This window comes from Pseudomonas sp. MWU13-2862 (genome assembly GCF_023242495.1).
Classification (GTDB): Bacteria; Pseudomonadota; Gammaproteobacteria; order Pseudomonadales; family Pseudomonadaceae; genus Aquipseudomonas; species Aquipseudomonas gingeri_D.
In genome coordinates this window covers 1-57,671 of sequence record NZ_JALMEZ010000016.1, presented here as the reverse complement: position 1 = coordinate 57,671, position 57,671 = coordinate 1, and the positions used below count along the sequence as shown (strand labels likewise).

Here is a 57,671-nt window from a genome sequence, read left to right as displayed (position 1 = left end):
GCCGTGGGCCAGGCTCATGCCCAGCACGGTGTCGCCGGCATTGAGCAGGGCCAGGTAGACCGCGGCGTTGGCCTGGGAGCCGGAGTGCGGCTGGACGTTGACGTAGTCGGCGCCGAACAGTTGCTTGGCGCGTTCGATGGCCAGGGCCTCGACCTTGTCCACGTGTTCGCAGCCACCGTAGTAGCGCTTGCCTGGATAACCTTCGGCGTATTTGTTGGTCAGGCCGCTGCCCTGGGCCTGCATGACGCGCTTGCTGGTGTAGTTTTCCGACGCGATCAGCTCGATATGATCTTCCTGGCGTTGCTCCTCGGCATTCATGGCCGCCATCAGTGCATCGTCATAACCCTGGATCTGGTCTTGCTTGCTGAACATCGCGTCTCTCCCAGCGGCGGCGGTGCGCCATTTTTATCAGTGGGGCCGTTGCCTGACGGCAGTGCCCTTTGAATGCGATGGTAGGGCCGACGCAGACCGATCAAATGCCTATGGACGCCACGCAAAGGTGCGTTTACGACATGGCTTGGCGCGCTGAGATAGTCGAGGGCCGAACAGCGTCTGGAACAGGGATATTGAAAACGCCACAACCCCTGTAGGAGCAGGGCTTGCCCGCGAAGGCGTCCGTATTATCAACCCGATCTTTTGGGTAGCCCGCACTGACCTCTTCGCGGGCAAGCCGGAACGCCGGACCGCCTGCTCCTACAACGACAGCGTCAACCTTTCGATCTATAGAGGCTTTTCCTACGGAAACTGTGCCTGTGCGATAAGGTCAATTCTGGTTACAGTGCGCACCATAATCGTTCACAAGGACCGGGCCATGACCGACAAGAGCCAACAATTCGCCAGCGACAACTATTCCGGTATCTGCCCCGAGGCCTGGGCCGCCATGGAACAGGCCAACCACGGCCACCAGCGCGCCTACGGCGACGACGAATGGACCCAGCGCGCCGCCGACGGCTTCCGCCAGTTGTTCGAAACCGACAGTGAAGTGTTCTTCGCCTTCAACGGCACCGCGGCCAACTCCCTGGCCCTGTCGTCGTTGTGCCAGAGCTACCACAGCGTGATCTGCTCGGAGACCGCCCACGTCGAGACCGACGAGTGCGGCGCGCCGGAGTTTTTCTCCAACGGTTCCAAACTGCTCACCGCACGCACCGAAAACGGCAAGCTGACCCCGGACTCGATCCGCGAAATCGCCCTCAAGCGCCAGGACATCCACTACCCCAAGCCGCGCGTGGTGACCCTGACCCAGGCCACCGAAGTCGGCAGCGTCTACACCCCGGATGAAATCCGCGCCATCAGCGCCACTTGCAAGGAACTCGGCCTGCACCTGCACATGGACGGCGCGCGGTTCTCCAATGCCTGCGCCTACCTCGGCTGCACCCCGGCCGAACTGACCTGGAAGGTCGGCGTCGACGTGCTGTGCTTCGGCGGCACGAAAAACGGCATGGCGGTGGGTGAAGCGATCCTGTTCTTCAATCACGACCTGGCGGTGGATTTCGACTATCGCTGCAAGCAGGCCGGGCAGTTGGCCTCGAAAATGCGCTTTCTCTCGGCGCCCTGGGTCGGTCTGCTGGAAAACGACGCCTGGCTCAAGCACGCCCGCCACGCCAACCACTGCGCGCAGCTACTCAGCAGCCTGGTCAAGGACATTCCCGGCGTCGAACTGATGTTCCCGGTGGAGGCCAACGGCGTGTTCCTGCACCTCTCGGAACCGGCCATCGCCGCGCTGACCGCCAAGGGCTGGCGCTTCTACACCTTCATCGGCAAGGGCGGCGCGCGCTTCATGTGCTCGTGGGACACCGAGGAAGCACGGGTACGGGAACTGGCGGCGGATATTCGGGAAGTCATGTCGATCTGACCCGACCGCTTTTAATCGCGCTTTATCTTAAGATAAAGCGCGATATATCAGGTCGGCCTCTTCAACCCACCAGACACACCAGATTTTTTATAATTTTTAATAATAAAACCCTCGCCTCTGATCGGCGATGGAAATACCCCATCTCCAAATACTCGGCCGTAAAAAATAAAACCTATAAAAAACAATCTCTACTCTCCGTCATATCGCCTCAAGTTCGAGAACATAAAAGCCCTGCCACGTCTACTGTCAGTTCTGACAGTAGACGCTGCCTCACGTGCCAAAATAATATCGGCGCGACCTTGAGCGATGAGACCGGCAGTGAGCATTCAGAGTATCGATCGAGGCCCAGGACAGAGCTTCACTTAAATTATCGATATCAAGAAGAGGTGACTTGCCATGCCTACCCCACTAAAAATTCGTCTGGTTTTTTCGGCGCAATCGGGGAATCCCGTACACGGGCCTTTTGAAGTTCCTGCCACTGATGAGTACCGGGATATTCTTATCGGTGCGGAAGTCGGTCAATCCATTCGCTTACTCGTTGAAGATATGAACTACATCGGAGTTATAGACTCTAAGACTTACGTAAGAGGTAATCCAGTGGACGGGCCAAATAACCCAGACACGTCATGGAGGCTTGAATTGTTCCTAAAAGCAGGCCCCCGCTAGGCCGACCTCTGTCTGAATGCCATGTCCCCGGTGATGGGCATGGCGGGTTCATTTATCCTGGGAAAGCTATTAAAACAGCTCACCTGTTCAAGACGGATAAATGAACCCACCCCCCAACCACGGATATATGCGGGCGGTGATCACCGTCAACGCTCCACGCTTCGACCCAGGACAGCCGACACGGCGCCAACGAAACTATCCCGGCTGCCCAACCGACCGCGCAATCACATCGACCGTGGCGTTGACTTGCTCTTGATAACGGTCGAGTTCCTCGCGATGACGCTGCTGTGCTTCGATCTGCTGCGAACACAGGTTCAACGCCGCCAACACCAGCAGTTTGTCGCCGATCAGCGTGGGGAACTTCTTCTTGGTGTCGGCCAACGCCGCCCGGAGCATCACCGTCGCGTCCTGCAGGGTGCGCTCCTGGCCGGCGGGGGCCTTGATCGAGTATTCCTCGCCGAGGATCGAGATGACGGTTACCCCATCGCTGCTGGTTCTCATGCGCTCACGGGACCTGCGCTGACACGCTCGACCAGCGCCTGGATACGGGCGGCGGTGGCGCCGTGCTTTTCTTCCTGTTCCATCAGGCTCAGTTGCAGGCTTTCGTTTTCGTCCTTGGCCTGGGCCAGCTCGGTGCTCAGCGCGGTATTGGCGGCCAACAGTTCCTGTTTTTGCTGAACCAGCTCGCTGACCAGCTGTTCCAATTGACTCAGGGAAGCTTCCAACATTTTCTTGATCTCTCGGGCAGTTTCAAAGGGCGCGTACGATAAAGAAAAGCCCCCCTGTTTGCCAGGGGAAAACTGTCGCAAAGCCTTGATTTTCCTGGCGGGACACTTTTCTTCGAACCTTAGGGACTGCGATTGCCAGGACATGTTCCCCACCCTCTGTCGGAAACCTTCACCTGCGACAAATACGCGCAGGGGCTTAAGACTTTAGTCGAATGACCGATAGGTCATTCAGACACGCTTTAAAAGTCGCACGGAATGCGCCCTCCTCTCAGGTAGCCACCATGTCCCTACGCAACATGAACATCGCCCCGCGCGCATTCCTCAGCTTCGCCCTGATTGGTGCGCTGATGCTGATCCTGGGGATCTTTGCCCTGAACCAGATGAGCAAGATCCGCGGCGCCGCCGAAGAGCTCAGCACCAACAGCGTGCCGAGCATCAAGAGCCTCGACGACCTTACCCAACTGACCCTGCGCCTGCGGGTCCTGTCCTATCGCCTGGTGACCAACCGCGCGCCCGACGAGCAACAGAAAATCCTCGACCTGTTCACCCTGCGCAACCAGCAGATCGGCAAGGCCCAGGCCATCTACGAAAAACTGATCAGCAGCCCTGAAGAGCGCGTGGCCTACGACCGCTATGTGCAGGTGCTCGGCCAGTACCGCCAGCTTGAAGATCGGATGAAAAGCCTGTCGCGCAACAATCAGGTCACTGAACTGGCAGCCCTGATCAACAGCGACTTGCTGGCCAACTCCGAACAGGTCAACACCGTGCTCACCAAGCTGGTGGAGATCAATACCCAGCAGACCGACGACACCCATCAACAAGCCGCCGACCAATACGCCTCGGCGTTCAATATGGTGGTGGGCTTGCTGCTGGCCGCCACCGGCCTGACCCTCCTGCTCGCCTGGTTGCTGACCAACAGCATCACCCACCCTATCGCCGACGCCCTGACCGCCGCCGAGCAGATCGCCGAAGGCGACCTGACCCGACCGATCCAGGTCGAGGGCAACGACGAAGCCGGGCGCCTGTTGCAGGCCATGGTCAAGATGCAGCAGAAACTGCGCGACACCCTGCAGCGTATTTCCGGTTCGGCGACCCAGCTGGCTTCGGCGGCGGAAGAGCTGAACGCCGTCACCGACGAAAGCGCCAAGGGCCTGGTACGGCAGAACAACGAGATCGAACAGGCCGCCACGGCGGTCAATGAAATGACCAGCGCCGTGGAAGAAGTCGCGCGCAATGCCGTGAGCACTTCCGAAGCGTCGAAGAACGCCACCGCCTCGGCCGGCGACGGTCGTGACCTGGTGCAGGAAACCGTCGGCGCCATCGAACGCATGAGCAGCGATGTGCAAAGCACCGCAACGCTGATCGGTAACCTGGCCAAGGAATCCCAGGATATCGGCAAGGTACTGGATGTGATCCGCGGGCTGGCCGACCAGACCAACCTGCTGGCCTTGAACGCGGCGATTGAAGCGGCACGGGCCGGGGAAGCCGGGCGTGGTTTTGCCGTGGTGGCGGATGAGGTTCGTGCCTTGGCGCACCGGACCCAGCAGTCCACCAGCGAAATCGAACGGATGATCGGCAGTATTCAGGGTGGGACCGAGCAAGCAGTGGATTCGATGCGCAACAGCACCGATCGGGCTGAGTCGACCTTGAATATCGCCAAGGGCGCGGGGATGGCGCTGGACACCATCAACACGGCGATTGTCGAGATCAACGAACGCAACCTGGTGATCGCCAGTGCGGCGGAAGAACAGGCTCAGGTGGCCCGCGAGGTGGATCGCAACCTGGTGAATATCCGCGATCTTTCGGTGCAATCGGCGACCGGGGCAAACCAGACCAGCGCGGCGAGCAATGAGCTGTCGCGCCTGGCGGTGGATTTGAACAGCATGGTCGCGCGGTTCAGTCTGTAAACCTCAAGACCCAAGCGATTAAAGTCCGGTTCACGCGAACTGTAGGAGCAGGGCTTGCCCGCGAAGCTTTTGGCGATCTTGAGGGCCTCTTCGCTGCGATGCGGCGTCCCGACAAGCCATGCTCCTACAGGGACCGTGTTCGGCCTTAACTGAACGGAATTAGGGCAAGCCCCTGCCACAAGGGGACCGTGGTGTTTCGGTCAGTACTCGATCCGCACATCCCCCTTCGGCACACTGCAGCACGACAGGATATAACCCTCGGCCACATCGTCGTCGGTGATCCCGCCGTTGTGCTCCATCTCCACTTCGCCGCCCAGCTTCAGCACCTTGCAGGTCCCGCAGATCCCCATGCCGCAGGCCTTGGGAATCATCAGGCCAAGCTTGGCCGCCGCCGCGTGCACGGTTTCCCCCGGTGCCACACGAATGCTCTTGCCAGTCGCGGTGAACTCCACCTGATGCAGATCCGCCGCATCCACTTCCGGTGCCTCTGCAGCCTGTTCGGCCTGTTCCACCGCGTCGGCACGGGCTTCCGGCGGCGTCGCACCGAACGACTCTTCGTGGTAGCGGCTCATATCGAACCCGGCCGCTTCCAGCAAACGCTTCACCGCGTTCATATACGGCGTCGGCCCGCAGCAGAACACCTCACGCTCCAGGAAGTCCGGTGCCATCAACTCCAGCATCTTGTGGTTCAGATAACCGCGATAACCGGCCCACGGCTCGCCCAAACCATGCTTCTCACAAATCAGGTGCAGGCTGAAGTTATCGATCCGCGAGGCCATATGCTCCAGCTCGCGGTGATAGATGATGTCCTTGGGCGAACGGGCGCTGTGGATAAACACCATGTCGACATTGCCGTTGGTATCGTAGAACCAGCGGGCCATGGACATCACCGGGGTGATACCGACGCCGCCACTCAGGTACAGCACCTTGGGGCTCGGGAAGTCGATGGCGTTGAACAACCCCACCGGACCGTGCACCGCCAGCTCCTGGCCTTCGTGCAGGGTGTCGTGCAACCAGTTGGAAACCTTGCCGCCGGGCACGCGCTTGATGGTCACCGAAAAGCTGTAGGGCACCGACGGCGAGCTGGAAATCGTATAGGAGCGCATGATCGGCTCACCTTCGATTTCCAGCTCCAGGGTGACAAACTGCCCCGGCTTGAAAAAGAACATGATCGGCTGGTCAGCCATGAAGCAGAAGGTGCGCACATCCCAGGTTTCCTGGATGACCTTCACGCAGCGCACGATATGCCGACCATTGGCCCAGGTCTGGGTTGTTACCGGATTGAGGAAGTTGTTCGACATATTGTTCTCCACCGCCGACTGTCGGCTCTATGTTGGCGATTCTGCGCAAGGGTCGAAGCGACCATTTACCTATCCGCGACATTGGCATGCTTATCGCGACCAGCCCACAACGACCGGGGGTTGCGCGTCGGGAACGGATTCGGCCATGTCGCCCATGGATAAGGTTCATGTCGCTGCCAGCCGCACACTCCATCGCAAATGATCCAATGTATTTCCGTACTTGCGTGCTAACCGTATCAGCCACTATTCGCCGGCCACACCGCATGGCCATGAGGACTAAATCGATGGACGTCACCGCAACCCTGAGCCTGGGCGATCCGCTGGAACCCGCACGCAAGGCCACCGCGCAAATGCTGCAAGAGCGCGAACGCACCTTCTCCCTGCCGCAACCGTTCTACTCCGATGAGCGGCTGTTCGAAATCGATATGCAGGAAATCTTTCAGAAAGAGTGGTTGATCGCCGGCATGACCTGCGAAATCCCGACCAAGGGCAACTACATGACCCTGCAGATCGGCAAGAACCCGATCATCGTGATTCGCGGCGCCGACGGCGTGGTCCACGCCTTCCATAACGTCTGCCGCCACCGCGGTTCACGGTTGTGCACCAGCGACAAGGGCAAGGTCGCCAAGCTGGTCTGCCACTACCACCAGTGGACCTACGAACTGGACGGGCGCCTGCTGTTCGCCGGCACCGAGATGGGCGCCGACTTCGACATGAAGCAGTACGGCCTCAAGCCGGTGCACGTGAAAACCTCCGGCGGCTACATCTTCATCAGCCTGGCGGAAAACCCGCCCGCCATCGATGAGTTCCTGACGACCCTGAACCACTACATGGAACCCTACGACATGGAAAACACCAAGGTGGCGGTGCAAACCACCTTGATGGAGAAGGCCAACTGGAAGCTGGTGCTGGAAAACAACCGCGAGTGCTACCACTGCGGCGGCTCCCACCCGGAACTGCTGAAGACCCTGCTGGAATGGGACGACGTCACCGACCCGCGGGCCGACCAGAAATTCAAGGACCACGTGGCCGAATGCACCGTGGCCTGGGAAGCCGAGAAGATCCCTTACGCCCACGCCAGCTTCGGCCTGCGTAACCGGATCGTGCGCATGCCGCTGCTCAAGGGCACCGTGTCCATGACCATGGACGGCCAGCAGGGCTGCAAGAAGCTGATGGGCCGGATCAAGAACCCGGATTTGGGGTCGATGCGCATCCTGCACCTGCCGCACTCGTGGAACCACTGCATGGGCGATCACATCATCGTGTTCACCGTGTGGCCGATCAGCGCCCAGGAAACCATGGTGACCACCAAGTGGCTGGTACACAAGGATGCGGTCGAAGGCGTGGACTATGACGTGGCGCGCATGCGTGAAGTCTGGGATGCGACCAACGACCAGGACCGTCGCCTGGCCGAGGAAAACCAGCGCGGTATCAACTCCACGGCCTACCAGCCAGGGCCGTACTCGAAGACCTATGAGTTTGGCGTGGTCAACTTTGTGGATTGGTACAGCGAGCGGCTGTTGAGCAACCTGGGGGCCGAGCCTGCGCCGTACCTCAAGGGTGTGCCGGTGCACGGCTAAGAGCAAAAGCTTCGCGGGCAAGCCCTGCTCCTACAAATTGACGTCGTTCACTGCATTTGTGCACGACACCGACCTGTAGGAGCTGGGCTTGTCGGATCGCCGCACCGCCGCGAAGACGCCAGTACAGTCACCACAGATCTACCCGTGAGACGCCCACCTCACCGACCCATCCTCGCCAATAAACTCCTCGATAATATTCTCCCCGCTCAACCGCACCTTCACATACCCATTGAGCACCCGCTCCGGGTATTCGTCGTCCATGGCATTCTGCACTTCGGAAAACAGCACCCGCTCATTGCCATCCAGCTCGCTGGTCACGCCATAGGGAATCGCCCCGTGCCCGGCACAACGCGCCCGTAACCCGCCCTGCTCGGCATACACAATCCCATTGTGCAGGTGCCCCCAGTACCAATAATCCGGTACCCGGCCCAAGGCATCACACACCGGCTGATACAGCGTGGTCTTGTTTGCCCCACTGATATCGAAACCCTGGTGATGACTCAGCACCAGCAACTTCTTGCCCTTGGGCAGGCTCTTCATCCAGTCGATCTGCTGCTGGTTCAGGGTGCCGTCCATATAAAGACCGAGCGGCGCGGAGGCATAGGCCGAATCCAGTCCGACAATCAGCCAGTCATCGTTGTACAACGCAAAATAACTGGTGCCCTGCTGCATCGGGAACCGTGAGTTGAGCTCCGCGAAATAACCATGGGCGCCGCTGTACATCTCATGGTTGGAGTTGAGGGTGAAGGCGCCGTGCTTGCCCATCGGCCAGCCGGCCATGTCGACATCTTCCTCGGAGCCGGTGCCAGCGTAGTAGACGTCGCCCAGGTGAATGGTGAAATCGGCCTGGGCCAACTGCATCTGGTTGGCGACATTGACCGCCGGGGCATGGCTTTCAAAGGGCCCGGTGCCCCAGTCGCCGGCAATCGCCAGGGTCACGTCGTTGTCGATCATCATCACCATCGGCGTGGTGGCAAACGGCGCATGGCGCCGCAGGTTCTCGATCCACTTGATCAACGCCTCGCTCCACAGCAGGTCGAGCAACTCCCATTTGCGACAGCCCAGCAACGTGCCGTCCTTGAGGACCCGGGTTTGCAGCTGCGACTCCGAGGTCGGCAAGGCCTTGGCGTTGCCCATATGCAGGATCGACAACCCATGGGACAACTCCCAGGGCACCACCGGCTCGTCCGTCGGCAGGTCGCCATGGTCCAGTACGTATTGGGCCTGGTCATGCCCGCGTTGCAACAACGCCTGGATAGCCTGGAATTCCTCGGGCTCGATGTCACTGGTGAGTTTTTTCCAGGACAACTCCAACCGAGCTTTCAGGCCACTGAGACGGACGCGGATTTTCGCAAGTTCATGTTCCAAGTGAGGCAAGTTCATGGCTGTCTCCCTACAACGTCTTCATGAATTCGATCAGCGCCCATTTCTCGGCGTCGGTCAGTTGGGTCCCGTACAGGTGGCCACTGTTGTGGTTGCCCTCCAGGCGTGTGTCATACCTGAAGTAGGTCGGCGCCTGGACCTGGGCACCGCTGGTGATGAAACCGACCTTGACCGGGTCGTAGACATCCGAGCCGGTGTTGAACACCACCGGCCGTTTGTCCGGTGTCTGCAACAGGTCCCACAGGCTCGGCACCGAACCGTTGTGCAGGTACGGCGCGCGCATCCAGATGCCGTCGGTGGGGGTGTTGCTGTAGCTCTGGGTCTTGCGATAAGCGTTGAAATCGAATGGCGGTTTCTTGAAGCCATGGAACGCCTGCACGAGGCCGACGGTGAAGGAATCCAGGCGATGGGGGTCGGTGCCCAGTTGGTCGATTTGGGTGGTGACCTGGCCGGTGTCGGCCTTGCCGAACTCATGGCAGCCCGCACAGTTGTTATCCCAGATCGGCTTGCCCTGGGCTACCCGCGCCTGGTCCAAAGCGAACGGCCAGGCCGGCGGCTTGGTGCCGAGCAACCACTGGGTGACCCGATTGAAACTCTCCGGCAACACCGACTGCGGCGTCGCGCCCACGGCCATGGCCGCGGCGTAGTTACGCTCGTGGATATCGTTGTTGTTGCCGTCCCAGTGCAGGTACAGCGATTCGCGCGGCTTCTGGTTCCAGATCTGCGGCAGGTCGACGGTGCCGATGGTCGAGTCATCCGGGAAACCGAAGACCACCATTTTGGTCGGGTTGAAGGTGTCGGTACGCCCGGGCCCTTGTGCCGGCCGCAGTTTCTGCCAGGCGTAGGCCTGCTTCTGCTTGAGCAGCGCGGTCTTGGCCATGGGGATAATCAGGTAGCGGTTGTACAGGCGCTCGAAGACGCCCAGCTGGAACTTGGCGTTGATCGCCGTCATCAGCGCATCGGTGGTGAATTTCGGGTCGCTGGCGCAATCGTAGGCGAACCACTGGAAGGCTTGCAGTTGCAGGGTATTGGCCGGCGCGGTGGCGATCGGCTTGGCCACATCGCTGGCCGAGGCGCGGTAGGAGCCGGTGTGGCACAGGGCGCAGTTGGGTTCCACGGTCGGGTAGCCGATCTGCCGCTTGGCCATGCCGATGGGCAGGTCGCGACCGTTTTCATAGAGGAAGCCGAACGCCTCCCAGCCACCGGGCTTGGGCATTTTTTCCGGGCACATCTGCGGCAGCACGGCAAACAGGTAATAAGGGATTCGCGCTTCGATGCCCAGGCCGATGGCGGCGTACTTGAAGTGGTCTTCGTCGGAGGCGAATTTCTCTTCGGGCACCACCCGCAGCATGTTGTACCAGGTTTCGTAGCCGATAAAACCCAGCACCAGCAGGGTGATCAGCAGGCCGACCCGAAAGCCGTGGCGATGCCAGCGGGCTTCCCAACCCTGGCACCAGGCATGCCAGCCATCGACCAGCAAGGCCCAGGGCCGGTGGGCCGGCGTGCTGCCCATGAAGAGCGTGACGCCCAGGATCAGGAACATGCTCAGGTCGCCGTAGAGCATGGGCACGAACACCGTGGGGGTGTTGCTGGTGTCGATCAGGTAGATCCAGAACGCCACGGCGACCAGCCGGCTCAAGACGCATAACCAGGAGTGGATCACGAAGCGCGGGGCGTTGAAGCCCGACGGCATGTAGAACAGGCTGATCCCCACCAGCAACATGCCGGCGTTTTCCAGCCAGGGGTCCGAGAGCACCGGCGGCAGGCCGACCACCGAGGTCAGCAGCGCCGGGGCGAACAGGGCAGGCAGTGCGAACACCATGTTCATCACGATGCCTATCCAGATAAAGCGTTGGAACCAACGGATGTAATTGTCCATATCACCCTTCCTTGCCAATCCATTTCTTCCGGCCGATCACCGGGGGTGCGGCTTTACACAGATCTGTAGGAGCAGGCGGTCCGGCGTCCCGGCTTGCCCGCGAAGAGGCCAGTATTATCAACCTGATCTCCTGGATAACCCGCACCGGCCCTTTCGCGGGCAAGCCCTGCTCCTACAAGGTGTGGCGGCGTTTTCGAGACTGATGCGCATCAGCCCAGCGCGGTTTTCTCCAGATGTTCAAGGATCAGCGGATACACATCGACCACCGCGTTCTTGCCGAACATGCAGTCGATATGGCCATAACCCGGCACCACATGGCGGCTGAACAACTCGGGGCCATGCAGATCCACCAGCCGGTCGTAGGTCTTCTCCGTGCTCTCCGGCAAATAGCACTGGTTATCGGCGCCACTGATAAAACAGATCGGCAATTGCAGCCGGCTGAAATGCGGCATGTAGACGTCGTTGCCCTTGAAGTCCACCAGGTGCCCCTTGCGGCAGATCAGCGCCAGGTGCTCGAAGGTCTGGATATTCGACTCGCCGAACAATTCATGCAGGTTGTCGTGCAGGGTTTCGTTGAGGGTGTCGTGACGGTACAGCGAGGCATACATGAAGGTGATCCGGTGACAGACCGGATTGGTGCAGTAACCCTGGGCCTCGATCCGCGCATAGACGTTGAGGGCCTTGTCATAGAGTTTGTTGAACCAGCTCTCCTTGCTGTCGGCATAGGCGGTCAGCGACTTGATGCCCACCGCCTCCAGCGCCCCCGGCAGGTGCAGGCCGGCCTTGATCCCGGTCGCCGTGGCCACCACCGTGTCCGCGGCAATCTGCGAGCAGACCACCGAGCGCACATCCTGCAGTCCCGCCAGCATCGACATGAAGAAGGTCGTGGCGCCATAGCAATGCACCACGCACTGCACATCCCGGGCCCCGGTGGCCTGGCGAATCTGCGCGATGGCCGCCTTGTAGTCGTACTGGGCGATCTGGTCGCCGTTCCACTCGTGCTTGCTCGCCGGCAACAGGATGCTGACCCGGAAATCCAGCAGCCAGACGTCGTAGTCGTGCTTGCACAGGTACTCCAGCAGGTTGGTCTGGATGGTATCGGTGGAGAAGATATTCGAGCCCACGCCCAACCCATGCACCAACATCACCGGGCCTTTGCTGCCGGCCTGGTAACGGGTCAGGCGCAGTTGCACCTGGTCCTCGGTCTCGAAGAAATGCACGGTCGGCACCGGCGCATCCAGCGGCCGCTTGTGCCGGGGCGGCGCGTCCGGGTTGAAGTAGATATCGCCGGCAAACACCCCGCCGTAGCTTTCCCAGAGAATCCCGGCGAAGAACTTGCCGAAACGCGCCAGGGCCTCGATGCGCTCGCGCTCGTTACGGGCATTGAGCACCTTCATGGTGGTCATCTGCTTGGCGAAGTCGGCGGGCTTGATATGCATGACCCCGGAGCCGATCACCGCGCCGGTCTTGTCCGGGCCTTGGTAGAGCGTGACGTAAAGGGTGCTGGTGTCCGGCCAGATATTCAGCACACCGTTGTCTTCGGGCACGGTCTTGAAGGCACTGAAGAAATAGTCGCGACCGTCCTCGGCGGTCAGCTTCATGTCGTAGTTCATATGGCGCACGCCGACCTGTTCCTGGTACTGCTCGAACAGATTGAACACGCCGTTGCTGGCAGTCAGCGGATAAGGCGACAGCGCAGGGGCATTGAGGGTGCCGACCAGGGTCGCGGCATGCTCCGGCTCCTTGATCAGGCGATTGAGGTCGTTGCCGGTGATGGTCAGGGTGAACTCGATGGGTGAGTTCTGCGCCTCGCCGCTCTTGGCGGCCGCCTGGTAGACCGCCAGGTCGGTGCCCTGGGGCTGGGTGAAGTCCTTGGAGAAATAACCCTTCATGGTTTCGGTGAACTGCACCCCCAGGGTCGGCGGCGGCACCGGCTTGCGCGGTGCCGAGGGCAGGCGGTAGTCGATGACCCAGCCGCGATCGGCGGCCAGCAGGCCCATGTTGCGCTCGCTGACCGCCGAGATGGTCAGCAGCGGGTTGACCGCCAGCGAGGTCGGAATCACCGCCCCGTCGGTCACATACAGCCCCGGATAAACCGCATCGCCGTGGCTCCCGCTGAACACCTGGCCCTTGTGATTGACCACGCCTTGCGCGGCATCCTCGCCCATCACGCAGCCACCCAACGGGTGTACCGAGACGATGCTGTGCTTGAGCAACTTGGTCCAGATCGGGTTCGGCACCCAGACCCCGCCCAGGGCCTTGGTCGACTGATGCAGGCGCTCGTTGCCGAGCTTGAAGTTCTCCTGCTCGCCCACCCCGGGCCAGTCGATACGCAGCTGGTCCTTGTCGTCCAGCAGCATTCGGCCCTTGCCGTCGTCATGACTCATGATCAGGTAGGTCTGCATATTGTGCAGCGCGCCGTAATACGGGCCGCGCAGAAAGCTCTCGGCCTCGCGGGCCTTGTAGTGGAGCTGGGCGCTGACGCCCTTGTCGGTGGCCTCGCCGATCATCCCGGCAAACCCGGCCATGGCCGGCACCATCGGCCGCCCCAGCGCGCCCGGGATCGAGCCTTCCTCGATCACCATCCGACTGCGCCAGTCACCTTCGGTGCGCATATCGATGATCGAGGTGATGCACGGCCCGACCGGCTCCATCTCCTTGGCCGAGTGGGCGCCGAAACCGATGCCGTTGATGGTCTGCTCGCAATTGTGGCCGAAGCCGAGGATATCGCCGTTGCCGCTCATGTTTTCGCCGAGCTGGTCGGACATCGGCACGCCCTTGCTGCGCGAACGCAGGAGGATTTCCGTGGAACCCAGGGTGCCGGCGGAAACCACCACCACGTTGGCTCTGACAAACAGGGTCGGTGCCGAGAACTTTTCCCGGCCGCTGTCCAGGTACTGGAAGTGCACGATCCAGCCGTCACCGTCACGCTCCAGATGGCGCACCTCGGCCTGGCAGAAAATCTCCGCGCCGTGATTCCAGGCATCCGGCAGATAGTTCATCAAGGTGGTGTTCTTGGCTTTGTTGTTACAGCCCGAGACGCAGTCACCACACTGGTTGCACGGCAGCTGTTCGACGCCAACATGGTTGAGGTTGTTGGGCAGCTTGTCGAAGGTCACGTTGATCGGTGGCGTATAGAAATGCGCTTTTTCCTCGAGAAAGTCCGCCGACTTGCGGTTGGCGTCCAGCTTCGCCAGTTTCGGTCCGGAGGCCGGATACGGATTGGGCTTGAGCATTTCCCGGGCCCGCGCATAACCTTCGGCGAGCAGCGTGTCACGGTGATCGCGTACCGCCTGGGGCCAGCGCGGGTCCTCGAAGACCCCCGGCTCCGGCTCCAGGGACACGTTGGCATTGATCAGCGAAGTCCCGCCCAGGCCGCAACCGACCACCACGTTCTGCTGGGCATTGACGTGCAGGTCGAACAGACCAGTGCGCGAACCGATATGGCCGTCCGGGTCATGCACCTGCAACTCCTCCGTCGCCGCGATCATGGTGTTGGGGTATTCCCCCGGCTGGATCTCGCGCCCGCGCTCCAGCAGGCAGACAGTCTTCCCGGCCCGCGCCAGCCGCGAAGCAGCGATACCGCCGCCGTAACCGGAACCGATCACGATGACGTCGTAGCGTTCCTTGATTTCACTGATGGATGTCGAAATCCGTGTCATGACTATCTCCCTGAGCGTGGGCATGGCTGGCAGAAACGTTGTGTACCTGAGCCTTGAGTCAAGGTGGCGCCCAAGAGGGTGTCAATAAACACCCTTAGAACTGTATGAAATTTGATCTATAGCGCTATGGGCTATAAGAACCAGGGCTTTGCGGCCTTAGCGAACAACTTATCCACAGAGCCACCCACAGTAAATGTGCGCAAGTAGCGCTTTATGCACCGTCGACACTGAAGGAATCTGAATAAAATCCGTGACTTATTCAGAAAGGTCTATTCAGGCAGTCTTTGATCGTTTTTTAATCAAAACCTTGCAGGCCACGTTTTTAAAGGCCTGTAGAGGACCGCGAACACCTTATCCACAGAAGCGCCAACAGACTTTGTGTGCAAGTCGGGCATTTTTCCACTCATCTGTGGAAAACCGCTGAAAGCCGCGAGATATGAAGGTTTCAGGCCGGTCGAGTGCCGTAAAAGGCCTGTTTGGGCGTTTTTTGAGCAATCCTCTACAGGCCATATAAAACAAGGCCTACAGAGGACAGCAAACATCTTATCCACATATACGCCAACAGACTTTGTTAACAAGTCGGCGCCCAAGCGAAACCCGACAACGCCCTTATCCACATAAAAATTCGAATAAAAACCGTCGGTTAGGTTGATCATTTTTCGTACGAAGGGCTACAGGCGTTGATTGGCATGGGCTGTAGCCATGCACAAACACCTTATCCACAGGCCGACCCACAGTCTCTGTGGAAACTTGGCTGTCAGGCAGGGGTTTATCTTTCATCCGGAGGGAAATGACGTCATCGAACACGCGGCTACACTCTGTCCATAGCGCGCCATGTTCTTGTAGTGGAGGTGTCTTGGCCTCACGCTTTGCGAGGGAGCCCAATGCGCCACCCATACACCCTGCTCGTCGTCTTCTACCTGATCCTGGCCGTCAGCGCCGAGGCCAACTGCTTTCAGGAGGCCGGAGAGCGTTATCACATCGACCCGTTGCTGCTCTATGCCATCGCCCAGGTCGAGTCGGGCATGAACCCGGCGGCGCTCAATACCAACCGCGACGGCAGCCGGGACATCGGCCTGATGCAGATCAACAGCCGGCATCTGCCGCGCCTGGCGGCCTTTGGTATAGACGAGAAGAAGCTGCAGAGCGAGCCCTGTACCAGTGTCATGGTCGGGGCCTGGCTTCTGGCGCAGTTCATTCAGCAGTTGGGTTACGGCTGGCCGGCCGTGGGCGCCTACAACGCCGACGCCCTGCCGGAGCAGGGCGACGGACGCGAGCACTATGCGTTGCAGGTGTGGCACTACTACCGTGAGTTGTTGGTGCTGTACCGATCTACACGGCGCTGAACGGGCTTCAGCGCAGCACGCCTTCCTCGATCAGCAGCTTGAGAATGGCATCGGCCCCGGCCTCGGCACTGACACCCTTGAGCACCTGCCCACCGCCGCCGCTGGCCTTGGCCGTGGCCGCTTTCATCCGGTCGGCGCCGCTCTTGGCCTTGATCACCTTCAAGCGCTTGGGCCGTGGCTTGGCCGGTTGCAGCAAGGCGCCTGTGAATAACTCATCCTCCAGCACCTCCACTTCCTCGGCCTGCAACACACCCCGTTGCGCCGGTCCGTAGGCGCTCTGCCGTGGCTTGGGCGCGGCGTTATCCACCGTCGCGAGAAACGGCAGACGGACTTTCAAACGGCGCCGCTGCCCCCGTGGCAAAGCTTGCAGCACATGGGCCACGCCGTGTTCGATGGACTCGACCTGGGCCAAGCCCACCACCAGCGGCCAACCGAGGTTTTCCGCCAGCAGGAACGGCAGCATGCCCGAGCCTTCACCGGTTTCCGCCTGGCTGCCGGTGAGCACCAACTGGGCGCCGGCGTCGCGCAGATAATCGGTCAGGACTGGCAGCGCATCGGCGCCGGCCGGTTGTTCCAGCACCCGCAATTCGTCCAGGCCCATGCCCAGGTAAGCCCGCAGCGCCGGCTCCGAGACATCGCCGGCATGCACCACCTGCAAGTTATCCCCAGCCAGTTGCAAACCCAGTTCCACCGCGCGGGCATCCTGTTCGGCGCGACGGGCGCGGCCGGAGGTGGGGTGGGCGCCGATGGAGACCAGGCTGATTACATTCGTACTCATGACGTCATCCCTACCTTAAGCCGCATCGCGCTTGGCGCCGTTGCGGTATGCCGTCACCGCCGCGATCAGGGCGCGGAAGATCTCGCTGCTTTCGCCGATCACCGACAGGTCGGCGCGCTTGATCATGTCGCAACCCGGATCGAGGTTGATCGCCACCACCTTGTCGCAGGCACCGATGCCTTGCAGGTGCTGGATCGCCCCGGAAATCCCCACGGCCACGTAGACCCGTGCGGTGACCCAGGTGCCGCTGGCGCCGACCTGGCGCTCACGGGCCATAAAGCCGTCGTCCACCGCCACCCGTGATGCGCCTTCGGTGGCGCCCAGGGCCGCCGCTGTTTCGTGGAACAGCGCCCAGTCCTTGACCCCGTTGCCGCCGGAGAAAATAAATTCGGCTTCGGCCATGGGAATCGCCCCTGGGTCCACCGCCACCGCGCCGAGATCTTCGATCCTCGGCAAGCTGCGCACCACGCTTGTGGATAACTCCACGGGCAAGGCTTCATGACGGGTTTCGCTGACCGGCTCGGCGCATTCGGCGGCGGCCAGGATCAACCGGGCCAAGGGTCGCGCCAGATCCTGCAGGCCTGCACCGGCACGGCCGATGCACTCCTCGCCCTTGACCTGCCAGACCCGCGTGGCCGGGCGCTCACCCAGGCTCGCGGCCAGGCGGCGGCCCAGTTCGCCACCACCGCTGCGGCTGTCCGGCAGCAACCAGTGACGGGGATTGAACTGGTTATCCACAGCCCGCAGGCCCTGGACCCGTTGTTCCGGTGAATAACCGCTGAACTCATTGCCATCGAGCACCAGCAGACGGTCGACGCCGGCGGTTTCGAAGGCGGATTCCTTGTGCTCGCCAAAGACCACCGCCAGCACCGCGCCGTCCTTGCCCGCCATCTGATGGGCCAGGCCCAGCAGGTCGCGGTCGTGGCTGCTCAGGCGACCGCCGACCATGTCTGGCACCACGCTGATATAGAACGCCGGTTGCGGCACCTGATGCAGTGGCAGCAGCACTTCGACGCTGGCCGAACGCTTGGTCGCGCCGCCCTGCTGGGCGCCGCTGCGGTCGATGCGCTTGATGCCGTTGGGGCCGATAAAACCGACGCCATGGACATTCTTGCGGACCAGGCCGTTAGGCCCCATCCAGCTCTGTTGCTGCGGTTGCATGGCCGCGTGCAACGGGTGCAGGCGGTTACGGGCGATCCACTCGGCGCGAGGGTCGCGGCGGATAATATCGCTCATCAGTGCACCTCCGCGGGTTCACGCTTGGGGGCCGGTTTGCTCGGCGCCGCTTCTTCAAGCAGGGCGTCGGCCACCAACTCGGCCAGATCCTTGATCAGCGGACGCGGTTCGACCACGCCTTCGAGCATCGCCGTGCATTGCGGGCAACCGACCGCCACCAGTTCGGCACCGGTTTCGCGGATGTCGTCCATGCGCATATCGGGAATCCGCTGCTTGCCGGGAATATCGGTGATCGGCGCGCCGCCACCGCCGCCGCAGCAACGGGAACGGAAGCCGGAGCGCTGCATTTCCTTGACCTCGATCCCCAGGGCCCGCAGTACATCGCGCGGCGCTTCATACTCGCCGTTGTAGCGGCCGAGGTAGCACGGATCGTGATAGGTCACGCTGTTGCCTTTGTGCTGCCCGAGGTTCAGGGCACCGGCGCCGATCAGTTCGGCCATATAGGTGCTGTGATGCTGCACCAGGTATTCGCCGCCGAAAGCACCGTATTCGTTTTTCAGCACATGGAAACTGTGGGGGTCGCAGGTGACGATGCGCTTGAAGCTGTATTTGGCCAGGGTCTGGATATTGCGTTTGGCCAACAGCTGGAAGGTTGCCTCATCACCCAGGCGCCGGGCCACGTCACCGCTGTCGCGCTCTTCCAGGCCGAGTACCGCGAAGTCGACCTTGGCCGCCTTCAGCACTTTGACGAAAGCACGCAGGGTGCGCTGGTTGCGCATGTCGAAGGCACCGTCGCCGACCCAGAACAGCACGTCGGTGGTTTTCTTCTCGCCGAGCAGGTTGAGGTTCAGGTCCGCCGCCCAGTTCATCCGACCGCCCGGGGCGAAACCGCCGGGGTTGTCGGTGGCGATCAGGTTTTCCAGGACTTCGGCCCCCTTGTTCGGGGTCGCGCCTTTTTCCAGGGTCAGGTGACGGCGCATGTCGACGATGGCATCGACGTGCTCGATCATCATCGGGCATTCCTCGACGCAGGCGCGGCAGGTGGTGCAGGACCACAGGGTCTCGGCGTCCACCAGGCCGTTGACGATCGGCTGATGCGGGTTACCTGAATGCTCGCCGATGGCTTTGCCCGGATACGGGCTGCCGGCGAAGTTCGCGTCGGTGCCGCCGGCCAGGCCGACCACCATGTCCTGAATCAGCTTTTTCGGGTTCAACGGCTGGCCGGCGGCGAATGCCGGGCAGGCGGCTTCACATTTACCGCACTGCACGCAGGCGTCGAAGCCCAGCAGTTGGTTCCAGGTGAAGTCCTTGGGTTTCTCCACGCCCAGCGGCGCTTTCGGGTCGCTCAGGTCCAGCGGCTTGAGGCCGGTGGAACGGCCGCCGCCGAAGCGTTCGGCGCGACGGTGCCAGGCCAGGTGCAGGGCACCGGCGAAGGCATGCTTCATCGGACCGCCCCAGGTCATGCCGAAAAACAGCTCCGACACGCCCCACAGCACACCGATGCCGAGGATCACGGCCAATACCCAGCCGCCGAAATCTTCCGGAAGGATACCGGCCACCGGCAGGGTCACCAGGAAAAACGACGCCGAGAACGCCAGCAGGCTTTTCGGCAGGCGCATCCACGGGCCTTTCGACAGACGGGAAGGCGGGTTGCGGCGGCGCAGATAAACAAAGATCGCACCGACAAACATCACCGCCGACATCAGCAGCAGGGCATAGCCGAGGATGCGGTTATGCAGGCCGAAACCGTGCACCAGGATTGCCAGCACAATGGACGCCACCGCACCGCCGGCCGTGGCGACGTGGGTATTGGCAATGTATTTGTCCCGCGCCACCACGTGGTGCAGGTCGACCATATAGCGCTTGGGCATGGCGAAAAGGCCGCCGAGCAGATCGACTTTCGACGGTCGACCGCGACGCCACATGGCTACCCGCCGCAGCGCGCCGAGGACGGCAAGGCCCAGGGCGGCAAACAACAGGATGGGAAGAAGGGTGTTCAACATGGTGCAGCTCCCAAAGACCTCGGGGCTCGGTAACAGCCGGCTGGCTGGCGATTCAGGCGACGCGGTGCATCAGGCAGTCCGCGTTATCGTTCATCGCCAGCAAGCCGGCTCCTACAGGAGGTTGGCTTAGAAATCCTTGCACAGACGCAACGCGTCATAGATCGCCGCGTGCGTGTTGCGCTGGGCCACACAGTCGCCGATGCGGAACAGCAAGTAACCGTCGCCCGACTCGCTCAGCGAAGGCTGCGGCTTGATCGCGAACAGGGCTTCGACATCGATCTGGCCCTTGTTGCGCGAACCTTCCTTGAGCCCGTAGTAGATTTCCTCATCCGGACGCACACCGTTCTCCACCACCACCTGGTCGACCACCCGCTCTTCCTTGGCGCCGGTGTATTCGTTCTCCAGCACCGCCACCAGCTTGTCGCCCTCGCGATAGACCTTTTCCAGCATCATGTCGCCGGTCATGATCACTTCTTTCGGGTACATGCTGCGGTAGTAGGTCGGGAACGACGTACCGCCAATCGCCACACCCGGCTTGATGTCGTCGGTGACGATCTCAACCTGGCTGCCCTTGTCAGCGAGGAAGTCGGCGACCGACATGCCGGTGAACTCGCAGATGGTGTCGTAGACCAGCACGTTCTTGCCCGGTGCGACCTTGCCATCGAGCACGTCCCAGCTGCTGACCACCAGCCCTTCGGCGGCGCCCCAGTGTTCGTTCTGTTCCAGGTTCGGATGCCCGCCGACAGCCAGCACCACGATATCCGGACGCAGGTCGAGGATAGTCGCCGCATCGGCGGCGACACCCAGGCGCAGGTCTACTTTCAGACGCGCCAGCTCCAGCTGGAACCAACGGGTGATACCGGCGATCTGGTCACGCTGCGGCGCTTTCGAAGCCGTGGTGATCTGCCCGCCAATGGCGTCCTTCTTCTCGAACAGGGTCACATCGTGCCCACGTTCGGCGGCCACGCGAGCGGCCTCCATCCCGGCAGGGCCGGCACCGACGATCACCACCTTGCGCTTGACCCCGGTGGATTTCTCGATGATATGCGGCACGCCCATGTATTCACGGGAGGTCGCGGCGTTCTGGATACAGAGTACGTCCAGGCCCTGGTACTGGCGGTCGATGCAGTAGTTGGCACCGACGCACTGTTTGATCTGGTCGATCTGGCCCATCTTGATCTTGGCGATCAGGTGCGGGTCGGCGATATGCGCGCGGGTCATGCCGACCATATCGACATAACCGCCTTCGAGAATGCGGGTCGCCTGGTTCGGGTCCTTGATGTTCTGCGCGTGCAGCACCGGGACCTTGACCACTTCCTTGATCCCGGCCGCCAGGTGCAGGAACGGCTCCGGCGGGAAGCTCATGTTCGGGATCACGTTGGCCAGGGTGTTGTGGGTGTCGCACCCCGAGCCGACCACACCGAGGAAATCGAGCATGCCGGTGTCATCGTAATACTTGGCGATCTGCTTCATGTCCTCGTGGGACAGGCCATCCGGGTGGAACTCGTCACCACAGATACGCATGCCGACGCAGAAATCGTCACCGACTTCCTTGCGCACGGCCTTGAGCACTTCCAGGCCGAACTTCATCCGGCCTTCGAAGGTACCGCCCCATTCGTCGGTGCGCTTGTTGACCCGCGGGCTCCAGAACTGGTCGATCATGTGCTGGTGCACGGCGGACAGTTCGACGCCGTCGAGACCGCCTTCCTTGGCCCGGCGCGCAGCCTGGGCGTAGTTGCCGATCACCCGCCAGATCTCTTCCGGCTCGATGGTCTTGCAGGTGGCACGGTGCACCGGCTCACGCACGCCCGAGGGCGACATCAGGGTCGGCCAGTTGAAGCCATCCCAACGCGAGCGACGACCCATGTGGGTAATCTGGATCATGATCTTGGCGCCATGCTTGTGCATGGCGTCGGCCAGGTTCTGGAAGTGCGGGATGATGCGGTCGGTGGACAGGTTCACCGAGCTCCACCATTCCTGCGGGCTGTCGATGGCCACTACGGACGAACCGCCGCAGATCGCCAGGCCGATGCCGCCCTTGGCCTTCTCTTCGTAATAACGGATATAACGCTCGGTGGTCATGCCGCCGTCGGTGGCATACACCTCGGCGTGGGCGGTACTGAGCACGCGGTTGCGGATGGTCAGTTTGCCGATCTGGATCGGCTGGAACATTGCTTCGAAAGCCATGGTGCGATCCTCGACTTACAACGGCTTGACGGTGAACAAGCCGTCGTCGTGACCTTCTTCGGAGCCACCGTAGACCTGCTCGGCCACGGTACGAATCGCGCTGCCGCGTGCGGCCAGGATCTGGTCCATGGCGCCGGCGAACCAGCCGGTGAACATATAGTCGACCTTGCGCCCGACCTTGCCGTAGACATAGACGAACGCCGAATGCTCGAGCTTGACGCTGGCGGTGCCTTTGTCCAGGTCAATGTCCTGGATCTTGAACAGGCCCCAGCCGCGTTGCGACAGGCGCTTCATGTAGTGCTCGAACACCGCGACACCTTCCAGGCCATGGCATTCGGCCTCTTTTTCACACCAGTGCCAGGCGGATTTGTAGCCGGCCTTGTAGAGGATCTCGGCGTAGGCATCGGCACCCAGGACTTCTTCGATGCCCATGTGGTTGTTGACGAAGAAGTGCCGTGGCACGTAGAGCATCGGCAGGGCGTCGGACGTCCAGACACCGGTTTCGCTGTCGACTTCGATAGGCAGTTGCGGGGCGATTTTAGCCATGGGTAACACTCCAGAATTCGTTGATCGCGGCTGGCCGCTTACGCCCTGCGCGACCGGCGCGCAGGGTGTGTGTCAGTTGGGAAAAGACCGCGGCGTTATTCGCCCCAGACGTCCTTGAGGACGGTGACCCAGTTTTCGCCCATGATTTTTCGCACCACGCGCTCAGGGTGACCGCGCTTGAGCAGGGTCTCGGTGAGGTTGGGGAACTCGCCCACGGTGCGGATGCCCAGCGGGTTGATGATCTTGCCGAAGCTGGTCAGACGACGGGCGTAGCCCTTGTCGTGGGTCAGGTATTCGAAGAAGTCCTGGCCGTGGCCCTGGGTGAAGTCGGTGCCGATACCGATGGCGTCTTCGCCGACGATATTCATCACGTACTCGATGGCCTCGGCGTAGTCGTCGATGGTCGAATCGATGCCCTTGGCGAGGAACGGCGCGAACATGGTCACACCGACAAAACCACCATGGTCGGCAATGAACTTCAGTTCGGCGTCGGACTTGTTGCGCGGATGTTCTTTCAGACCCGAAGGCAGGCAGTGGGAATAGGTCACCGGCTTCTTCGATTCGAGGATGACTTCTTCGCTGGTCTTGGAACCGACGTGGGACAGGTCGCACATGATGCCGACGCGGTTCATTTCAGCAACGATCTCGCGACCGAAGCCCGACAGGCCGCCGTCACGCTCATAGCAGCCGGTGCCCACCAGGTTCTGGGTGTTGTAGCACATCTGCACAATGCCGACGCCCAGCTGCTTGAAGATCTCGACATAGCCGATCTGGTCTTCGAAAGCGTGGGCATTCTGGAAGCCGAAGAGGATGCCGGTCTTGCCCAGCTCCTTGGCCTTGCGAATATCGGCGGTGGTGCGCACCGGCATCACCAGGTCGCTGTTCTCGCGGATCAGTTTCTGGCTCGAGGCGATGCTGTTGACGGTGGCCTGGAAGCCCTCCCACACCGACACGGTGCAGTTGGCGGCGGTCAGCCCGCCTTTGCGCATGTCCTCGAACAGTTCGCGGTTCCACTTGGCAATGATCAGCCCGTCGATAACGATGCTGTCGGCGTGCAGTTCGGCTGGGCTCATCAGGCTGTCCCCTATTAGCGATTCACGCGCCGAATCGTCTGCCGGCGCTTTGGGGTCAGCATATGCCCAGGGGACCGGAGAGCCGGGTGCAAAAACGACAGGGGAATTGCCGAAAGCGTCAATCCGCGACAAAGGGACGTTGCCATGGGCATTTCCGGCCCGTAGGTTTAAGTACTTGTCCATGTACGACTATTCTTTGGCCCGGGCTTGAGACAGAATTGCCCTCCATCGCTCTGCCACCTCTTTTGATCAAGGATCGGGACGCCGCAATGAAATCGATTTTCCTGGCTTTGGCGCTTGTCAGCCTGGGTGCCCACGCGGCCGAAGACGCGGACAACTCGCCCTGCGACGCGGTCGAAAACGACCAGCAGACCCTGGAGTGCGCCACCTACAGCAAGAACACCGCCGAGCAATTGCTCAAGGAAAACTTCGAAGCGCTGCTGGAGCGGGTCAAGACGCAATACGCCAATGACAAGGCGCAAGCAGCCGATATCACCGGCAAGCTGCAGGCGGCCCAACAGCTCTGGATCAAGTCGCGGGATGCCGATTGCGCCATTGCGCCGCTGCCGGCCAAACCCGGGAGCAAGCCGTTCACCATCGACCAGTACGACTGCCTGGCGAGCAAGAGCGACGAACGGTCGGAGTTTCTTGAGTCGATTGCCCAGGAATAATCCCGGGCGGCTGTCTACACTGGAGCGCATCCCGTCCTGAATTGGCTGTACAGGCGAGTCGTTGACGATCATCACAGGATCTTCATATGCGCTCACTTTCAGCCATTCCGCTGTATGCCTTGGCGATTTTTCTCGCCATTGTGCTGTTTATTGAAATCGGTCGCCGCATCGGCAACCACCATCTGGCCCTTGACCCCGAGGGTGCGCGGACCGGCACCAGCGCCATCGAAGGCGCGGTTTTTGGCCTGTTGGCGCTGTTGATCGCCTTCACCTTTTCCGGCGCGGCCACCCGGCTGGATGCCCGGCGCAATCTGATCGTCGAAGAAACCAACGCCATGGGCACCGCCTGGTTACGCCTGGACCTGTTGCCGCCGGCCAATCAACCGGCCTTGCGCCAGGCGTTTCGCGACTATGTGGACGCACGCATCGCCTACTACCGCGACCTCAACGAACTCGACCGTTCCAGCCTGGACAACGCGCGGGGCAATGCCTTGCAGCTGGAGATCTGGAAACAGTCGGTCGCCGCGCTGCCGCAGATGCCCACGCCGGCGCTGGGCTCCAATCTGCTGCAAGCCCTCAACCAGATGATCGACATCACCACCACCCGGGGAGTGGCCCAGGACACCCACCCGCCACTGGTGATCTACCTGATGCTGGTCGCCCTGACCCTGGTCAGCGCCCTGTTCATCGGCTACGACATGGCCGGCACGGCCAGGCGCAACTGGCTGTACAGCCTGGGTTATGCGCTGGTGATGGTCTGTGTGCTGTATGTGATCCTGGATTTCGAGTACCCGCGGATCGGCCTTATCCGCGTCGACTACTTCGACCAGATCATGCTCGACCTGCGCAAAACCATGGATTAACGCGCCCTGCACGGGCCACGGACAGCGACTAGACTGGGCAGTGAACCCACTCATTCAAAAGGAACTTGAATGTACGCGCCCCGAGAAACCGAACACGACTACCTCTTTACCCGAGGTGTCCTGCTGCTTTTCCTGATTTTCCTGGCCTTTGGCATGGCGGCGTTATCCAAGAGCGGCGGGCTGCTGTATGCCGCCATCAAGGCGGCGCCACGGGAAGTGACCGGCACCATCACGCAAATCATCGACACCCGCAGACAGGCGTCCCCAGCGGATATCTACTACGCCTTCGACTACGAGTTGGGCAACCGCGGCCAGGGCGTTCACTCCCTGAACGCGATGGTGGCAAACCCGACGTACCAGATTGGCGATCACGTGCAGATCGTCTATTCCGACTGGTTTCCGAGCTTTCACAGCCTGAAGAGCGAATTCAGCTTCAAACGCGCGGACTTCTACATCTTCAGCGCCAGTGTGAGCCTGATCGCGTTGTGCCTTTGCCTGCTGTGCTGGAATTACCGGCAGATGGCCAGGTTTCGTGAGGAGGGGGTCTACTACTGAGCGCCTCCGGCTAATCGCCGCTGCCCCACTGTAGGAGCGAGCTTGCTCGCGATGGATGGCCAGACACCACGGGGTATCAGACTTCCCGCGTTATCGTTGACCACCATCGCGAGCAAGCTCGCTCCTACAAGGGGTAACATGGCGCCTCCCCCAACGCTCCAAGGACTCCAATGACCCTCTGCGGCATCGAAATCAAAGGCAGCGAAGCCATCTTCGCCATCGCCACCTTGCAGGGCAGCGCCCTCGCGCATGTGGCCGTCGCCATCAAGAAAATCGCCCTGGACGAGGATGACGAGGCCGCCAACGTCAAAGCCTTCGCCGCCCAGGTCAAAGCCTTTATCCAGGATGCGGGCATCGAGCGGATTGCTATCAAGAAGCGCAGCAAGAAAGGCGAATTTGCCGGTGGGCCGACCACCTTCAAGATCGAAGGGATTTTCCAGTTGCTGGAAAACTGCGAGGTGACGCTGCTGTCGCCGCAGACCATCAACGCGCAGAACAAGAAGTTCGACTTCGCCTTGCAGGCCACGCTGAACAAGTATCAGCATGAAGCCTATAAGACGGCCTGTGCAGCGCTGATGAAAAAGTAAGCCGGGTCTTTCAACACCGCCACCCTGTAGGAGCCGGCTTGCTGGCGATGAGGCCAGGGAGTCTTGCATCGCCTTATCGGCCGCCATCGCCAGCAAGCCGGCTCCCACAAAGGGTGGTGTTCGGCCTTCATGCCCGGTGCTGCGCGCAACACCACCTACACCTTGATCCCGCGCCGATCCTCCCGCGGGCACTGGGCAAATCGCGCCCGGTAGCTGCGGGTGAAATACGACGGCGATTCAAACCCACTGGCGATGCTCACCTCCAGCACGCTCATGTCCGTCTGGCGCAACAACTGCCGCGCCTTCTCCAGCCGCAAGCCCAGGTAGAAATTGCTCGGTGTGTCCTTCAGATACAGCCGAAACAAACGCTCCAACTGGCGCCGCGTGACCTTGATCGACTCCGCCAGCTCCAGCGTGCTCAACGGCGGCTCCATGTGCTGTTCCATCTCCCCGACCACATGCACCAGCTTCTTGTTACTGATGCCGTAGCGCGTGGCGATCTGCATGCGCTGGTGATCCTTGCGCGGGCGGATACGCCCCAGCACGAACTGCTCGGACACCTGGATCGCCAGTTCCGGGCCGTGGGCCTGGCCGATCAGGTCGAGCATCATATCGATGGACGCGGTGCCGCCGGCACAGGTGATCCTCCGGCGGTCGATCTCGAACAGCTCCTGGGTCACTTCCAGCTGTGGATAAGATTCCTTGAAGGCCTCCAGCGCCTCCCAGTGCAGGGTCACCCGGTGCCCTTCCAGCAGACCGGCTTCGGCCAGCACCACGCTGCCGGTGTCGATACCGCCCAACGTCACGCCTTCATGGTCCAGACGCCGCAACCAGTGCGCCAACGTCGGGGTAGCGAACTTCAGCGGCTCGAAACCCGCCACCACCAATAACGTCGCCCCCTTCTTCAACGGCTCCAGCGCCGCATCGGCGTTGACCGACATGCCATTGCTCGCCAGCACCGCCCCACCATCGGCACTCAATACATGCCAACGATACAGCTCGCCGCGAAAGCGATTGGCCACCCGCAGGGGCTCGATCGCCGAGATAAAACCCATCGCCGAAAAACCCGGCATCAACAAGAAATAGAAATCCTGGGACATGGAACGCGCTCGCAAGACGGGTAGCGTTCCCGACGTGATACGCCAGTTGCACGACGGCCACAAGAGCACAGGTCGCTGCTGTGCAAGAGTCGGTCGCCGCTGTGCGTTTTCAGCAAGGCCGGGCTGCGTAACGTGGCATCACCGGCGCACGAAGACGCCGGGCCCCACAATAACGTCCTGCCGAGGAAACCATCATGAAACGACTGATCAGCCGCTGTGCGCTTGCACTCACCGGTACCGCGCTCCTGAGCACAGGGGTCATGGCCGCGGACCAAGCCTCCTGCCAGAACGTTCGCCTCGGCGTGGTCAACTGGACCGATGTCATGGCCACCAGTGCCATGACCCAGGTGCTGCTCGATGGCCTGGGCTACCAGGTCAAGCAGACCAGCGCCTCCCAGCAAATCATCTTCGCCGGCATCCGCGACCAGCGCCTGGACATGTTCCTGGGCTACTGGAACCCGCTGATGACCCAGACCATCACCCCGTTCGTCGACGCCAAGCAGGTCAAGGTCCTGGCCGAACCGAGCCTCAAGGATGCCCGCGCCACCCTGGCCGTGCCCACTTACCTGGCCGACAAGGGCCTGAAGACCTTCGCCGACATCGCCAAGTTCGAGAAAGAGCTGGGCGGCAAGATCTACGGCATCGAGCCCGGCTCGGGCGCCAACACCCAGATCAAGGAAATGATCGCCAAGAACCAGTTCGGCCTGGGCAAGTTCCAACTGGTGGAATCCAGTGAAGCGGCCATGCTCTCGGCGGTGGATCGCGCCGTGCGGCGCAAGGAAGCCGTGGTGTTCTTCGGCTGGGCGCCGCACCCGATGAACGTCAACGTGCAGATGACCTACCTCACCGGCAGCGAAAACGCCCTGGGCCCGAACGAAGGCATGGCCACCGTCTGGACCGTCACCGCGCCGACCTACGCCGAACAATGCCCGAACGTGAACAAGCTGCTGAGCAACCTGACCTTCAGCGCAGCCGACGAGAGCCGCATGATGCAACCGCTGCTCGACCACAAGGACGCGCTGGAGTCAGCCAAGCAGTGGCTCAAGGATCACCCGCAGGACAAGGCCCGCTGGCTGGAAGGAGTGACCACCTTTGATGGCAAGCCGGCCGCTGAAAACCTGCAATTGACCAGCAAGTAAATCACCGAAAATCGCACCCGCAGCCGTTGATGGCTGCGGTGTGAACCACCACGCCTGTAAGGAACCCGCACCATGAACCACGACGTCATCATCACCTGCGCACTCACCGGTGCTGGCGACACGACCGGCAGAAGCCCTCACGTTCCGGTCACGCCCAAACAGATCGCGGCGGCTGCCGTGGAAGCGGCCAAGGCCGGCGCCACCGTGGTGCATTGCCACGTGCGCAACCCCGAGACCGGCAAATTCAGCCGCAACGTGGCCCTGTATCGCGAAGTGATGGAGCGTATCCGCGAGGCGGACGTGGACATCATCGTCAACCTCACCGCCGGCATGGGCGGCGACCTGGAAATCGGTGCCGGCGAGAACCCGATGGAGTTCGGTCCGAACACCGACCTGGTCGGTCCGCTGACCCGCCTGGCCCACGTCGAGGCGCTGCTGCCGGAAATCTGCACCCTGGACTGCGGCACCCTGAATTTCGGCGACGGCGACACCATCTACGTCTCCACCCCGGCGCAACTGCGCGCTGGCGCCAAACGTATTCAAGAGCTGGGCGTGAAAGCCGAGCTGGAAATCTTCGACACCGGTCACCTGTGGTTTGCCAAGCAACTGATCAAGGAAGGCCTGCTGGACGACCCATTGTTCCAACTGTGCCTGGGCATTCCGTGGGGCGCTCCGGCGGACACCACCACCATGAAGGCCATGGTCGACAACCTGCCGGCGGGCGCGGTGTGGGCCGGTTTCGGCATTGGCCGCATGCAAATGCCGATGGCGGCGCAAGCGGTGCTGCTGGGCGGCAACGTGCGGGTCGGCCTGGAAGACAACCTGTGGCTGGACAAAGGTGTGCTGGCGACCAACGGCCAGTTGGTCGAGCGCGCCTCGGAAATCCTCAGCCGCCTGGGCGCCCGCGTCCTGACCCCGGCCGAAGGGCGGGTGAAGATGGGGCTGACCAAGCGCGGTTGATCCACTGACACCCCTCTGCTCCCAAAGAACACCGCAAAACTGTAGGAGCAGGGCTTGCCCGCGAAGCTTTTGGCGGCTTCGAGGGCCCCTTCGCGGGCAAGCCCTGCTCCTACAAGTGATCGTATTGCCAAAACCCTATTGCGCAGGAAGTTGCCATGAGCTTTATCACCGAAATCAAAACCTTCGCCGCCCTGGGCAGCGGTGTCATCGGCAGCGGCTGGGTCTCCCGCGCCCTCGCCCACGGCCTCGATGTGATCGCCTGGGACCCGGCGCCCGGCGCCGAAGCGGCCCTGCGCAAGCGCGTCGCCAATGCCTGGGGTGCCTTGGAGAAACAAGGCCTGGCTCCAGGCGCTTCGCAAGACCGCCTGCGTTTTGTCGCCACTATCGAAGAGTGCGTGAAAGACGCCGACTTCATTCAGGAAAGTGCCCCGGAACGTCTTGAGCTGAAACTCGAACTGCACGGCAAGATCAGCGCCGCGGCCAAGCCCAACGCCTTGATCGGCTCCAGCACCTCGGGCCTGTTGCCCAGCGAATTCTACGAAGGCGCCACCCATCCGGAGCGCTGCGTGGTCGGTCACCCGTTCAACCCGGTGTATCTGCTGCCGCTGGTGGAAGTGGTCGGCGGCAAGAACACCGCCCCTGAAGCCGTGCAAGCCGCGATGAAAGTTTATGAATCCCTCGGCATGCGCCCGCTGCATGTGCGCAAGGAAGTCCCAGGTTTTATCGCCGACCGTCTGCTCGAAGCGCTGTGGCGCGAGGCTCTGCACCTGGTCAACGACGGCGTCGCCACCACCGGCGAAATCGACGATGCGATCCGCTTTGGCGCGGGTCTGCGCTGGTCGTTCATGGGCACCTTCCTGACCTACACCCTGGCCGGTGGCGATGCCGGTATGCGGCACTTCATGGCCCAGTTCGGCCCGGCGTTGCAGTTGCCGTGGACCTACCTGCCTGCACCGGAACTGACCGAGAAGCTGATTGACGATGTGGTCGACGGCACCAGCGATCAGTTGGGCAAACACAGCATCTCGGCCCTGGAACGCTATCGTGACGACTGCCTGCTGGCGGTGCTGGAGGCGGTGAAGACCACCAAGGCCAAACATGGCATGAGTTTCAGCGAGTAAGTTTTTCGGTGTCTGGGCGGGCCCTTTCGCGGGCAAGCCCTGCTCCTACAGTTTTGTGTCGTACGCAAAAAATCATTCGACGCTGGACTGTAGGAGCAGGGCTTGCCCGCGAAGACGGCCTGACAGACACCCCTCATTCGTGATCTGTTCACCTCTTCGGACACCCACCATGCCCACCCTCACCACCTACACCACCGAAGTCATCCCCGACTGGGTCGACTACAACGGCCATCTGCGCGATGCCTTCTACCTGCTGATCTTCAGCTACGCCACCGACGCCCTGATGCTGCGCCTGGGCATGGACAGCGATAACCGCGAAGCCACCGGCAGCTCGTTGTTCACCCTCGAACTGCACCTCAACTACCTGCACGAAGTCAAACTCGGCGCCCAGGTCGAAGTACGCACCCAGATCATCGGCCACGACGCCAAGCGCCTGCACCTCTACCACAGCCTGCACTTGGTGGGCGGCGACAAGGAACTGGCCGGCAACGAACAGATGCTGCTGCACGTCGATCTGGCCGGCCCGCGCTCGGCCCCCTTCACCGACGCCGTGCTGGAAAAACTGCAAGCCATCATCGAAGGCCAGAGCGACCTGCCGCCCCCGGAATACATTGGCCGCGTGATTGGATTGCCTGCGAAAAAATAAGAATCCCTCGAAAAGGAGCTCACCGTGAATACCGCCGCCGCGTTTGCCGATTTCCGCAGTTACCCGCTGATCAGTACCCTGACCGCCGCGCATCCGCTGCCGGATCGCATCGAGGTGTATTGGGCGGACGGGCGTATCAGTCCGTACCATCACCTGTGGCTGCGGGACAACTGCCCGTGTCCACAGTGCGTGTACACGGTGACCCGCGAACAGGTCCTGGAAATCGTCGATATCCCCGAAGGCCTGGCCCCGGCCGCCATCCGCATCGACAACACTGGCTGCCTGTGCATCGACTGGCAGGACGGTCACGCCAGCCGCTTCGACCCGGGCTGGCTGCGGGCGCACGCCTATGACGACGAGTCGCGGGTCGAGCGCCAGGCCGGCAAGCCGAAAAGCCGGCTGTGGAGCAGCAGCCTGGAGTTGCCGGTATTCGAGTTCGCCGCCCTCAAGGAGGACCCGAAAACCCTGCTGCACTGGCTATTGGCCTTGCGCGACACCGGCCTGACCCAGGTGCGTGGCGTACCGACCGAGCCTGGTTCACTGACCGAGGTGGCCAAGCTGATCTCGTTTATCCGCCAGACCAATTTCGGCGTGCTGTTCAACGTGCAATCCAAGGCCGACGCCGACAGCAACGCCTACACCGCCTTCAACTTGCCGTTGCACAGCGACCTGCCGACCCGCGAGCTGCAACCGGGCCTGCAATTCCTGCATTGCCTGGTGAATGATGCCGAGGGTGGCGAGAGCATTTTCGTCGATGGCTTTGCCATTGCCGACGCGCTGCGCCGGGAAGACCCGGCGGCGTTCCGCGCCCTGAGCGAAATCCCGGTGGAGTTTCGCAACAAGGACCGGCACAGCGACTACCGCTGCCTGGCGCCGGTCATTGCGCTGGACAGCAGGGGGCAGGTCAGCGAGATCCGCATGGCCAACTTCCTGCGGGGCCCGTTCGAGGCCTCGGTAGAACAGATGCCGGTGCTGTACGCAGCCTATCGGCGCTTTATTGCCATGACCCGTGAAGCGCGCTTCCGGATCATGCGGCGGCTCAACCCGGGTGAACTGTGGTGCTTCGACAACCGCCGCACCCTGCACGCCCGCAATGCCTTCGACCCGGGCACCGGGGCCCGGCATTTCCAAGGCTGCTATATCGATAGGGATGAATTGTTGTCGCGGATATTGGTGTTGCAGCGCTGAGTCCAGGATGAACTGAAAAATCGCGTTCCCAGGCCTGTTGCGATCTGTAGGAGCCTGGCTTGCCAGCGAAGCTTTTGGCGATCTCAAGGGCCCTTTCGCGGGCAAGCCCTGCTCCTACAGTTTCGCGGCGTGCGCAGCATTGGCGCACGACACCGGACTGTAGGAGCAGGGCTTGCCCGCGAAGAACGATAACGCGGTCTACCTATTGAACCCGATCTGCCTGTTTCATCACCCGCTGCTCCACCACTTCCAGCACCTCGCAACCATCATCGAGCAACGCGTACATCACCTCCAGCACGTGCCGGAAATCCTGCTCATCCAGATTGTTGATCGTGGCACAGGTCAAGGTTCGCTAAAGATCGCGGGCGCCACGCAGCCGGCGACTGGCGAATGCGCAAAGGTCGCGCAGGGGTGCATCAGGATTGAAGAATAAGACGGGAATATCGGTGGTGTTGAATTGAAATGCAAGGAAGTTCGTCATTAAGGGCTCCATTTCAAGGGTAACAAACCACCTTCAATGCGAGGGTGATTGGATGGCTCCGTGAATGGACCGCGACGTCCAGTCATTTAATTGGCAATGACTGGAGGGACTATAGAGACGTTACACGGCCATGTACAAGCAAGTACGAGCCGGGATGTTTGAGAAAATGTTTCAATGTTTGTAGACGTCACGTCGATTACAGATCCTCACGACCAGGATACAAACCACTTGGTCCTGGATCTCCGAGATGATGCGGTAGTCGCCGACACGGTACTTCCAGAAATCTCCCAACTTGGAACCCTTCAAGGCCTCGCCAATACTGCGAGGATCCTCAAGATCCGCCACGCGCCCTCTGAGAAATTTCAGAATTCGCTGTGCCGTCTGTGGGTCGAGTTTGCTCAGCTCTTTGGCCGCAGAAGATTCAAACTCAATCTTCCACGCCATACTGCCGCTCCAACTCTTCCAGAGTTACGGTTTGACTTCGGCCAGACCGAACATCCGCCAAGCGTTGCTCGGCCAGGTAGATATCCTCAAGATGATCAAGGTGTTCGAGGATCGCTTCTCGGGCATAAAATGTCTTGGTGCGACCGGTCGCGGTCGCCAAAGCTTGCAGACGGCTCTCGATCTCCACGGGCAGACGGATGGCGAGCATGTTGTGTACTCCCTCATAAGAATTGCTATACACGTATAGCTTAACAGTTCACCAGCCAACAGCGGCTGCCTTTCATCGGAAGCAGACTGACCTTTCAAGGCAAAAAAAACCCCGATCAAGCCGTGACAGGATCGGGGTGAGAGAGTGTGTCCGCAGAGACCCGCGCCGAGGGTGACCAAACCGTCGACAGGTCTACTGGTACCCAGTGTGCTCGCTTGCCCTGGCCGCGAGTTAGCCGAAAACGACCTGTTCATAGGTATCAGAGCCACTCGGGCAATCGGCTCTTGCCGACACCGCGCAGGGCTACCAGAATCGAAGCACGATCACATCGGAACAAGGACCAGCGCCATGATGTACGCGGATTTGATTGACCAGGAAGACCTGTTGGGCCAGCTCAAATCCCTCGGCCTGCAAGTGCCGAGCGGTGCCACCGCCGAGCAGGCCTGCGAATGTGCGGTACGCGGCCTGGACGACGCCCGGGCCTATGAGCTGCGCAAGATGGTCAAGGATATGTACACCAGCAGCGCGACGATTCTGCCGGCCGTGCGCCAGGCGATAGACAAGCAGTTGTTGCCGGCGTTGGCGCGGTATCAGCAGACGCGGCCCTGACAGACCCGCCCTGTAAGCTTTCTGCCGCAAGCTGATTTTCTGCATCGTTCGCAAAACTTTCAGCGATCTTGAAGGCCTCTTCGCGGGCAAGCCCTGCTCCTACAATCCTGCGTCGTGCGCCAATGCTGCGCACGCCGCGAAACTGTAGGAGCAGGGCTTGCCCGCGAATGAAGGCGACCCGGGCTTAGAGCCTCACGCTGGCAAACGTCGACTCATTACGCGCCTGGCTCAACGCCGACATCGGCCCGGACAACGGCGCCAATACCAACGCCTGAGGAATCGGCATCATCGCCACCTGCTGCGTAGTATTGGAACCCACACGCTCGTCACGCGGCGGAATACCGAAGTACTCGCGGTAGCACTTGGAGAAGTGCGGCGTCGACACAAACCCGCACACCGACGCCACTTCGATAATCGACATCGGCGTCTGCTTGAGCAATTGCCGCGCCCGGATCAGCCGCAGCTTCAGGTAGTAGCGCGACGGCGAACAATGCAGGTACTTCTGGAACAACCGCTCCAGCTGTCGACGGGACACGGCGACATACACCGCCAGTTCGTCCAGGTCGATCGGCTCTTCCAGGTTGGCTTCCATCAGCGCGACGATTTCCTGCAGCTTCGGCTGATTGGTGCCGAGCATGTGCTTGAGCGGCACACGCTGGTGATCCTGTTCATTACGGATGCGCTCGTAGACAAACATCTCCGAAATCGCCGCCGACAGCTCACGGCCATGGTCACGGCTGATCAGGTGCAACATCATGTCCAGCGGCGCGGTGCCGCCGGAGCTGGTGAAGCGGTTACGGTCGAGGGTGAACAGACGAGTGCTCATGGCCACCCGCGGGAAGGCTTCCTGCATCGAAGCCAGACATTCCCAGTGCACGCTGCAATCGAAACCGTCGAGCAACCCGGCGCAGGCCAGGGCCCAACTGCCGGTGCACACGGCGCCGAGGCGACGCGACTGACGCGCCTGGCTCTGCAACCAGGACACATGCTCACGGGTGACAGTACGTTGAATGCCAATGCCGCCGCAGACAATCACGGTGTCCATGGCGGGCGCTTTGTGCATGGAGGCATCAGGGGTGATCTGCAGGCCGTCGCTGGCCCAGACCTGTCCGCCGTCGACGCTCAGGGTCGTCCAGCGATACAGCTCGCGGCCGGACAATTGGTTGGCCATCCGTAGGGGTTCTACGGCGGAAGCCAGGGAAATGAGCGTGAAATTGTCCAGCAGCAGGAAGCCGATGGATTGAGGCGCACGGTTCTGGGGTTGAGCCCCGGGCTGGAACGACGTCATCGCGATATCTCCTCACACAAAGCGGGTGATGGCCTCAGGCGGAGGCTCTTGTTATGGCCCTCGATCTCTCGCGGAGAGGGGCTTTGCAATGACAGAGCAATTGCCATGCCGAAAGTTGAATGGGTATTCAATAACTCCTGAAAACGACGTCGCGGTGTGTCTATATAGCCCTTGCCACGAGTGCGGGTTATAAGGCGTGGGAAAGGTCTGTAAGCGCCAGGCTCAAGGGGCTTGAGCACTTCGGTAGCACTTGTGTTCCGGGCGCTGAGCGGCGCCGGGAAGGAGTGTCACCACAAGCACGGTCGACCGGCGGTAACAGGGTGAAAAGCGGGTGTTGCGAAGGCCTATCAGTTACCTGTTTGCGACGCGCCAAAAGGTGGCGTGGCCTGGAGTGAATGAGCGATTTTTGCACAGGTTTTATTCTGTGTTGCCTGGTCTGATGCTTTCGCGGGCAAGCCCTGCTCCTACAGTTTTTCATCGTTCACAGAACTTGTGTACGCCACCACCTTGTAGGAGCAGGGCTTGTCGGATCGCCGCACCGCCGCGAAAGGGCCGGCACAATCACTACATCCTCTGGATCAGCACTCCACGGCACTAACCGCCAACCCGCCCCGCGAAGTCTCTTTATATTTGTCATGCATATCGGCCCCGGTATCGCGCATGGTGCGGATCACCCGGTCCAGGGAAATAAAGTGCTGACCATCACCACGCAAGGCCATCTGCGCCGCATTGATCGCTTTTACCGCCGCAATCGCATTACGCTCGATGCACGGCACCTGCACCAACCCGCCGACAGGATCGCAAGTCAGCCCCAGATTGTGTTCCAGACCGATTTCCGCCGCGTTGCACAACTGCTCCGGCGTCGCCCCGAGCACCTGCGCCAAGCCCGCCGCCGCCATGGCGCAAGCCGAACCCACTTCGCCCTGGCAGCCGACCTCGGCCCCCGAGATCGAGGCGTTCTTCTTGCACAGGATGCCCACCGCCGCCGCCGCGAGGAAATAGTCGACGACATTGGCGTCGGTCACCACCTCGCTGAACTTCATGAAGTAATGCAGTACCGCCGGGATAATACCCGCCGCGCCATTGGTCGGCGCCGTGACCATGCGCCCGCCCGCCGCGTTCTCTTCGTTGACCGCCAGGGCGAACAGGTTCACCCACTCCATCGCACTCAAGGTCGAGCCGATCACATTGGGCTTGTTCAGTTCCTGCAGGCTGCGGTGCAACTTGGCCGCGCGCCGGCGCACATTCAAACCGCCAGGCAGGATGCCTTCGTGCTTGAGGCCCTGCTCGACGCAATCCTGCATCGCCCGCCAGAGTTTCATCAGGCCGCTGCGAATCTCGTCCTCACCCCGCCAGACCTTTTCATTGGCCAGCATCAGCTCGGCAACGCTCAGGCCATGTCGCTGACACAACTCGAGCAATTCCACCGCGCTGGAAAAATCATACGGCAGCACCGTGCGGTCCATGTCCGCCACGCCGCTTTCCGCCTGGGCCTGGTCGACGACAAAACCGCCGCCCACCGAGTAGTAGGTATCGCGATGCAGTTCTTTACCTTCTTCGCCGAAAGCGACCAGGGTCATGGCATTGGGGTGGAAGGCCAGGTTCTCGTCGATCAGGCGCATGTCCCGCGCCCAGACAAACGGAATCGCCAGGCGGTTATCCAGCAGCAAGGTGTCGGTTTCACGCAAGGTGGCGATGCGCAGGCCGATCTGCGACGGATCGATCGCATCCGGCCATTCGCCCATCAGGCCCATGATCACCGCGTTGTCGCTGCCATGACCGATGCCGGTGGCCGACAGCGAACCGTAAAGCTGCACTTCAACCCGCGTCACCTGCGCAAGCTCCCCCCGCTCACGCAGCCCCTGGACGAACAACGCCGCAGCGCGCATAGGCCCCACGGTATGGGAGCTGGAAGGGCCGATGCCGATCTTGAACAGGTCAAACACGCTGATTGCCATTGTTGCGAAGTCCTCTGAGTGCCTGTTCCAGACGCCTGAGCGTCCGGTGGCGAAGCTGCTACGCTCAAGCATCGCAATCCGCCGGGATAAAGCATCATCAGCCTTTTGAAAGCCCACACGACGTCTCACACCGACGCACCCATGCCCAGCAACGCCAGCGTCCGCGCACAGGTAATTTTCGGCGTTTTTTTGCGGCGCAGAGGGGAAAAAAGGCCGGAAAAAAGCTGTAAACGACCTCACCGACACTGGAAGCGACCCTCCCTGTACTGGATACGACGCACCCTGTAGGCGACAGATTTAGGCTGGTACATGATCAGTCTCGACTCGATTGCAAGGCACCGGGGTAGAGCCGTCCTCAGCGCCTACAACCGCAACACAAAATAACTAAGCGCGATCGTCCAGTCGGACCACTGCCAAAAATAAACATCCAGGAGTCCACCCCATGAAAGGTTCCCCGTCGTTGTTGTTGGCCGCCATGCTGAGTCTGCCGATGCTGGCCCAAGCCGCAGAGCCAGCACAGTGCAGTACCGTTAACTTCTCGGATGTCGGTTGGACGGACATCACCGCCACCACCGCCACCACCAGCGTGGTACTCGACGCCCTGGGCTACAAAACCAAGACCACGATGATTTCCGTGCCGGTGACCTACAAGTCCCTGGCCGACGGCAAGAACATGGACGTGTTCCTCGGCAACTGGATGCCGACCATGGAAAACGACATCAAGGCCTACCGTGATGCCGGCACCGTGGAAACCGTGCGCACCAACCTCAAGGGCGCCAAGTACACCCTCGCCGTCCCTCAAGCGCTGTACGACAAGGGCCTGCATGACTTCGCCGATATCGCCAAGTTCAAGAAGGAACTGGACGGCAAGATCTACGGCATCGAGCCGGGCAACGACGGCAACCGCCTGATCCAGAGCATGATCGACAAGAACGCCTTCGGCCTGAAAGACGCCGGCTTCAAAGTCGTCGAGTCCAGCGAAGCCGGCATGCTCTCGCAGGTCGACCGTGCGCAGAAACGCGACACCGCCGTGGTCTTCCTGGGCTGGGCGCCGCACCCGATGAACAAGCGCTTCAAGATCGAATACCTCACCGGTGGTGATGAGTACTTCGGCCCTGACTTCGGCGCCGCGACCGTCCTGACCAACACCCGCAAGGGCTACACCCAGGAATGCAGCAACGTCGGCCAACTGCTGAAGAACCTCGAGTTCACCGTCGACATGGAAAGCTCGCTGATGGGCAACATCCTCGACGACAAGATGAAGCCTGAAGCCGCTGCCAAGGCGTGGCTGAAGAAGAACCCACAGGTGTTGACCACCTGGCTGGCGGGCGTGACCACCATTGACGGTAAACCAGGCCTGGAAGCCGTGAAAGCCAAGCTCGCGCAATAACCGCCACGTCCGGGCGGGTTCGCCCGCCTGGACTGGCATTTATTTCCCCGCATGTGGACGTTCAATACCATGCTGACTGAACATAAAATCCCCCTGGGCCAGTACATCGCGGCGTTCGTCGAATGGTTGACGAAGCACGGTGCCAACTACTTCGATTTCATCGCCTCGACGCTGGAAGCGATGATCCACGGCGTGACCTTCGCGCTGGCCTGGTTCAATCCGCTGGCATTGATCGCGCTGATCGCGGCGATCGCCCACCTGATCCAGCGCAAATGGGGGCTGACCGCCTTCGTGATCGCCTCCTTCCTGCTGATCCTCAACCTGGGATACTGGCAGGAAACCATGGAAACCCTGGCCCAGGTGATGTTCGCCACCCTGGTCTGCGTGGTGATCGGCGTGCCGCTGGGCATCGTTGCCGCGCACAAGCCGATGTTCTACACCCTGATGCGTCCGGTCCTCGACCTGATGCAGACCGTACCGACCTTCGTGTACCTCATTCCAACCCTGACCCTGTTCGGTCTGGGTGTCGTCCCCGGTCTGATTTCCACGGTGGTGTTCGCGATTGCCGCGCCCATCCGCCTGACCTACCTGGGTATCCAGGATGTACCGCAAGAACTGATGGACGCCGGCAAGGCCTTCGGCTGCTCGCGTCGTCAACTGCTCTCACGGATTGAACTGCCCCACGCCATGCCGAGCATCGCCGCCGGTGTCACCCAGTGCATCATGCTGTCATTGTCGATGGTGGTGATCGCCGCGCTGGTGGGTGCCGATGGCTTGGGCAAACCCGTGGTCAACGCACTGAACACCGCTGATATCGCCCTCGGCTTCGAAGCCGGCCTGGCGATCGTATTGCTGGCAATCATGCTCGACCGTATCTGCAAACAACCCGACGCACAGGTAAGGGGTGACGCATGAGCATCATTCGCTTCGACAAGGTAGACGTCATCTTCTCCAAGAATCCGCGAGAGGCCCTCGCGTTGCTGGACAAAGGCCTCAAGCGTGAAGAGATCCTGAAAAAGACCGGCCAGATCGTCGGTGTGGAAAACGCCAGCCTGGAAATCGAGAAAGGCGAGATCTGCGTGCTGATGGGGCTGTCCGGTTCCGGCAAGTCCAGCCTGCTGCGCTGCATCAACGGCTTGAACACGGTCAGCCGTGGCCACTTGTTCGTCGAACATGAAGGTCGACAGATCGACATCGCCAACTGCACCGACGCGGAACTGAAGATGATGCGCACCAAGCGCATCGCCATGGTGTTCCAGAAGTTCGCCCTGATGCCCTGGCTGACGGTGCGCGAGAACATCAGCTTCGGCCTCGAGATGCAGGGTCGTCCTGAAAAGGAACGCCGCCAACTGGTGGACGAGAAGCTGCAACTGGTCGGTCTGGAACAATGGCGCAACAAGAAGCCCGACGAACTGTCCGGCGGTATGCAACAACGCGTGGGCCTGGCCCGCGCCCTGGCGATGGACGCCGACATTCTGTTGATGGACGAACCCTTTTCGGCCCTCGACCCGCTGATCCGCCAAGGCTTGCAGGACGAACTGCTCGACCTGCAACGCAAGCTGCACAAGACCATCGTGTTCGTCAGCCACGACCTGGATGAAGCCCTGAAGCTGGGCAGCCGTATCGCCATCATGAAAGACGGCCGGATCATCCAGTACAGCAAGCCGGAAGACATCGTGCTCAACCCGGCGGACGAATATGTGCGCACCTTCGTCGCCCACACCAATCCGCTCAATGTGCTGTGCGGGCGCAGCCTGATGCGCACCCTGGACAACTGCAAGCGGGTCAACGGTTCGGTGTGCCTCGACCCGGGCGGCGATTCGTGGATCGACCTGGCCGAAGGCAACACCGTCAAGGGTGCCCGCCAGAACGGCGCCGTCCTGAACCTGCAAAGCTGGGTGCAGGGGCAAGCGGTGGAAGGCCTGGGGCGTACGCCGACCCTGGTGGATTCGAACATCGGTATGCGCGATGCCTTGCAGATCCGCTACCAGACCGGCCACAAGCTGGTGCTGCACGACAACAACAAGGTGGTGGGGATTCTCGGCGACAGCGAGCTGTATCACGCACTGTTGGGCAAGAACCTCGGTTGAGACCGATGCAAAAACGCCGCGAGCGCATCGCGGCGTCTTTGTTTTCGGAATGTCGTTTTACCGCTGACCGCAGGGGAAGAGCCACCGGATAACGGTGATTTGTCGTAACCTCGGTTTTTTGTTAATTGAACGTTCAATCAAAACAAAATAGACTGGTCCCCATGCCGGTAGCCGCTTCCTGGCTACCAACAGGTCTGAGGAGAGGTGCACGATGCCCAAGGTCGGTATGCAACCCATACGCCGTCAGCAATTGATCGCCGCGACGTTGACGGCGGTCGACCAGGTCGGGATGGCGGATGCCAGCATTGCGCTGATCGCCCGCTTGGCCGGGGTTTCGAATGGCATCATCAGCCACTATTTTCAGGACAAGAATGGCCTGATCGCCGCCACGATGCGCTACCTGATGAATGTCCTGATCGAGAACGTCGCCGCGCGTCGCCTGGCACTGACAGACGACAGCCCGCAGGCCCATCTGCAGGTGATTATCGAAGGCAACTTCGATGCCAGCCAGGTCAATGGCCCGGCCATGAAAACCTGGTTGGCCTTCTGGGCCACCAGCATGCACCACCCGTCTTTGCACAGGTTGCAGCGGATCAACGATCACCGTCTGTATTCGAACCTGTGTTGCCAGTTCCGCCGCGTCCTGCCGCTGCCCGCAGCCCGCAGCGCCGCACGCGGGCTGGCCGCGCTGATCGACGGTTTGTGGTTGCGCGGCGCGTTGTCGGGAGACGCTTTCGACACCGCACAGGCGCAACGGATCGCTTACGAATACATGGATTTCCAACTGGCTAAGCAGGAGCGCTAGAGCACCGGGAAACGCTCGGCCCCTGAACGACTGCCGACCGGTGTTGCCAGAACCTTACTGGCGTACCTGGCGGTTAACGCCAACCACTTATGCACTTGCGAGGACACTATGGCCCGTTTCGAACTGCAAAAACTCTACATCGACGGCGGTTACTCCGACGCCAGCGGCGATGCCACTTTCGATGCCATCAACCCGGCTAACGGTGAAGTTCTCGCCAAAGTGCAACGCGCGACCCAGTCAGACGTCGAGCGGGCCGTGGTCAGTGCCGAGAAGGGCCAGAAAATCTGGGCCGCGATGACCGCCATGGAACGTTCGCGCATCCTGCGTCGCGCCGTCGACATCCTCCGTGAGCGCAACGACGAACTGGCCGCCCTGGAAACCCTCGACACCGGCAAGGCTTACTCGGAAACCCGTTACGTCGACATCGTCACCGGTGCCGATGTGCTGGAGTACTACGCAGGCCTGGTGCCCGCCATCGAAGGCGAGCAGATTCCGCTGCGCACCACCTCGTTCGTCTACACCCGTCGCGAGCCGCTGGGCGTGGTGGCAGGTATCGGTGCATGGAACTACCCGATCCAGATCGCCCTGTGGAAATCCGCCCCGGCCCTGGCCGCCGGTAACGCGATGATCTTCAAGCCAAGTGAAGTCACTTCGCTGACCACCCTGAAACTGGCCGAGATCTACACCGCGGCCGGCGTACCGGACGGCGTGTTCAACGTACTGACCGGCAGCGGCCGTGAAGTCGGCACCTGGCTGACCGAGCACCCGCGCATCGAAAAAGTCTCCTTCACCGGCGGCACCGACACCGGCAAGAAAGTCATGGCCAGCGCTTCCAGCTCGTCGCTCAAGGACGTGACCATGGAACTGGGCGGCAAGTCGCCGCTGATCATTTTCGACGACGCTGACCTCGATCGCGCCGCCGACACCGCGATGATGGCCAACTTCTACAGCTCCGGCCAGGTCTGCACCAACGGCACCCGCGTGTTTGTGCCGAGCCATCTGAAAGCTGCGTTCGAAGCCAAGATCGTCGAGCGTGTGGCGCGGATTCGCGTCGGTAACCCGGAAGACGAGAACACCAACTTCGGCCCGCTGGTCAGCTTCGCCCATATGGAAAGCGTGCTGGGCTACATCGCCAAGGGCAAGGAAGAAGGCGCGCGCCTGCTGTGCGGCGGCGAACGCCTGAGCGCCGGTGAGTTCGCCAAGGGCGCCTTTGTCGCGCCGACCGTGTTCACCGATTGCAGCGATGACATGACCATCGTCCGCGAAGAAATCTTTGGCCCGGTGATGAGCATCCTCAGCTACGAAACCGAAGAAGAAGTGATCCGCCGCGCCAACGACACCGACTTCGGCCTGGCCGCCGGTGTGGTGACCCGCGACCTGAACCGCGCCCACCGCGTGATTCATCAACTGGAAGCCGGTATCTGCTGGATCAACGCCTGGGGCGAGTCCGACGCCAAGATGCCGGTCGGCGGCTACAAGCAGTCGGGTGTCGGCCGTGAAAACGGCATCAGCTCGCTGAACAACTTCACCCGGATCAAATCGGTACAGGTCGAGTTGGGTGACTACGCCTCGGTGTTCTAAGACCCGAGTCTTGTATTGCCCGTGAGGCCGTCTTGAGACGCCCCGCCCCGACCCACTTCAACGAGGGCTGCATTTCATGTCCCAAGAATTCGATTACATCATCATCGGTGCCGGCTCCGCCGGTAACACCCTGGCCGCCCGCCTGACCGAAGACGCTGGCGTCACGGTCCTGCTGCTCGAAGCGGGCGGTCCCGACTACCGCTTCGACTTTCGCACCCAGATGCCCGCCGCCCTGGCCTTCCCGCTGCAAGGCCGGCGCTACAACTGGGCCTACGAAACCGATCCGGAACCGCATATGGACGGTCGCCGGATGGAATGCGGTCGCGGCAAGGGCCTCGGCGGCTCCTCGCTGATCAACGGCATGTGCTACATCCGTGGCAACGCCCTGGACTACGACGGTTGGGCCAAGCTGCCCGGCCTGGAAGACTGGGCCTACCTCGACTGCCTGCCGTATTTCCGCAAGGCCGAAACCCGTGACATCGGTCCAAACGACTATCACGGCGGCGAAGGCCCGGTCAGCGTGACCACGCCCAAGGCCGGCAACAACCCGCTGTTCCACGCCATGGTCGAAGCCGGCGTGCAGGCCGGTTACCCGCGTACCGTCGACCTCAACGGCTACCAGCAGGAAGGTTTCGGTCCGATGGACCGCACCGTCACGCCCAAGGGCCGTCGCGCCAGCACCGCCCGTGGTTACCTGGACACGGCCAAGCAGCGCTCGACCCTGACCATCGTCACCCACGCCCTGACCGACAAGATTCTGTTCGAAGACAAGCGTGCGGTCGGCGTGCGTTACCTGCTGGGTTCGGCCGAAGAACCGGTCGAAGTCCGCGCCCGCAAGGAAGTTCTGCTGTGCAGCGGCGCCATCGCCTCGCCGCAGATCCTCCAGCGCTCCGGCGTCGGCCCGGCCAAGCTCCTGCAAAGCCTGGATATCCCGCTGGTCCACGACCTGCCGGGCGTCGGTGAAAACCTCCAGGACCACCTGGAGCTGTACCTGCAATACGCCTGCACCCAGCCGGTCTCGCTGTACCCATCGCTGCTGTGGTGGAACCAGCTGGCCATCGGTGCCGAATGGCTGTTCAACGGCACCGGCATCGGCGCCAGCAACCAGTTCGAAGCCGGCGGTTTCATTCGCACCCGCCCGGAATTCGAGTGGCCGAATATCCAGTACCACTTCCTGCCGGTGGCGATTAACTACAACGGCAGCAACGGCGTGAAAGAACACGGCTTCCAGGCGCACATGGGTTCCATGCGTTCGCCGAGCCGCGGTCGGGTGCAGGCCAAGTCCAAGGACCCGCGCCAGCACCCGAGCATCCTGTTCAACTACATGGCCACCGAGCAGGACTGGCAGGAATTCCGCGACGGCATCCGCCTGACCCGGGAAATCATGCAACAGCCGGCTTTGGATATTTACCGTGGGCGTGAAATCAGCCCGGGGATCGAGGTGCAGACCGACGAGCAACTGGACCAGTTTGTCCGCGAGCACGCCGAGACCGCCTTCCACCCGTCCTGCTCGTGCAAGATGGGCACCGACGAGATGGCAGTGGTCGACAGCCAGGGTCGCGTGCATGGCATGCAGGGCCTGCGGGTGGTCGACGCGTCGATCATGCCGATCATCACCACCGGCAACCTGAACGCGCCGACGATCATGATCGCCGAGAAAATCGCCGACAAGATCCGTGGCCGCCAGCCACTGCCGCGCAGCAAGGCCGACTACTATGTGGCGGGTGAGGCGCCGGTGCGTGGCAAGCCGCTGCGTGAAGTGAGCCGCACTGCGCAGTAATCCCTGAAAAGCTTCGCGGGCAAGCCCTGCTCCTACAGTTTTTTGTCGTTCACAGAATTTGTGTACGCCACCACCTTGTAGGAGCAGGGCTTGCCCGCGAATGCGTCAGTTCAGGTAACATCAATCTCCCACCACACAACGTAAACAATCCCCACACCGCCCTACCCTTGCTCCTACCCACCGCGCAGGCCTAATCTAATGGCGCGCAAACGTTTCACCCCCGCCCCAATTCGACACGCCGCCACATTGCTGGCCACGAGGCTTTCCCATGTTTGATGTCGTATCTTCGAGCAAATGGCCCACCGGCTACCTGATCAATCCCAACCCCGAGCCCATGGACCCCAAGTGGCTGACGGAATTCAGCAAGATCCCGGCCGCCGCGGTCAGCGACTGCCTCGGTCGTAACGTCGGTGGACTGGGCCTGCGACCGTTCCACGGCAACACCCCGATGCTCGGCAATGCCCTGACCGTACGCGTGCGTCCGGGCGACAACCTGATGATCCTCAAGGCCATGCAGATGGCCCGTCCGGGCGATGTGCTGGTGATCGACGGCAGCGCCGACCTGACCCGCGCCGTGTTCGGCGGCATCATGCGCGCCATGGCCCTCAAGGCCGGTATCGTCGGCGTGGTGATCAACGGCGCCCTGCGCGACCTCGACGAATGGCAGACCGGCGAACTGCCGGCCTACGCCATCGGCGGCGTGCACCGTGGCCCGAGCACCGACGGCGGTGGCGAGATCAACGTACCGATTTCCTGTGCCGGCATGCTGGTGACCCCGGGCGACCTGATGATCGGCGACGGTGACGGCGTTGTCGCCGCGGCCCGCTCCGAACTGCCGGAACTGCTGATCCGCTGCCACGACCTGCTGGCGCGGGAAAAAGCTACACTGGCGGCGATTGAAGCCGGCACCCTGGACCCGGACCGCTTCGACGCGATCCTGCGCGCCAAGGGCTGCCCGCTCTAAGGTCAACAGCCTCAAGAGCTTCGCGGGCAAGCCCTGCTCCTACAGTTTTTCGTCGTTCACGGCACTTGTGTACGACACTACCCTGTAGGAGCAGGGCTTGCCCGCGAAGAGGCCCTCCCGAACACCCCGCACAAGGAGGTTCCCCATGTTCGACTTCCACCCCCAGCTCAAGCAACGGTTCGCCGGCTTGCGCACGGGCGCTGAATTCTTCTCGCTGCGTTACGTGCGCGAATCCGGCCAATACCTGTCGGTGCGCAAGAACGTCGCGGAACCCCCAAGCCTGCGCCTCGACGAAGGCGCGATGCTGACCGTCCGCGTCAACGGCGTCGAAGCCTATGCCGCGACCAACGACCTGTCCCAGGCCGGCCTGCAAAGCGCCCTCGAACGTGCCGAAAACTACGCCCGCTTGATGGCCCCCCACGCCCTGCTCGACCTGCGCCAACAGGCCGTGTCCAGCGACCGCGCCGATTACCGCTCGCCCCAGCTCGACCAGCCCTTCCCGTCACTGAGCGACTGCTACGCCCTGCTCGGCGCCGAATCCGCCGCCGTGCCCAAGGATGAGCGGCTGGTCAACTGGGAAGTCAGCCTCGGCCTGACCCAGGTCGAACAGATCTACCTCAACAACGCCGGCGCCGAACTGCGCCAGGCCCTGCGCTTCGTCTACCCGGGCCTGAGCGTCACCGCCTACGACGGCGCGGACAGCCAGACCCGTACCCTGGGCCGGGAAAACTTCGGCCAGCAAGGCAGCGCCGATGTCATCGGCCGCTCCGGACTGATCGGCGCCGGCACCCGGGTCGCCGACCAGGCCCTGCAATTGCTGCTGGCGCCCAACACCCCGCAAGGCCCGCGCGACCTGCTGCTGACCCCGGACCAGATGATCCTGCAGATCCACGAATCCATCGGCCACCCGCTGGAACTGGACCGTATCCTCGGCGACGAGCGCAATTACGCCGGCACCAGTTTCGTCAAGGCCAGCGACTTCGGCAGCCTGCAATATGGCTCGGCGCTGCTCAACGTGACCTTCGATCCGACCATCGCGCAGCAACTGGCCAGCTACGGCCATGACGACGACGGCACCCCGGCCCACAAGGAGTTCCTGATTCGCGAAGGCCGCCTGCTGCGCCCATTGGGCGGCGCGCTGTCACAGTTCCGCTCCGGCCTCGACGGCGTCGCCAACAGCCGCGCCTGCAGCTGGAACCGCGCGCCCATCGACCGCATGGCCAACCTCAATATCGAACCGGGCGACCAGTCCTTCGCCCAACTGGTCGGCGGTATCGAGAAAGGCATCCTGATGTCCACCAACCGTTCCTGGTCCATCGACGATGCCCGCAACAAATTCCAGTTCGGCTGCGAATGGGGCCAACTGATAGAAAATGGCGAGCTCAAGGGCGTGGTGAAAAATCCCAACTACCGGGCAATTTCCGCACAGTTCTGGCGCAATCTCAGCGCCGTCGGCAACGCCGAGACCTTCCAGGTCTTGGGCACGCCGAATTGCGGCAAGGGCGAGCCCAACCAGGTGATCCGCGTCGGGCATGCCTCGCCCGCCTGTGTCTTCAGCAATGTCGATGTGTTTGGAGGAGATGCCTGATGAGTACTTCACTGAGTCAGGTCGAACACTTCCGCGCGCTGGTCGAGGGTTTGCAGAAACAACTGCACGCCACGGAACGTTTCACCCTGGGTTATGCCGCCGAGTCGTCGGACTTTATCCGTTTCAATCAGGGCCGGGTGCGCCAGGCCGGGCAGGTGCAACAGGCCAGCTTGAGCTTCAAGCTGATCGACGACGGTCGCCACGCCGACTTGCAGATCACCCTCTCCGGCGAACCTGAGCCGGACCGTCAGCGCCTGGCGGACGGCCTGCAACAACTGCGCGAAATCCTCCCGCTGTTGCCGGCGGACCCGTACCTGCTGCTCAACCACAACGCCTGGCAAAGCCAGAACGTGCAAAGCCATCCGTTGCCGGAGACGGCGCGAGTACTGGAGGAAATCAGCCGCGCCTCGGTCGGCCTGGACCTGGTCGGGTTCTACGCCGCCGGTCCCATCAGCCGGGGCTTTGCCAGTTCCGACGGGGCCTTTGGCTGGCACCAGGCCAATAGTTTCAACTTCGACTGGAGCCTGTTCCACGAAAACGGCCAGGCGGTGAAAGCCAGCTACGCCGGCCATGACTGGAACAGCGACGGCTTTGCCCGGCGCTTCCAGCAGGCCCGTGAGCAACTCGAGTTTCTCGGCCGACCGTTGCGCACCCTGGCGCCGGGCGAGTATCGCGCCTACCTGGCACCGGCGGCGCTGGAAGAAGTCATGGGCATGCTTAGTTGGGGCGGCTTCTCGGCCCAGGCCATCGGCAGCAAGCACAGCCCGCTGCAGAAGCTTTACGCGGGCGAGGCCAGCTTCAGTCCCAGCGTCTGGCTCAGCGAGCAGATCAGCGGTTCGTTGAGCCCGGCGTTTTCCAACGAAGGCTATCCGCGTGGCGACGTGTCGTTGGTGGCCGCGGGCGCGGCGGACCAGCAGTTGATCAACTCCCGCAGTGCCGCCGAGTACGGGCTGACCACCAACGGTGCCAGCGGCGGCGAGTATCCCGGTGCCTTGCAGATGCGCGCCGGGCAACTGGCCCAGGCCGATATTCTCAAGCGACTGGGCACCGGCTTGTATATCAGTAACCTGTGGTACCTGAACTACTCGGACCAACCGGCGGCGCGGATGACCGGCATGACCCGCTTCGCCACCTTCTGGGTGGAGAACGGCGAGATCCAGGCGCCGGTCAGCACCATGCGCTTCGATGACAGTGTCTACAGCCTGTTGGGCAGCCAGTTGGAAGCCCTGACCCAGGAACGCGAGCTGCTGCTGTCGGCGAGCACCTACGACCAGCGACAGACCGCGTCGAACCTGCTGCCGGGGGCGTTGATCAGCAAGTTGACCCTGACCCTGTAAACCTGGAGTCCGCTCTCACGGACACCGCAAAACCTGTAGGAGCAGGGCTTGCCCGCGAAGCTTTTAGCGCTCTCAAGGGCCTATTCGCGGGCAAGCCCTGCTCCTACAGGTCCGCGGCGGTCACAAGATCTCTGACCGAAACACCCGCATACCTATCCGTTCAGTCAGTTGCCCTGACGCCGCCCGGCGCGCTATATATCCCTCTGTTTTTTTCACACTATCAAAACGCCACCCTCATACGGCAACACCCAGAGAAACCAGACTCGACCCGCGATTTCCTTACTCAACGCCGCACCTCTTTCATCCCCCGAAAGTGCTTTGCTGGAGCTTGATATGAATCATGGAAGCTTTGTCATCAACAACCTGTACCGGCACTTCAACATCCATGTCGAACGTATCGGCGACGATCCCCGGCGCAAGACGGTCCTGCTGGTCAACGGTGCCCTGGCCACCACCAGCTCTTTCACCCGTACCGGCAAGTGCCTGGCCGAACACTTCAACGTGGTGCTGTTCGACCTGCCCTTTGCCGGGCGCTCACAACCCTACAATCCCGATCCGGGGTTGGTGACCAAGGACGACGAGGTGGAGATCCTCCTGGCCCTGGTGCAGCGCTTCGAGGTCAATCACCTGGTGTCCGCCTCGTGGGGCGGCATTTCCACCCTGCTGGCCCTCACCCGGCACCCGCCGACCATCGAAAGCTCGGTGGTGATGGCCCTGGCGCCCGACCTGAATCCACCGATGCGGGCGTATGTGCAGCGCGTCCACGAACTGATCGCGGTGGACGACAAATCCGCCATCGGCCACCTGCTCAACGACACCGTCGGCCACTTCCTGCCACCACGCCTCAAGGCCACCAACCACCAGCACCTGTCCTCGATGCCCAGCACCGAATACCACCAGGCGCGCTTTCATATCGACCAGGTGCTGCAGCTTGGCGACGGTAATTACCTGCGGGCCTTGTCCGCGATCCAGAGCCCGGTGCATTTCATCAATGGCGCCAAGGACATCTACACCCCGGCCGCAGGTGCGCGGGTGTTCCAGGAATATATCCCCCGCAGCAGTTTCTCCGTCGCCGAAGACACCGGCCACCTGCTCGACCTGGAATCGCGCCAGGCCGCCAACGCGGTGCATCAGGCTTTGCTGGGATTTCTGCTGTCGCACGGATAGCATCGCGTCCTGTAGGAGCCAGCTTGCTGGCGATCCAGGCGACGCGGTCCATCAGGCACACCGCGTCATCGTTCATCGCCAGCAAGCCGGCTCCTGCAGGTGGCGGGTGTGTTCAAGATCTCCGGCAACGAGCACACGCCTACACCGTTCCTGACCGATCAGGCATACTGCAACTACGTAGCCAGCTAACAAACAGAGCCGCCCATGCCTGATCGTGCCCCACTCGACGTAACGACCGCTCGCTGGCTACCGTGGGTGGTAGCCATTGCCTTCTTCATGCAGTCCCTCGACGGGACCATCCTCAACACCGCACTGCCCGCCATGGCCCTCGACCTGGCGGAAAACCCCCTGCGCATGCAGGGCGTGGTGATCGCCTACATGCTCACCGTGGCCCTGCTGATCCCAGCCTCGGGATGGGTTTCCGACCGCTTCGGCACCAAACGCATCTTCTTCGGCGCAATCCTGCTGTTCAGTATCGGCTCCCTGCTCTGCGCCCTGTCGAGCTCGCTGAACATGCTGGTGGGCGCCCGGATCATCCAGGGCCTCGGCGGTTCGCTGATGCTACCGGTCGGCCGGCTGGTGGTGCTGCGGGCCTACCCGCGTTCGGAGCTGGTGCGGATCATGGGCTTCATCACCATCCCCGGCCTGCTCGGCCCGTTGATCGGCCCGACCATGGGCGGCTGGATGGTGCAGTACCTGACCTGGCACTGGATTTTTTTGATCAACCTGCCGGTGGGCCTGCTCGGCTGCTACGCGGTGTGGAAGTTCATCCCGGACCTGCGCGGCAGCGAGCGCACGCGCTTCGACGGCATCGGCTTCCTGTTGTTCGGCGCGGCGATGCTGCTGATCACCATCGCCATGGAGGGCCTGGGCGAGCTGCAACTGCCGCACCTGCGGGTGATGTTGCTGCTGTTCGCCGGCCTCGCCTGCCTGGCGGCGTATTGGCTGCGGGCCGGGCATATCGATAATCCCTTGTTCGCGCCGTCCTTGTTCAAGACCCGGACCTTTGCCGTGGGCATCCTCGGCAATCTGTTCGCCCGCCTGGGCAGCGGCGCCCTGCCGTTCCTGGTGCCGTTGCTGCTGCAAGTGGCCCTGGGTTACTCGCCGTCCCAGGCCGGGATGAGCATGCTACCCCTGGCGGCGGCGGCGATGTTCGCCAAGTCGATCGCCCGGCCGCTGATCGAGCGCCTGGGTTATCGCATCGTGCTCACCGGCAACACCCTGGCCCTGGGCATCATGCTCGCGGTCATGGGCCTGGTCACCGAGCAGACGCCTTACCCCTTGTTGCTGGCCATGCTGGCGATTGCCGGGGCGATCAACTCGCTGCAGTTCACGGCGATGAACACCGTGACCCTGATCGATCTTGACGACAAGTCCGCCAGCAGCGGCAACAGCCTGCTGTCGGTGGTGGCGCAATTGTCCCTGAGCCTCGGGGTGGCGTGCGCCGGTGCCCTGCTCGGTGGCTTTACCGCCGCGGTCGGCAACGATGGCGTGGAGACGGTGCTCGGCGCCTTCCAACTGACCTTCCTCACCGTGGGCATCATGGCGATGCTGGCGGCGACGATTTTCCTGCAGCTTTCACCCCAGGACGGGCGGCGGGCCAGGGTGGTTCAGGAGCAGCATATCGAGCACTAGGTGCCTGGGATTTATTGGGTGCGCTCAGGGGCCTCTTCGCGGCGGTGCGGCGATCCGACAAGCTCCGTTCCCACAAGTTGCGCGGTGCCTGCAACACTTGCGCCTGGCTCCGATCTCAGTGTGGGAGCGGAGCTTGCCCGCGAAGAGGCCAGCAGCCACACAACAGGTTCAAGCCATTGCCCCAAAGCAGCGCCTCCCACAACAATCAGCCTGCACTACCAGTATTTGGCTACTTTTCGTCCAGAATTTGCAGCGCCGCCAGTCGGGACTGATACACTGCGCGACATTTTGTTTTGCAGGCCAGTCCCGTGACCACCATCGCCACCGCGTTTAACTCTTTGCCACTGTCCGCCGCCATGCTGGCTAACCTCGACTCCCTCGGTTATGCCCAGATGACGCCGATCCAGGCGCAAAGCTTGCCGGTGATCCTCAAGGGCATGGACCTGATCGCCCAGGCCAAGACCGGCAGCGGCAAGACCGCGGCCTTCGGCATCGGCCTGCTGAACCCGATCAACCCGCGCTTCTTCGGTTGCCAGGCGCTGGTGATCTGCCCCACCCGCGAGCTGGCCGACCAGGTCGCCAAGGAAATCCGTCGCCTGGCCCGCGCCGAAGACAATATCAAGGTGCTGACCCTCTGCGGCGGCGTGTCCCTCGGACCGCAGATCGCCTCCCTGGAACACGGCACCCACATCATCGTCGGCACCCCGGGGCGTATCCAGCAGCACCTGCGCAAGGGCTCGCTGGTCCTGCACGGCCTCAACACCCTGGTCCTCGACGAAGCCGATCGCATGCTCGACATGGGTTTCTACGACGCCATCGAGGAAATCATTGCGCAGCTCCCGGAACGTCGGCAGACCCTGCTGTTCTCCGCCACCTATCCGGTGAGCATCAAGCAGCTGGCCTCCAAGTTCATGCGCAACCCGCAGCAGGTCAAGGCCGAGGCGATGCATGCCGACAGCCAGATCGAGCAGCGCTTCTACGAGATTTCCCCGGAAGAGCGCATGGAAGCCGTGGTCAAGGTGCTCAACCATTTCCGGCCTGAGTCCTGCGTGGCGTTCTGCTTCACCAAGCAGCAGGTCCAGGAAACCGTCGACCACCTGACCGCCAAGGGCGTGTCCGCCGTGGCCCTGCACGGTGACCTGGAACAGCGTGACCGCGACCAGGTCCTGGCGATGTTCGCCAACCGCAGTATCTCGGTGCTGGTGGCCACCGATGTGGCGGCCCGTGGCCTGGATATCGATGCCCTGGACATGGTGATCAACGTCGAGCTGGCCCGTGATTCGGAGATGCATATCCACCGCGTCGGCCGTACCGGTCGGGCGGGCGAGACCGGCCTGGCGATCAGCCTGGTGGCGCCGTCCGAAAGCCTGCGCGCGCGGGCCATCGAGGAAGTGCAGAAGTCGCCGTTGAACTGGGACCAGCTCGACAACCTCAAATCCCAGGGCGGCAGCCCGCTGCTGCCGGCCATGAGCACCCTGTGCATCGCTGCCGGGCGCAAGGACAAGGTCCGTCCGGGCGACATCCTCGGTGCCCTGACCGGCGACGCCGGGATTCCCGGTGCCCAGGTCGGCAAGATCGCGATTTTCGACTTCCAGGCCTATGTGGCGGTGGAGCGCGGTGTCGCCAAGCAGGCCTTGCAGCGCCTGAACGACGGCAAGATCAAGGGCCGCTCGTTGCGCGTGCGGATTCTCTGAATATCAAGGGCCAGCTCGGTCCCCACCATGGATCGGCTGGCCTTGCTCGTGCAAACAGCGGAAACCTGTAGGAGCAGGGCTTGCCCGCGAAGACGTCAGTATTATCAACCTGATCTTTCGGATAGCCCACACCGGCCCCTTCGCGGGCAAGCCCTGCTCCTACAAGGTTTCGTGGTGTTTTCAAGATCACGTTACCCTATCCGCAGTGTTTTCAAGACCGCATTATCCTAATCGCCTTCCGAGGACATCGTTGTGCCCGTTACTGAAGTTGTGATCATCGGCGCCGGTGCCGCCGGCTTGATGTGCGCCTTTACCGCCGCCGCCCGCGGGCGCCAGGTGATGCTGATCGACCACGCCAACAAGGCCGGCAAGAAAATCCTGATGTCCGGCGGTGGTCGCTGCAATTTCACCAATATGTACAGCGAACCCGGCAATTTCCTCTCGCAGAACCCGCACTTCTGCAAGTCGGCCCTGGCCCGCTACACCCAGTGGGATTTCATCGCGATGGTGGCCAAGCACGGCGTGCCCTATCACGAGAAAAAACTCGGCCAGCTGTTCTGCGACAACAAGTCCAGCGACATCCTCGGCATGCTCCTCGACGAGTGCGACCAAGCCGGCGTCAGCCTGCACCTGGACACCGCCATCCAGCACATCGAAAAGCTGGAAAGCGGCTACCTGCTGCAAACCACCCTTGGCCAGATCACCTGCCAATCCCTGGTGATCGCCACCGGCGGCCTGTCGATCCCGACCCTGGGCGCCACCGGCTTCGGTTATCAGGTGGCCAAACAGTTCGGCCACCAGGTGTTACCGACCCGCGCCGGGCTGGTGCCGTTCACCATTACCGATCAACTCAAGGCCCTCTGCACCGAGCTGTCCGGGACCTCGGTGGATTGCCTGGTGAGCTGCAACGAGCAGAGCTTCCGGGAAAATATCCTGTTTACCCACCGCGGCCTCAGCGGCCCGGCGATCCTGCAGATTTCCTCGTTCTGGAATCCTGGCGATACGTTGCATATCAACCTGCTGCCGGACCACGACGCGCTGGACTGGCTGCAACAGCAACAGGCCGAACGGCCCAACAGCGAGCTGAAAACCCTGCTGGGCGAGTTGTTCACCAAGAAAATGGCCAACCTGCTGGCCGAACACTGGTTCGTCTCCAAGCCGATGAAGCAGTACACCCCGGCGGAGTTGGCCGAGGTCGCGCAGAAGCTCGGCGACTGGCGACTGGTCCCGGCCGGCACCGAAGGTTATCGCACCGCCGAAGTGACCCTGGGCGGTGTCGACACCCGGGAAGTGTCGTCGAAAACCATGGAATCGCTGAAAAGCCCGGGGTTGTATTTTATCGGTGAAGTGCTGGACGTCAGCGGCCACCTGGGCGGCTTCAATTTCCAGTGGGCCTGGGCCTCGGGCTATGCGGCGGCGCAATTCGCCTGATCCTTGGGACAATCGCTGATCACGGAACAAATTTTGCTGTAGACGATGTGGCGCCATTGTAATGCCGCCCGTCTACCCATCATTCAGATCAATCGCTTGGCAGGCTCTCTCACCTTCATGGCATCCACCTCGTTCAACCAGTCCCTGCGCCGTCTCTGGGCGCTGGACAAATTCAGCTATAGCGTTCGGGTGTTTATCGCCCTGACCGGCATCATGACCCTGTGCTGGTTCCAGAACGAGATGAAGCTCCTGATCCCGTTGTTCCTCGGGGTCATCGCCAGCGCCCTGGCCGAGACCGACGACAGTTGGCAAGGCCGCCTCAACGCCCTGGCGGTGACGCTGGTGTGCTTCAGTGTCGCGGCGTTCTCGGTCGAGTTGCTGTTTCCCTATCCCCTGGTCTTCGTCTGTGCCATGGCCCTGGCGGCCTTTGCCCTGACCATGCTCGGCGCCCTGGGCGAACGTTATGGCGCGATAGCCTCGGCAACCCTGATCCTCTCGGTCTACACCATGATCGGCGTCGACCAGCGCGGCGGCGAAGTCGCCAACCTCTGGCACGAGCCGATGCTGCTGGTGACCGGCGCGGCCTGGTACGGCGTGCTCTCGGTGCTCTGGCAGGCGATGTTCTCCAACCAGCCGGTGCAACAGAGCCTGGCCAGACTGTTCCGCGAACTGGGTTACTACCTCAAGCTCAAGTCCTCGCTGTTCGAACCGATCCGCCAACTGGACGTCGAGGCCCGGCGCCTGGAGCTGGCCCAGCAGAACGGCAAGGTGGTGGCGGCGCTGAACAGCGCCAAGGAAATCATCCTGCACCGGGTCGGCAATGGTCGGCCGGGGTCGAAGGTCAGCCGCTACCTGAAGCTGTACTTCCTCGCCCAGGATATCCACGAGCGCGCCAGTTCCTCGCACTACCCGTACAACGCCCTGGCCGAGGCGTTCTTTCACAGCGACGTGCTGTTCCGCTGCCAACGCCTGCTACGCGAGCAAGGCAAGGCCTGCCAGGCCCTGGCGGTGTCGATCCAACTGCGCCAGCCGTTCGTCTACGACGCCAGCTTCGCCGAAGCCCTGGGCGACCTGCACGCCTCCCTGGAACACCTGCGCATCCAGAGCAACCCGGCCTGGCGCGGCCTGCTGCGTTCGCTGCGGGCCCTGGCGGCCAACCTCGGCACCCTCGACCGTCTGTTGAGCGACGCCAGCAACCCCGATAGCCTGGCCGACGCCACCGACAGCAGCCTGCTGGACCGTTCACCGCGTAATTTCAAGGATGTCTGGACGCGCCTGCGCACCCAACTGACCCCGACTTCGCTGCTGTTCCGCCACGCCCTGCGCCTGCCGCTGGCGCTGAGCATCGGCTACGGCATGGTGCACCTGGTGCACCCGTCCCAGGGCTACTGGATCATCCTCACCACCCTGTTCGTCTGCCAGCCGAGCTATGGCGCCACCCGGCGCAAACTGGGCCAGCGGATCCTCGGCACGGCCATCGGCCTGACCGCCGCCTGGGCCTTGTTCGACCTGTTCCCGAGCCCGTTGATCCAGGCCTTGTTCACCATCGCCGCCGGGGTGGTGTTCTTTATCAACCGCACCACCCGCTACACCCTGGCGACCGCCGCCATGACCCTGACGGTGCTGTTCTGTTTCAACCAGGTGGGCGACGGCTACGGCCTGTTCCTGCCGCGCCTGCTCGATACCCTGCTGGGTGCGCTGATCGCCGGCCTGGCGGTGTTCCTGTTCCTGCCGGACTGGCAAGGTCGGCGCCTGAACAAGGTGCTGGCCAATACCCTGAGCTGCAACAGCCTGTACCTGCGCCAGATCATGCGCCAGTACGCCCAGGGCAAGAGCGACGACCTCGCCTACCGCCTGGCCCGACGCAACGCCCACAACGCCGATGCGGCGCTGTCGACCACCCTGGCGAACATGTTGATGGAGCCGGGGCACTTCCGTAAGGAAGCCGACGTGGGGTTCCGCTTCCTGGTGCTCTCGCATACCTTGCTCAGCTACCTGTCGGGACTCGGCGCGCACCGCGACAACCAGTTACCGGAAGCGGTGCGTGATCATCTGCTCGAGGGTGTCGGCGCGACGCTGGCGGCAAGCATCGAAGAAGTCGCCACGGGCCTGGCGAACAAGACCCCCATCGCCATTCAAAGCGATGCCGAGGAAGCCCTGGCCAATGAGTTGGAGCAGATGCCGGACGAGATCGACGAGATCCAACGGCTGGTGCAGACCCAGTTGGCGTTGATCTGCCGCCAGCTAGGACCGTTGCGTACCTTGGCGGCGCACCTGATCAAGGATCCGGAAGAAAACGCAGAATCCTGAAACACCACGCCCCC

At 61.9% G+C, this 57,671-nt stretch carries 47 protein-coding genes (1 of these 47 running past the window's edge); 29 read left to right on the top strand and 18 right to left on the bottom strand.

What is annotated here, in order from left to right; genetic code table 11:
• A protein-coding gene (gene glyA, locus M5C56_RS25730; RefSeq protein ID WP_103498194.1) for a serine hydroxymethyltransferase crosses the window boundary here: on the bottom strand, nucleotides 1-372 show its 5' portion. Its footprint begins 882 nt before the window's first position; 372 of the gene's 1,254 nt are visible here — the first part of the coding sequence; it begins with the start codon at nucleotides 370-372; the stop codon falls past the left edge of the window.
• Between the two features lie 439 nt (nucleotides 373-811).
• On the opposite strand from glyA, the gene M5C56_RS25725 reads away from it, so the two are divergent.
• Nucleotides 812-1,852 carry a low specificity L-threonine aldolase gene (locus tag M5C56_RS25725; RefSeq protein ID WP_103498193.1) on the top strand — a complete coding sequence of 347 codons (1,041 nt, stop codon included), beginning with the start codon at nucleotides 812-814 and terminating at the stop codon, nucleotides 1,850-1,852.
• Between the two features lie 861 nt (nucleotides 1,853-2,713).
• On the opposite strand, the gene M5C56_RS25720 is transcribed toward M5C56_RS25725, so the two are convergent.
• Complete coding sequence (locus M5C56_RS25720; protein ID WP_103498192.1) at nucleotides 2,714-3,019, bottom strand: cell division protein ZapA; 306 nt, start codon at nucleotides 3,017-3,019, stop codon at nucleotides 2,714-2,716.
• A complete protein-coding gene (locus tag M5C56_RS25715; RefSeq protein ID WP_100938572.1) occupies nucleotides 3,016-3,246 on the bottom strand; it encodes a hypothetical protein in 231 nt (76 codons plus the stop codon). The genes M5C56_RS25720 and M5C56_RS25715 overlap by 4 nt, the downstream gene beginning before the upstream one ends.
• A gap of 281 nt (nucleotides 3,247-3,527) precedes the next feature.
• Between M5C56_RS25715 and M5C56_RS25710 the strand changes: the two genes are divergently transcribed.
• Nucleotides 3,528-5,153 carry a methyl-accepting chemotaxis protein gene (locus tag M5C56_RS25710; protein ID WP_247263365.1) on the top strand — a complete coding sequence of 542 codons (1,626 nt, stop codon included), beginning with the start codon at nucleotides 3,528-3,530 and terminating at the stop codon, nucleotides 5,151-5,153.
• 200 nt (nucleotides 5,154-5,353) lie between these two features.
• Here the strand turns inward: M5C56_RS25710 and gbcB are convergent, their stop codons facing one another.
• Entirely contained in the window at nucleotides 5,354-6,454 is a 1,101-nt protein-coding gene (gene gbcB, locus M5C56_RS25705; RefSeq protein ID WP_103495268.1) for a glycine-betaine demethylase subunit GbcB, read from the bottom strand.
• Nucleotides 6,455-6,738: 284 nt separating this feature from the next.
• Between gbcB and gbcA the strand changes: the two genes are divergently transcribed.
• Entirely contained in the window at nucleotides 6,739-8,034 is a 1,296-nt protein-coding gene (gene gbcA / locus M5C56_RS25700) for a glycine-betaine demethylase subunit GbcA (RefSeq protein ID WP_103495267.1), read from the top strand.
• A 138-nt stretch (nucleotides 8,035-8,172) separates the two neighbouring features.
• Here gbcA and M5C56_RS25695 read toward each other — a convergent pair whose 3' ends face one another.
• The 3 genes from M5C56_RS25695 to M5C56_RS25685 all read right to left on the bottom strand — a co-directional run bounded on the left by M5C56_RS25695 (nucleotide 8,173) and on the right by M5C56_RS25685 (nucleotide 14,958).
• Nucleotides 8,173-9,417, bottom strand: coding sequence for a metallophosphoesterase (locus M5C56_RS25695; protein ID WP_103495266.1), 1,245 nt, complete (start codon nucleotides 9,415-9,417; stop codon nucleotides 8,173-8,175).
• A gap of 10 nt (nucleotides 9,418-9,427) precedes the next feature.
• Nucleotides 9,428-11,296 (bottom strand): hypothetical protein, encoded by a 1,869-nt coding sequence (locus M5C56_RS25690; protein WP_103495265.1) that lies wholly within the window; start codon nucleotides 11,294-11,296, stop codon nucleotides 9,428-9,430.
• A gap of 209 nt (nucleotides 11,297-11,505) precedes the next feature.
• Nucleotides 11,506-14,958, bottom strand: coding sequence for an alpha/beta fold hydrolase (locus M5C56_RS25685; RefSeq protein ID WP_103495264.1), 3,453 nt, complete (start codon nucleotides 14,956-14,958; stop codon nucleotides 11,506-11,508).
• An 884-nt stretch (nucleotides 14,959-15,842) separates the two neighbouring features.
• Between M5C56_RS25685 and M5C56_RS25680 the strand changes: the two genes are divergently transcribed.
• The gene (locus M5C56_RS25680) at nucleotides 15,843-16,304 is read left to right on the top strand and encodes a transglycosylase SLT domain-containing protein (RefSeq protein WP_103495263.1); all 462 of its coding nucleotides are present in this window, start codon (nucleotides 15,843-15,845) and stop codon (nucleotides 16,302-16,304) included.
• Between the two features lie 7 nt (nucleotides 16,305-16,311).
• Here M5C56_RS25680 and M5C56_RS25675 read toward each other — a convergent pair whose 3' ends face one another.
• The 6 genes from M5C56_RS25675 to M5C56_RS25650 all read right to left on the bottom strand — a co-directional run bounded on the left by M5C56_RS25675 (nucleotide 16,312) and on the right by M5C56_RS25650 (nucleotide 24,067).
• Nucleotides 16,312-17,082, bottom strand: a complete 771-nt coding sequence (locus M5C56_RS25675) for an electron transfer flavoprotein subunit beta (protein WP_103495262.1) — start codon at nucleotides 17,080-17,082, stop codon at nucleotides 16,312-16,314.
• A gap of 15 nt (nucleotides 17,083-17,097) precedes the next feature.
• Nucleotides 17,098-18,318 carry an electron transfer flavoprotein subunit alpha/FixB family protein gene (locus M5C56_RS25670; RefSeq protein WP_103495261.1) on the bottom strand — a complete coding sequence of 407 codons (1,221 nt, stop codon included), beginning with the start codon at nucleotides 18,316-18,318 and terminating at the stop codon, nucleotides 17,098-17,100.
• Complete coding sequence (gene dgcB, locus M5C56_RS25665; protein WP_103495260.1) at nucleotides 18,318-20,261, bottom strand: dimethylglycine demethylation protein DgcB; 1,944 nt, start codon at nucleotides 20,259-20,261, stop codon at nucleotides 18,318-18,320. Before dgcB ends, M5C56_RS25670 begins: the two co-directional genes overlap by 1 nt.
• Before the next feature lie 126 nt (nucleotides 20,262-20,387).
• Nucleotides 20,388-22,448, bottom strand: a complete 2,061-nt coding sequence (gene dgcA, locus M5C56_RS25660; protein WP_103495259.1) for a dimethylglycine demethylation protein DgcA — start codon at nucleotides 22,446-22,448, stop codon at nucleotides 20,388-20,390.
• Between the two features lie 15 nt (nucleotides 22,449-22,463).
• On the bottom strand, nucleotides 22,464-22,994 hold the full coding sequence (locus M5C56_RS25655; protein ID WP_100942520.1) for a DUF5943 domain-containing protein: 531 nt from the start codon (nucleotides 22,992-22,994) through the stop codon (nucleotides 22,464-22,466).
• Nucleotides 22,995-23,089: 95 nt separating this feature from the next.
• The gene (locus tag M5C56_RS25650) at nucleotides 23,090-24,067 is read right to left on the bottom strand and encodes a dipeptidase (protein ID WP_100942521.1); all 978 of its coding nucleotides are present in this window, start codon (nucleotides 24,065-24,067) and stop codon (nucleotides 23,090-23,092) included.
• 269 nt (nucleotides 24,068-24,336) lie between these two features.
• Here M5C56_RS25650 and M5C56_RS25645 point away from each other — a divergent pair, with 269 nt between their 5' ends.
• The 4 genes from M5C56_RS25645 to M5C56_RS25630 all read left to right on the top strand — a co-directional run bounded on the left by M5C56_RS25645 (nucleotide 24,337) and on the right by M5C56_RS25630 (nucleotide 26,743).
• A complete protein-coding gene (locus M5C56_RS25645) occupies nucleotides 24,337-24,738 on the top strand; it encodes a lysozyme inhibitor LprI family protein (protein ID WP_103495258.1) in 402 nt (133 codons plus the stop codon).
• A gap of 86 nt (nucleotides 24,739-24,824) precedes the next feature.
• Entirely contained in the window at nucleotides 24,825-25,601 is a 777-nt protein-coding gene (locus tag M5C56_RS25640; protein WP_103495257.1) for a DUF4239 domain-containing protein, read from the top strand.
• A gap of 69 nt (nucleotides 25,602-25,670) precedes the next feature.
• On the top strand, nucleotides 25,671-26,156 hold the full coding sequence (locus M5C56_RS25635) for a DUF3592 domain-containing protein (protein WP_103495256.1): 486 nt from the start codon (nucleotides 25,671-25,673) through the stop codon (nucleotides 26,154-26,156).
• Between the two features lie 170 nt (nucleotides 26,157-26,326).
• Nucleotides 26,327-26,743 (top strand): DUF3010 family protein, encoded by a 417-nt coding sequence (locus M5C56_RS25630; RefSeq protein WP_103495255.1) that lies wholly within the window; start codon nucleotides 26,327-26,329, stop codon nucleotides 26,741-26,743.
• A gap of 155 nt (nucleotides 26,744-26,898) precedes the next feature.
• Here the strand turns inward: M5C56_RS25630 and M5C56_RS25625 are convergent, their stop codons facing one another.
• Entirely contained in the window at nucleotides 26,899-27,843 is a 945-nt protein-coding gene (locus M5C56_RS25625) for a GlxA family transcriptional regulator (RefSeq protein WP_100942529.1), read from the bottom strand.
• Between the two features lie 194 nt (nucleotides 27,844-28,037).
• Here M5C56_RS25625 and choX point away from each other — a divergent pair, with 194 nt between their 5' ends.
• The 6 genes from choX (at nucleotide 28,038) to M5C56_RS25595 (ending at nucleotide 33,330) form a co-directional block, all read left to right on the top strand.
• Complete coding sequence (gene choX / locus M5C56_RS25620; RefSeq protein WP_103495254.1) at nucleotides 28,038-28,982, top strand: choline ABC transporter substrate-binding protein; 945 nt, start codon at nucleotides 28,038-28,040, stop codon at nucleotides 28,980-28,982.
• A 72-nt stretch (nucleotides 28,983-29,054) separates the two neighbouring features.
• Complete coding sequence (locus tag M5C56_RS25615) at nucleotides 29,055-29,942, top strand: 3-keto-5-aminohexanoate cleavage protein (RefSeq protein WP_103495253.1); 888 nt, start codon at nucleotides 29,055-29,057, stop codon at nucleotides 29,940-29,942.
• 155 nt (nucleotides 29,943-30,097) lie between these two features.
• A complete protein-coding gene (locus M5C56_RS25610; protein ID WP_100942532.1) occupies nucleotides 30,098-31,063 on the top strand; it encodes an L-carnitine dehydrogenase in 966 nt (321 codons plus the stop codon).
• Nucleotides 31,064-31,232: 169 nt separating this feature from the next.
• Nucleotides 31,233-31,709: a thioesterase family protein gene (locus tag M5C56_RS25605; protein WP_103495252.1), complete on the top strand. Its 477-nt coding sequence runs from the start codon at nucleotides 31,233-31,235 to the stop codon at nucleotides 31,707-31,709.
• Between the two features lie 24 nt (nucleotides 31,710-31,733).
• Nucleotides 31,734-32,897, top strand: a complete 1,164-nt coding sequence (locus tag M5C56_RS25600; protein ID WP_103495251.1) for a gamma-butyrobetaine dioxygenase — start codon at nucleotides 31,734-31,736, stop codon at nucleotides 32,895-32,897.
• Between the two features lie 172 nt (nucleotides 32,898-33,069).
• The gene (locus tag M5C56_RS25595; RefSeq protein ID WP_103499514.1) at nucleotides 33,070-33,330 is read left to right on the top strand and encodes a hypothetical protein; all 261 of its coding nucleotides are present in this window, start codon (nucleotides 33,070-33,072) and stop codon (nucleotides 33,328-33,330) included.
• Between the two features lie 219 nt (nucleotides 33,331-33,549).
• Here the strand turns inward: M5C56_RS25595 and M5C56_RS25590 are convergent, their stop codons facing one another.
• Entirely contained in the window at nucleotides 33,550-33,822 is a 273-nt protein-coding gene (locus M5C56_RS25590) for a type II toxin-antitoxin system RelE/ParE family toxin (protein WP_103499515.1), read from the bottom strand.
• Nucleotides 33,806-34,030 carry a TraY domain-containing protein gene (locus tag M5C56_RS25585; protein ID WP_103499516.1) on the bottom strand — a complete coding sequence of 75 codons (225 nt, stop codon included), beginning with the start codon at nucleotides 34,028-34,030 and terminating at the stop codon, nucleotides 33,806-33,808. Before M5C56_RS25585 ends, M5C56_RS25590 begins: the two co-directional genes overlap by 17 nt.
• 348 nt (nucleotides 34,031-34,378) lie before the next feature.
• On the opposite strand from M5C56_RS25585, the gene M5C56_RS25580 reads away from it, so the two are divergent.
• Entirely contained in the window at nucleotides 34,379-34,639 is a 261-nt protein-coding gene (locus tag M5C56_RS25580) for a hypothetical protein (RefSeq protein WP_103499517.1), read from the top strand.
• 184 nt (nucleotides 34,640-34,823) lie between these two features.
• Here M5C56_RS25580 and M5C56_RS25575 read toward each other — a convergent pair whose 3' ends face one another.
• Nucleotides 34,824-35,927, bottom strand: coding sequence for a GlxA family transcriptional regulator (locus M5C56_RS25575; protein ID WP_103499851.1), 1,104 nt, complete (start codon nucleotides 35,925-35,927; stop codon nucleotides 34,824-34,826).
• 578 nt (nucleotides 35,928-36,505) lie between these two features.
• Entirely contained in the window at nucleotides 36,506-37,885 is a 1,380-nt protein-coding gene (locus M5C56_RS25570; protein ID WP_100942537.1) for an L-serine ammonia-lyase, read from the bottom strand.
• 442 nt (nucleotides 37,886-38,327) lie between these two features.
• On the opposite strand from M5C56_RS25570, the gene M5C56_RS25565 reads away from it, so the two are divergent.
• The 14 genes from M5C56_RS25565 to yccS all read left to right on the top strand — a co-directional run bounded on the left by M5C56_RS25565 (nucleotide 38,328) and on the right by yccS (nucleotide 57,657).
• On the top strand, nucleotides 38,328-39,275 hold the full coding sequence (locus M5C56_RS25565; protein WP_103498301.1) for a choline ABC transporter substrate-binding protein: 948 nt from the start codon (nucleotides 38,328-38,330) through the stop codon (nucleotides 39,273-39,275).
• Nucleotides 39,276-39,344: 69 nt separating this feature from the next.
• The gene (gene choW / locus M5C56_RS25560) at nucleotides 39,345-40,190 is read left to right on the top strand and encodes a choline ABC transporter permease subunit (RefSeq protein WP_103498304.1); all 846 of its coding nucleotides are present in this window, start codon (nucleotides 39,345-39,347) and stop codon (nucleotides 40,188-40,190) included.
• Complete coding sequence (gene choV / locus M5C56_RS25555) at nucleotides 40,187-41,365, top strand: choline ABC transporter ATP-binding protein (protein ID WP_103498302.1); 1,179 nt, start codon at nucleotides 40,187-40,189, stop codon at nucleotides 41,363-41,365. The genes choW and choV overlap by 4 nt, the downstream gene beginning before the upstream one ends.
• A gap of 211 nt (nucleotides 41,366-41,576) precedes the next feature.
• A complete protein-coding gene (betI, locus tag M5C56_RS25550) occupies nucleotides 41,577-42,170 on the top strand; it encodes a transcriptional regulator BetI (RefSeq protein WP_103498303.1) in 594 nt (197 codons plus the stop codon).
• Between the two features lie 108 nt (nucleotides 42,171-42,278).
• Nucleotides 42,279-43,751: a betaine-aldehyde dehydrogenase gene (gene betB / locus M5C56_RS25545; RefSeq protein WP_247263366.1), complete on the top strand. Its 1,473-nt coding sequence runs from the start codon at nucleotides 42,279-42,281 to the stop codon at nucleotides 43,749-43,751.
• Between the two features lie 76 nt (nucleotides 43,752-43,827).
• The gene (gene betA, locus M5C56_RS25540; protein ID WP_103498131.1) at nucleotides 43,828-45,531 is read left to right on the top strand and encodes a choline dehydrogenase; all 1,704 of its coding nucleotides are present in this window, start codon (nucleotides 43,828-43,830) and stop codon (nucleotides 45,529-45,531) included.
• 268 nt (nucleotides 45,532-45,799) lie between these two features.
• On the top strand, nucleotides 45,800-46,495 hold the full coding sequence (locus M5C56_RS25535) for an RraA family protein (RefSeq protein WP_103498132.1): 696 nt from the start codon (nucleotides 45,800-45,802) through the stop codon (nucleotides 46,493-46,495).
• 145 nt (nucleotides 46,496-46,640) lie between these two features.
• Nucleotides 46,641-48,083, top strand: coding sequence for a TldD/PmbA family protein (locus M5C56_RS25530; protein WP_103498133.1), 1,443 nt, complete (start codon nucleotides 46,641-46,643; stop codon nucleotides 48,081-48,083).
• Nucleotides 48,083-49,420: a metallopeptidase TldD-related protein gene (locus tag M5C56_RS25525; protein ID WP_103498134.1), complete on the top strand. Its 1,338-nt coding sequence runs from the start codon at nucleotides 48,083-48,085 to the stop codon at nucleotides 49,418-49,420. Before M5C56_RS25530 ends, M5C56_RS25525 begins: the two co-directional genes overlap by 1 nt.
• A 333-nt stretch (nucleotides 49,421-49,753) precedes the next feature.
• Nucleotides 49,754-50,587, top strand: coding sequence for an alpha/beta hydrolase (locus M5C56_RS25520; RefSeq protein ID WP_103498135.1), 834 nt, complete (start codon nucleotides 49,754-49,756; stop codon nucleotides 50,585-50,587).
• A gap of 204 nt (nucleotides 50,588-50,791) precedes the next feature.
• On the top strand, nucleotides 50,792-52,222 hold the full coding sequence (gene mdtD, locus M5C56_RS25515; RefSeq protein ID WP_103498136.1) for a multidrug transporter subunit MdtD: 1,431 nt from the start codon (nucleotides 50,792-50,794) through the stop codon (nucleotides 52,220-52,222).
• Nucleotides 52,223-52,578: 356 nt separating this feature from the next.
• Nucleotides 52,579-53,916, top strand: coding sequence for an ATP-dependent RNA helicase DbpA (gene dbpA, locus M5C56_RS25510; RefSeq protein WP_247263367.1), 1,338 nt, complete (start codon nucleotides 52,579-52,581; stop codon nucleotides 53,914-53,916).
• Between the two features lie 252 nt (nucleotides 53,917-54,168).
• On the top strand, nucleotides 54,169-55,347 hold the full coding sequence (locus M5C56_RS25505; RefSeq protein WP_103498138.1) for an NAD(P)/FAD-dependent oxidoreductase: 1,179 nt from the start codon (nucleotides 54,169-54,171) through the stop codon (nucleotides 55,345-55,347).
• Between the two features lie 117 nt (nucleotides 55,348-55,464).
• Nucleotides 55,465-57,657 carry a YccS family putative transporter gene (yccS, locus tag M5C56_RS25500; protein ID WP_103498139.1) on the top strand — a complete coding sequence of 731 codons (2,193 nt, stop codon included), beginning with the start codon at nucleotides 55,465-55,467 and terminating at the stop codon, nucleotides 57,655-57,657.
• Nucleotides 57,658-57,671 lie beyond the last annotated feature (14 nt).

Coding starts and splice junctions, on each gene's coding strand:
- M5C56_RS25725 (WP_103498193.1), top strand. CDS start 812: ATGACCGACAAGAGCCAACAATTCGCCAGCGACAACTATTCCGGTATC.
- M5C56_RS25720 (WP_103498192.1), bottom strand. CDS start 3,019: ATGAGAACCAGCAGCGATGGGGTAACCGTCATCTCGATCCTCGGCGAG.
- M5C56_RS25715 (WP_100938572.1), bottom strand. CDS start 3,246: ATGTTGGAAGCTTCCCTGAGTCAATTGGAACAGCTGGTCAGCGAGCTG.
- M5C56_RS25710 (WP_247263365.1), top strand. CDS start 3,528: ATGTCCCTACGCAACATGAACATCGCCCCGCGCGCATTCCTCAGCTTC.
- gbcB (WP_103495268.1), bottom strand. CDS start 6,454: ATGTCGAACAACTTCCTCAATCCGGTAACAACCCAGACCTGGGCCAAT.
- gbcA (WP_103495267.1), top strand. CDS start 6,739: ATGGACGTCACCGCAACCCTGAGCCTGGGCGATCCGCTGGAACCCGCA.
- M5C56_RS25695 (WP_103495266.1), bottom strand. CDS start 9,417: ATGAACTTGCCTCACTTGGAACATGAACTTGCGAAAATCCGCGTCCGT.
- M5C56_RS25690 (WP_103495265.1), bottom strand. CDS start 11,296: ATGGACAATTACATCCGTTGGTTCCAACGCTTTATCTGGATAGGCATC.
- M5C56_RS25685 (WP_103495264.1), bottom strand. CDS start 14,958: ATGACACGGATTTCGACATCCATCAGTGAAATCAAGGAACGCTACGAC.
- M5C56_RS25680 (WP_103495263.1), top strand. CDS start 15,843: ATGCGCCACCCATACACCCTGCTCGTCGTCTTCTACCTGATCCTGGCC.
- M5C56_RS25675 (WP_103495262.1), bottom strand. CDS start 17,082: ATGAGTACGAATGTAATCAGCCTGGTCTCCATCGGCGCCCACCCCACC.
- M5C56_RS25670 (WP_103495261.1), bottom strand. CDS start 18,318: ATGAGCGATATTATCCGCCGCGACCCTCGCGCCGAGTGGATCGCCCGT.
- dgcB (WP_103495260.1), bottom strand. CDS start 20,261: ATGTTGAACACCCTTCTTCCCATCCTGTTGTTTGCCGCCCTGGGCCTT.
- dgcA (WP_103495259.1), bottom strand. CDS start 22,448: ATGGCTTTCGAAGCAATGTTCCAGCCGATCCAGATCGGCAAACTGACC.
- M5C56_RS25655 (WP_100942520.1), bottom strand. CDS start 22,994: ATGGCTAAAATCGCCCCGCAACTGCCTATCGAAGTCGACAGCGAAACC.
- M5C56_RS25650 (WP_100942521.1), bottom strand. CDS start 24,067: ATGAGCCCAGCCGAACTGCACGCCGACAGCATCGTTATCGACGGGCTG.
- M5C56_RS25645 (WP_103495258.1), top strand. CDS start 24,337: ATGAAATCGATTTTCCTGGCTTTGGCGCTTGTCAGCCTGGGTGCCCAC.
- M5C56_RS25640 (WP_103495257.1), top strand. CDS start 24,825: ATGCGCTCACTTTCAGCCATTCCGCTGTATGCCTTGGCGATTTTTCTC.
- M5C56_RS25635 (WP_103495256.1), top strand. CDS start 25,671: ATGTACGCGCCCCGAGAAACCGAACACGACTACCTCTTTACCCGAGGT.
- M5C56_RS25630 (WP_103495255.1), top strand. CDS start 26,327: ATGACCCTCTGCGGCATCGAAATCAAAGGCAGCGAAGCCATCTTCGCC.
- M5C56_RS25625 (WP_100942529.1), bottom strand. CDS start 27,843: ATGTCCCAGGATTTCTATTTCTTGTTGATGCCGGGTTTTTCGGCGATG.
- choX (WP_103495254.1), top strand. CDS start 28,038: ATGAAACGACTGATCAGCCGCTGTGCGCTTGCACTCACCGGTACCGCG.
- M5C56_RS25615 (WP_103495253.1), top strand. CDS start 29,055: ATGAACCACGACGTCATCATCACCTGCGCACTCACCGGTGCTGGCGAC.
- M5C56_RS25610 (WP_100942532.1), top strand. CDS start 30,098: ATGAGCTTTATCACCGAAATCAAAACCTTCGCCGCCCTGGGCAGCGGT.
- M5C56_RS25605 (WP_103495252.1), top strand. CDS start 31,233: ATGCCCACCCTCACCACCTACACCACCGAAGTCATCCCCGACTGGGTC.
- M5C56_RS25590 (WP_103499515.1), bottom strand. CDS start 33,822: ATGGCGTGGAAGATTGAGTTTGAATCTTCTGCGGCCAAAGAGCTGAGC.
- M5C56_RS25585 (WP_103499516.1), bottom strand. CDS start 34,030: ATGCTCGCCATCCGTCTGCCCGTGGAGATCGAGAGCCGTCTGCAAGCT.
- M5C56_RS25580 (WP_103499517.1), top strand. CDS start 34,379: ATGATGTACGCGGATTTGATTGACCAGGAAGACCTGTTGGGCCAGCTC.
- M5C56_RS25575 (WP_103499851.1), bottom strand. CDS start 35,927: ATGACGTCGTTCCAGCCCGGGGCTCAACCCCAGAACCGTGCGCCTCAA.
- M5C56_RS25570 (WP_100942537.1), bottom strand. CDS start 37,885: ATGGCAATCAGCGTGTTTGACCTGTTCAAGATCGGCATCGGCCCTTCC.
- M5C56_RS25565 (WP_103498301.1), top strand. CDS start 38,328: ATGAAAGGTTCCCCGTCGTTGTTGTTGGCCGCCATGCTGAGTCTGCCG.
- choW (WP_103498304.1), top strand. CDS start 39,345: ATGCTGACTGAACATAAAATCCCCCTGGGCCAGTACATCGCGGCGTTC.
- choV (WP_103498302.1), top strand. CDS start 40,187: ATGAGCATCATTCGCTTCGACAAGGTAGACGTCATCTTCTCCAAGAAT.
- betI (WP_103498303.1), top strand. CDS start 41,577: ATGCCCAAGGTCGGTATGCAACCCATACGCCGTCAGCAATTGATCGCC.
- betB (WP_247263366.1), top strand. CDS start 42,279: ATGGCCCGTTTCGAACTGCAAAAACTCTACATCGACGGCGGTTACTCC.
- betA (WP_103498131.1), top strand. CDS start 43,828: ATGTCCCAAGAATTCGATTACATCATCATCGGTGCCGGCTCCGCCGGT.
- M5C56_RS25535 (WP_103498132.1), top strand. CDS start 45,800: ATGTTTGATGTCGTATCTTCGAGCAAATGGCCCACCGGCTACCTGATC.
- M5C56_RS25530 (WP_103498133.1), top strand. CDS start 46,641: ATGTTCGACTTCCACCCCCAGCTCAAGCAACGGTTCGCCGGCTTGCGC.
- M5C56_RS25525 (WP_103498134.1), top strand. CDS start 48,083: ATGAGTACTTCACTGAGTCAGGTCGAACACTTCCGCGCGCTGGTCGAG.
- M5C56_RS25520 (WP_103498135.1), top strand. CDS start 49,754: ATGAATCATGGAAGCTTTGTCATCAACAACCTGTACCGGCACTTCAAC.
- mdtD (WP_103498136.1), top strand. CDS start 50,792: ATGCCTGATCGTGCCCCACTCGACGTAACGACCGCTCGCTGGCTACCG.
- dbpA (WP_247263367.1), top strand. CDS start 52,579: ATGCTGGCTAACCTCGACTCCCTCGGTTATGCCCAGATGACGCCGATC.
- yccS (WP_103498139.1), top strand. CDS start 55,465: ATGGCATCCACCTCGTTCAACCAGTCCCTGCGCCGTCTCTGGGCGCTG.